The sequence below is a fragment of the Paraburkholderia sp. J76 genome, assembly GCF_905220295.1.
Classification (GTDB): domain Bacteria; phylum Pseudomonadota; class Gammaproteobacteria; order Burkholderiales; family Burkholderiaceae; genus Paraburkholderia.
In genome coordinates this window covers 113,848-171,518 of the sequence record NZ_CAJMZJ010000015.1, presented here as the reverse complement: position 1 = coordinate 171,518, position 57,671 = coordinate 113,848, and the positions used below count along the sequence as shown (strand labels likewise).

The window sequence follows — 57,671 nt, the reverse complement described above, 5'->3', positions numbered from 1 at the left end:
GACCCGCGCTCTGTTGCCCGAGAAATCCCTGGCATCTTTGATGAAGTGTTTCCTCAACTGACACCAGGCATCGTGGCGCACTTCAACTCTGGCGCTGACGGGTTCCAGATTCAAGAGCTACCTCTGGCGTTGCTTGCTTTGTCTAAGCTTCAGCGGGCGATGTTATTCGAACTCGGCTACTCCGTTGGTGAGCGTCTCGTCACTGGGGTTCCTGTGGACTGGACCGAATGCATTGAGGCGACGCTCCAACGGCAGCAGGCTTTCTTCGACGCGAAGCTCCCGGAAAGAATTGAGTTGTGCGACGAGACGCTTGCTACCATTGTCGGAGGGAATCTGGCAGCACGACTGAGGGCGATGAGCGAAGAGCGAGGGCTGCCTCTCATGCTGCGCCCGGCAATCCCCGGACTCGAATGGATAGCGAGCGGGCAGGGTGACTTCTCGGTTGGCCACACGTTGATTGAAGTCAAGTGCACCGCCAAGCGGTTTTCAGCCTCCGACTATCGCCAAGTCGCCATTTACTGGCTCCTTAGCTATGCAGCAGCTATCGAAGGCCGGGGCGATGAATGGCAGGACTTTGTTCTGCTCAATCCGCGCAACGGTGTTGAGGTGTCGATGCGCTTCGCCCCATTCCTGTCTGCCATTGGCAGTGGGAGAACGAAGGTAGAGATATTGCAGCTGTTTCAATCGCTCGTAGGCTCCCGCCTTACTCGGTAGACAGTCGACTTACCCAGCAGGGCGGGAACTAGCGTTGGGATGTCGCGGAGTTACGCCCAGTCGACGTCCTTCGGGTCAAACAAAGTCGTCGCACCAGGGTATGTGGAACAGTCGCACTCCGCGTTGCCCAACTTTCGTAGAGCGGCGTGATGGCGGTCGGTCATCCATCGCTCGAACCCCGCATCACGCAGCAATGCGCGGAAATCGCGCAGGTCGTCGGCGCTGGGGAACACCTGCGTGATATAGCGCTCGGCGTCGAGGCGACCGGCTTCGGCGGCGGCCGACAGGCTATCAAACACCCATCGAATCACGTCCGCACCTGGCATCCGGCTGAGCTCGGTCACTTGAATTGGTAACAGCACCTTGTCTACGTGGTTCCAGCCGCCGAACTCGATGAGGGCACTGGCAGCCCGCTCACCTTCTTCGGTTTCGAACATGAGGGAGGTGACTTGCGGGATGTACGCGTTGATTGTTGACATTCTCTAGTTCTCGCGAATCTTTTTGGTTGTTGGCCAGCGATGGGCTAGCTATTGAATGTCGGCAGATTTACCCGGACTCTTGAGACTGATTCGTCGTTATTGATTCGCGAACACGGGTTCCATCGCCGGCTGGTAACATCGTGCGCCGACGAGTTTGCGCCGCGCAGCGGCGTACCCATTTGTGACCTAGACCAACAAGAATTATGTCTGAGACCGCCGACGATTTGAATCCTCGCTCCGTGGCGTTGCAACTTACGAAGTACTTCACCTGCCCCATTGACTGGTCTCAGGACGTGGCAATGCAGCCAATTGAGCCTGTTCTGTATCGAAAGTGGTTCTATACAGTGGCAGCAGCGCTACCCGGCGGCATGGGCGACGCAGACTGTCTTCGTAGCAGCCTTGGGGAGTATTGTCGAGCTCCTGCGGAGGACTCGCACGAGATGCTAGCGTTGCTCTCGGATAGCAACGACATCACAGAGGCATTCCTGTCAGATACTAAGCGGATAGCCGACAACGCAAGGTACTACTACGAAGACTATGCGCAGGCTTACTCAAGCGCGTGTAGTCGACTACAGGGAATCCGAGCGCAGACATCGTCGCAAAGGGAAAAACACTACGCACTTGGCTGTAAGACGATTGAGGATGTCAGGCAGTATTCCGATGGGAAGCGTGACGTCGGCATCATGTTTCCGACCCTGACGCCACAACTACAGGAGTATGCGTTTTGGCTGAGTATGGCACATCTTTTCGACTCCACAGAGCGGGAGCATGAGCGAGACGCCGAAGACTACTCGCGCGAAGCCGAGCAAAGCCGGTTTGAGCTTGCTTGGAAGCAACTCTTAGGGGAGCCGCAAAGCTACAGAATCTGCTTGGATGCGTTGGGTCCAGTAGGCTTTTACAACGGGGCGCTAGCCAACTTCCTCATATTTGATGTCTCATTGCAATCGCAGATATTCCATTGCTATCCTGCTCTTGAGCCGATACCAGGGTTGTCCGTCGCCTGCGTGGACGACCTCCAAGGTCTAGATGATTGTCTTGTCGAAAAGAGGCCGTTTCCGTTTCCATAAGTGACGCGGTTGCCTGGCACCGGTAAGCGTCGTCGACCGAAGAGCGTTGCCAGAGACTTCCGCCGGGACCAGTGTGTGACATTTTCAGCGTGTATCTAACGAGTCCCGTCTAGTCCGTAGAAGCCTTCGGCGCAAGCGCTTACTGGCAGGTCATGGTCGAGGCAGGCATGGCCCCGTTGCTCAGTTCAACAGGTGGTACGTCAATTCGCGACGAGTGCTGACGGTGGTGAGAACGCGTAGTGGGACGTACTGGTCGAGAGTATTCGATATGCATGGGCCATGTCAGAACTTTCCCAATGTATCTCTTAATCGCAACATCGCGTCCACAATCACAATGCTAGCAATCGACGTAAGCGAAATTCGGAAGAACTTTCTGTATCTACCGCCTGCTCCTAGCGACAAGGTCCTCAAGCGGCTATACGGAGTGGATGAGAAGATGGTCTTCTACTACGACGAAACCAACAACATCCGTAAGCTTCATCTGAGAGATGACGGGCAGCCTAACGACCGAGAGCTGAAGAATTTCATTCTCGGCGGCATTGCGCGACGAGCGATGACACCTCTTCCCGACGCTGCTCCGCTGCGTGAGGCGATGCGAATTCAAAAAAGCGCGCCAGAGATTAAATTTGACCTCGTTGCGAAGGGCGATTATCTCGATGTTTTGCGCTCTCGTAAGTTGAATATTTTTCTTCAATTTCTTGTTAATAACAAGCTGTACATTCACTACTACAACTTAAATCTTGTGTACTGGTCGTTGGTGGATATTGTCGATTCGCTTTTCGCCGATTCGCGGTTCATTCAATTCATGGTTTTTCATCGTGAAATAAAAAATGAGCTTTACGCCATCGTCTCGCGAGACTTATTCGCGTTCATGGCTCTTCTTCGAGCGTACGACTATCCGAATGTGGGAAGGAAGGCGCCCGAATTTGCAGGGGCTGTTCTGGAGTTCTTGAACGTAACGGCGGAAATCCCGCGCACACCAGCAGATTCTATGTTGAAATCTATGGTAAAAGAGGCGTCGAAGCTCGATGAACTTGCGTTTCTTGTCGATAATGAGAATCATGTTCTCATAGACGGCTTGCACGACTTCTATATACGTCCGGTTTGTCTTTTCAGGAAGTCTCAGCACGTCTTTGATGAAGAGTTGACCATACAAGAGCAGCTTGGCGATGTCGTATTTTGGAACGGGACCAAGAAGGTCCAATTTTCATTTGTGGACTCGAAGAGTTCGTTCGGTGTACAGCTTTCGGATGTGGTATGTGGGCTGCTCGGCAAGCATTTCAATTTCATCGAGGATAGTTCCATGCCGGAGCTACGTGAGGCAAAGGCACAGTTGGACGAGATACAACGCAACAACTTGAGCCTTCTGCAGAAGTTGATTGACGTTTCCGATAGGTTCAGCAACGGGATGCTTTACAGGGTCGTCCCGGCCGACAGCGATTTTAAGCATCATGCGTTTACGTTCGGATTGCCGACACCACCGCATCTCGCTTGATTTAGCTTGGCGTGGTTGACACAGCATCTGAATCCAGTACTTTTTTGCGAAGATACATATGGCAGCAGCAACAAATGGTCGGGGTTCGGGCCGGGACTTCAAGACGTTTTTCGGATTGACTGAGCTCCCTCCCAGCCGGATGCGCCCGTACTCGGTACTCATCGTCCCCAGTTCCGAGAAGGTGAAGGGGGCACGTTTTCAGATTCAAGTAGACATTCACGTCAAGTTTGACGGTGATGTCGACTCGATGAGTATGGGCGGATTCTTCGGCTATGTGACGTCCACTCCTTCGGAGTCGGCGGATGTGCGCTGGTTACATGACACTGTGGGTGCTTCGACCAATGAATTTGTGCCGGCGGAAGAGTCGCAGCAGTTCTTTACGATGCTGCCGTCGATGGAGGACTATCGGCGTATCGTGAGTGTGTTGGGGGCGGACGTTGCATCGAATGTACTGCTTGCGTTGAACGACCTGGTTGCACTCACTGAACTTCTACCCCGCTCAGAACTTCCGAAATCTGCTTCCAAAACTGAGGTTTTCCAGAAGGCGTTCATTCGGACCGCAGAAGCATTCTTTGCATACAAGAATGCTGGACCTATCCTTAAGGGGCTTGATGCCGAGCAAATCGGCCGCATGTCCGGCGACATCGAAGTTGAGTTCCAGCTAGCTGGAAAGAAGAACGGTCATCAGCTCAAGTTCCGCTTTGACCACGGGGCGGAGTTGCCGAAGCGCATCTCTGTGGTTATCGGGAAGAACGGAGTCGGAAAGAGTCAGGCACTCGGCCGAATCGTGAATGCAGCCTTGGTGGGCGACGATAGCGCCTTACATGAGGGGGCCACTAACGGGCGGGTTCTTATCAATCGCATACTTGCATTTGCGCCGACGAACGAATCCGCATCCGTATTTCCGTCAGAACGCAGGAAGAGTCCAAAGGTATGGTACAAGCGCTTCGCACTGAACCGCGGAGGACGTGTCCGACGGGGCGGTGGAGTTGCTGACATGATGTTGCAGATAGCGCGCTCGGAAAGTCGGATTGGCAATCTACTTCGGTGGCAGCTATTCCTGACGGCGATTCAGTCAATTTCTGATTGGCACCAGATTGCGCTGTTGCGAACGAATAAAGGCGACGAACCTGTCGACATTCAATTTCTTCGGCCCGCCGAAGTCATGGACCGTGCCGGCGACCTCAGTGTTGAAGCCGAATCCGAGCAGTCTATCGCTGACGACAACCTGCTAGACCTGTTCGCAGCTATCGACTTGAACAAGGACCCCGTCCGCTACGTGGACGGGCAGGCATTCGCGTTGAGCAGTGGCGAAATCTCCTTCTTGCGGTTCGCGGCGCAAGCGAGTCTGTACATAGAGAACGGTTCACTGCTGTTATTGGACGAGCCGGAGACGCACTTACACCCGAACTTCATAAGTCAGTTCGTGGCGCTACTGAACACAATGCTGGCCCAGACTGGGTCTGCTGCAATCATCGCGACTCACTCCGTGTACTTCGTACGTGAGGTTTTTCGGGAGCAGGTGAGCGTGCTCCGCACGACTGACGATGGCTTTGTCTTTAGTGACCCGTTGCGGTTGCAGACGTTCGGCGCAGATGTGGGAGCAATTTCATGCTTTGTTTTTGGCGAAGACGAGCCAACGAAGCTCGCGGCCGACGTAGAGCAGCGTCTGCTTAGCCGCTATGAAACTTGGGATGAGTTATACGCCACCTATAAGGGGGAGCTTTCTCCTGAAATATTGAGTTCTTTGCGTCTGGCGCTCGAGAGGAGGCAGGCGAATGAATAAGCTTACTCCCCCGGACATTGACGACGCAGCGGCATTCACCGCCTTGGCAAACAATCGCCGTGTAGACAGCTTTCCTCGATTACAGGGTTCGGTGCCCGCAATCACGGAGGGCTATATTCAGTATCGAGCTGCCGGGGGAAACGGTTTCGCTGTGCAGGCGGTTCAGCTGGATGCGGAGGTCGGACCACTCCTGAGAGCGCACTATAGGAAACCGCCCGGAGTACTGAAATACATCACGGACATGCGCCGGGAGTCCGAGCACTGGGTCTGTCCTATGTGCGGCTCGTTGCACAGCGGACAGCTAGACCATCTGTTGCCAAAGGAGGACTACGCAGCCTTTGCAGTCTTCTCGCTGAATCTCGTCCCAGCATGCAAATGCAATACTCGGCGAGGTCGGGCCTTGCTCGGAAATGCGCCTGGCGAGCGCATATTGCATCCGTATTTTGACGAATGCTTGTCGGAACGGTTGATTGCGGCGCGATTTGACGACCTTGGGCTCGTTCCGAGGGTGAGTCTGCAGCTATGTGTTCCGCAGGAACACGTGCAGTACGAGGCCATCGCGTTTCATAAACGGCGCATTGTCGAGCGGACTGCGATTCTCCGGTATTTCGCTGATGGTTGGAGCAACCTATGCCGACGTCCGCGTCTGGCCATTAGGGCTTTGGCAGTTGTGCCTGCAAGCTCTGAGCAACTGCGAACCACGCTTCTGGAGGAGGTGGGATTGTTAGACGAGGAGCACGGAGGGAAAAACAATTGGAACTCAGCCTTCGTCACGGGTTTGCTTGACCCTCATGTCGTCGATTGGCTTTACGCGCGGTTAGCCGCGCCCGGTCGGGCTGCCGACGGGCCGCTGGTCGCCTAAGGCGGTCCACGAAGCGCAGAATGTGGGACGACTGTGCTGGCGCGGCGATGCCATCGCAGTGCCGTAGTCGAGGCTGTCACGTCCCACATCGCCTACGTTTGCCTATGGGATTTGGAAGGAGCGTCGTTGCTTACTTTGCGGGGGCAAGCGTTTCGAAGCGACGGTCAGAACTGCCGAACGATGACGAGAGGTGACGACGATTGGGGGTGCCTCTTGCGCCGAAAAGTCGCTATGCGGCCAGCGGCCGCTTTCGATAGCACAGTCGGCAGCCGTTGGTCACGGGGCATCCTTGGCTGTCAGCACCTTGTGGCCCTTTGGGCTGGGCAGCGGCTCGAGAAGTCAGCGACGGACTTGCATCTGTTTCGTCTCTGGGAGTCTGTAGAGGGTCATTTATTGCGAAAATGGGCGATTTGATTGTGAAAATATCCTTTTTATTCAGTGATTTAGCATGTTGCGCTTGAGCTTGTGCTAGACTTCGCCGACCTTAAAGCGGGCGCTCGGCAGTACCCACTGCGCTCCACGGCGCTCGACCAACGTCTCAGAAAAGCAACACAAATGGCGACTTCATCGTTCACCGGCCTCTATCTCAAACGTGAAAAAATTGCGGATTGTCTGGTCGCTTTTGGCGCGGAGAAGCTTGCAATCAAAGATGTCCGGGACCAGAAGCATTTTCACTACAGTGGCGAACTCGCAGGGACTCCGTTCCTGATTAACGTCTTCGCCAACAAGGACGGAAGCACGACACTCGGTTTCTCGAAGGGCGACCGTAACGTGTTTGACGTCTTGGCGACCGAGGTCCGCGACAAGTGCTCGTATTCGGACAAGAATCGATTTGACGTCTCCATCCCGAAGATGGACGCCTCGCGGCTGGCCAAGTTGAAGGATTTTTTGGCGGGTGGGGGAGTTGAGCTCTTCGTTACCGAAAAAGGGTCGAATTATGAACTGACCCGATATCGTGGTATCAATGGTGACGTAGTCACGGTTAAGCTGTACACGAACGGAACGCTGCAGTTCCAGGGCAAGTATGCTCAGGTCGCCGCGCTGGTCATGGACTTCCTGCAAGGCGAGCTGACCCTCACTACGTTCGTTGAGAAACAGATTGCCATTTGCCATGTTGATATAAAGGCAGAGGCTATTGTTGATGAGCTTAAGGCGCGCTATCCGTCCCTTTTCGACTACGCCGACGACAAGGTGAAAAAGCAGTTCTCGGCAGCGCTTACCCTGCAGAAGTTGGACATTGAGCTAGAGGACTTCTCTGCCGTAGCTTTCCCGGCACTCCGTGGTCTGGAGGGTATTATTAAGCAAATGCTTATTGACGCGGGTCTGAAACCTGCCGCTAAAGATGCGGTCGGGCAGTATTTCGAGCAGCCGCTTGTTGGGAAGTGGCAGCTTCTCCCGGTGAACGCGAGTCACGTAGGCGCTCACTGGGCAGACGTACTGGGCAATGCCTACACGGAATATTACAAACATCGGCACCCGTTGTTTCACATGGAGTCAATGGTCGAAACGACCAAAATCCTCGACTCCCTCAAGGACGCGTGCGACATTGCCGACAACGTGATGAAGTGTGCCGAAGTTTGGTGCCAGAAAGTAGCGAATCTATGAACTTACCGTTCCTCGTACGGACGGCGACCGTCCCAGGAATTTCCGCAGCTGTGTTTTCGTCGGGCGCACGTAGCCCGATGGATGAGCTCGACCTCTTAGAGAGCGAGCTTCGTGAGCGGAAAGTGCGTGGGGCGGTCTTGTTTGACCTTCTATTGGTCAATGGCAACAAGGACCGTTACTACTTGGCGACATTCAATGGCGAGCATTTCGCGTCGTATCGTATGCAGAACGTCAATGGCCGCAAGTCGGAGTTCTGCCGGATGTCAGCCGCTGTCTACAAAGAGACAGCGGAGCAAGTCGATACCACCATCCTTTCGCCTGCAATGCGCCTCGCTCTCGTGCGAGGGGTTCCCTTATAACCTCGCCTCAACCGCCAACGCTCGCCAAGCTCGGACTATCGATGTCCGCTGGCGCAGCAGATGGTTTGCATGGTTAGATATGCCGCGCCCACGCCGCAGTTCTTCGTTGTTCATACAGCGGACGGTGCGAGAGAAGGGGGCTTGCAAGCGTCTGGCACGCCAAACAGCAAAAACTCTTAGCGGTTCACGCAGGCCTCTGAGCGCGACCGCTGGCGCTCTGCAGTTGCACAACGGTGCATTCCGCAGGACGGTCGTACGTACCTGATAGACTCCTGTGTTTATGTGCACGACTCTTGTCGGTGGTGCGCCTTGGTCAAGTTATTACATTGCACTTAAACATGCCAATCACCAGAGATAGCGACTCTCCGAAGATAACCGGTGACGTTATTAACGCGGCACTCACCTGGTATAAGATGCCGAACGGCATCACTGAGCGGGCGCTGCGCGCTGCTGTCGAAGCATTGTTACGTGAGCGCAGCGGCGCGCCCCCGCTCGTGCCAAAGTCACAGGACCTGTTTGAGCCTACCGAGACCAAGATAACCGCTGAGGTCGAGTTTAGTCCGCCGACAGAAGCCGGTGACTTTGTGGTGTACTCGGACGGGTCGTCGCTCCGCAACCCAGGTCCCTCTGGTTGTGGTTGGGTCGTTCTCAGCAATGGGAAAGTCGTCTATGAAGGGTTTGAGGCGATTGGCCATGGTACGAACCAGATAGCCGAAATCAGGGCTGCGGCGCATGGGTTGAAGGACTTACCCCAAGGTTCGACCGTGGACCTTTATACGGACTCGCTCTATGTGGTCAAAACGATGCGAGGCGAGTTTCGGAAGAAGACAAACCATGACCACTGGGCTTTTCTTGACGAAGCTGTCCGCCGCCACAAGACCGTCAAGTTTCATCACGTCAAAGGTCATGCCGGCCATGACTTCAACGAGCGTGCGGACGTGCTCGCAAACAAGGGCGCGACGATTTCAAAGAAGCAGCTTGCTGGGAGCGGAAGCCTGAAGTAGTGCCGTCTCCGACGGGTACCGCAGTGTCGGTGAGCTAAATACTATCGTCGTCGGCGAGATTTGCTGTCAAAACTTCCTTCGCGCGTCCTCCCGGTTTTTTGCTATCAACCGTTTGGCGCGCGCAAGGTCAATGGGCTGAACCTTCTCGACGGGATTCAGTGCTGTCTTCAGCTTCTGCTCGAGTTGCCTGATGTAGAGCAACAGCTCGGCATTTTTGGTGCGGGACTGCTTCAGCTCCGACGTTAGTCGCGTAACTTCATCCCTCCATGGTTTTGTCGGGTCGACGGGGCGCGGCGCCTTCTCCGGAGGCGACTCATTCTCAAGCTTTCTACGTAGAGGGTGATTTTCAGGAAGCACATTTTTGAGTGCTTCGAGGATTTCGGGATGGTTGACGTAGTTTGTTCGGCTCCGGTCAGCTTCTCGCGCGATGGTCAGGAGATTCACACGGAGCTTCCCTGTCTTCAGCAGCCTGTGGTTCTCTTCCTGTTCCGGCGCATTGGCCAGCAGCCGGGCCAGTGCATCAGTGAATGGAAGCGCAATCTCGGGGATGTCTGCATCCTCGATGTCAGAAGTGGACGCAGGGTTGGTCATTCGAAGCGCTCCAGTATCTTGTCGCATTGAGCAATGTTTCGTTCAGTGACGGCCTCGACGTCGCTCAAGCCCGCCGCCCTGTTGCTATCCCGGACGGCAATCATCTTTATTTTGCGTGCCTGCCAGAACGGCTTGTGTTCCTTCAGTATCAAGAGATTTCGGCAGTACTGGCAAGACGAAGTAGGAGACAGGCCGTCGAATTTCGGCGAGGTGGCAAGAATTTTTGCGGTGCTATCACGGAGATTGCATTGAGCATGCTCAGGCCTGAAGACGCATGCTCCCCAATTCAGCCCCCAACCCCAGACGTTGTCCGCGCTCGTTATGCGACGGATGGCATCGAGCGCTTCATCCTGGTCTTCAGCCTCCAGATTGGTATCGAAGCTCCACGTCAAATCCTCTGCGTCGTTGCCCATCCCACCTGCAGACGACTCGCCGTGGGTTAAACGATACAGCAGTTCGGACGCGTACTCGATGGACTCGCTTCGAAGCAGCCATTCAAGTTCGGTGTCTGTGCCCAAGTAGTATTTTTCAGTCATCGCAACGCTGATGTGATGCAGTTGCCGCGATATTGCAGGCAGCAACGTCTCGTCCACCCGAAAGCAGAACCGAGCGAAGCTTTTGCGCCATTGATGACTCGTGATTTTCCATTTCTCGAATTCATCAGGGAAGTCGACGTAATGGTGGACCCACATGTTTTGCCCGTCAGCGATAACAACGCTGGCCACATCTCCGATATGCTCGGCGAGGTCCGGCAGCCTGCGATTATTGTTGAGCGAAAAAAGTAGGTCGTTGCGCCCCGTGAGTTTACGGTAGCGACTGTAGAGTTTGTCGAGCACCAGAGCAGCGCGGATGGGAAGCGGCAGATAGTCAGAGCCAACCGGTCGCATACCGGCTAGCCACCGGCCGGGCCGGTCTCTTTCTTCGCCCTTGTAGATGTAGCCTTTGATGAAGAACAGTTCTTCTTCGCCCGACGGTGACCGCTCGATTTCAAGGCACGCTGGCCAGCCGGTCTTTTTGTCGTACGGGAGAGCGGCGAGACCGCAAAGCTCCGAGATGCGCATACCTGTGCCGCCCTGGATTGCGATGGTGCAGCAATCGCGTACGTCGCTGAAAAGTGCGCGGGTGGCATACCACATATCTAGCCCTGTCTCCCGGTACTTTTCTTTGGTTCTGCGTCTCCGGGTCCTGACCCAAGGCTGAGCAAACCCGGGGCACCACGGCTCTGACATTGACGGGGGCGTGCTAAATGTCAGCTTGGCCATTTCCGCTTTCTGGCGGGCGGTGTCCTCCGGGAATTTCGCCTGAATGGCAAAATATTCCTCTAGGGCTGCGAGCGCCTCGGGAATCTGGATGTCCATCCATTCGGCGACTGCATTCATTGTGGGAATGTACAGCGCGTCCGGCACAGCCGGTATACGCTCGGGCAAGGGTGCGCTCGATGCCTTTGCAAGGGAGAAAGGGCTTACGCCGCCATAGGGGACCATAGGAATAATTGGAAGCCCAGCGTTCCTGATAGCATCCCGGACCGCATAGAGAAGAACCGGGAACGACAGATATTTCGATACCGTGTTCGCGGTGTACCCCTTGGTTCCACCAACTCCGGCCTTGAGCAGATAAACGTGCGCCTTGTACTCGTCGAGAGCTTCATTGGTCAGCTCGCCCATACTTGAATGTCCAGACAGGACCATCCATCTGACGAGAAATCGAACCCGTGCCGAGAGGTCATAGGCCGCACTATTTTTGAGCTTGCGCCTGTTGGGTCTGATGCTGAATAAGGCCTGCACGGCAATTTGCATCTCGACAGCTAGCTGCATCCATCGCGCGTCTGTGAATACGCTGCCGTCTGGCAGCGAGAATTCCCAACTGATTGCCATGTCTGGACGACCCGGGGTCGTAGACTGGTAGCGCCATTCCTCGTCGTCGACGCCCTCTGATTCTTGCTCTGTGATGAAGTCATTCAAGACTTCTTCAACCATCGCCTCCGCGGCCTGTTTTCTACGGGTCATGTCGTCAGTCCATTTCAGGGATAGGAGGGAGTTCCAGCTTCAACGCCTTCTCGATATCGGCTTTCGGAATCAGCGGCAACCACTGCTCCTCAATGGCGGCTAGCTGCGGTCGGTACACCTCGTTCCAGTGATTCCAGTCCAGCCTGCCTTTGGCCGAAACGTATGCATCGCGGACTTGCAGGATGCGCGCTATTGATTTGGGCCTGCCAGCATTCACCGAGGACAGGGGGCAGGCCGGGCACAAGCCATAACCAGAACAAGGGCGGCCGGATTGTTGTCCGGACAGCGGGGAGTCGTATATGTTGAAACAGTCGAACCCTGGAGTTGCGCCGGCATTCAGTTGGCTTACCGCTTCGGCGGTGGGGCTGCGCGGGTCGATTTTGCCTTTGCTGCGATGGAATCGTTCGCGATACGTCAGTACGCGGGCAAGCCTTGCCCGGTCCCGTGCTTTTGCCGCAGGCGAGGTGTAGGTCGAATCAATCAGGTCAACCGTCTCGCTGATTTGACCACTAGCTTCTTTCTGCGCAAATATGTCGCCATTTGAGATGATGTGGACCAACTCCAACCCCGTTGGTCTCAACATTTTTATCGAAAACCGCGGCAGCTTATATTGTGCTTGAAACTCCCTTAGATTCTTTTTGAAATCGGGGCTGAGTGCGCCATTCCGTATGTCGTAAATAGACCGGACTTTTCCGTCCGGCGATAACCGAAGGAAAACAAGCTTTGCAGCGTGAGCTGGTGCAAATAAACGCAGAAGAGCGAGTTTTTCTTCAAGTTTGGATAAAAGCTTTACAGGATTGGCCCAAGTATCAATTTCTGTTGAGTATGAACGAGGCTGTTCTACAGAGCCCGCGCGGCCCTTTTCCGGATTCAAGAACCATCGTTCATTGCCGTACAGGGGATGAGTTTTGGTCACCCGGTCCACGGTCCATTTTGCGAGGGTAGACGGGTCATATGCAGTGACAATCGCATTCAAGATGACGAATGGGACTAGGTCGCGGGACGTGATATAACGCGTGGACCATTGGCTATTGGCATGGAACTGAATGTCCGGAAATCGACAGTTCTTCAACTCTCCAGTTTCGCTGTAATTTTTTGCTTCAATCACAGTTGAGGATTTGTTCTTATCTATGTCATTTAAGTCAGCATAGCAGGCGCGAATCACCGCTATCGTTGTTATCTCATCTAAAGATTTTGTGTGATTGATACTATCCCGTCCTTCTTTGTCAAAACGCTTGGGAAAGTACAGACCTTTGGGAATCGATTGGCCCTCGTACCGGACCCCTTCTAGATACTTGAACAAGCTTCTTATCGTGCTGAGGTAAGCGAACTTCGTGAGGCCCGCATAAGGCGTCCCATCCTCTTTTCGGGCTGACTCAAGAAGCGACACATGGTCATCTACTACAGCTTGCGATATATCTCCGAGCGTGTTCAGAGAAAATCTCTGCTGGCTCGAAGCATACGTTAGGAAACGCTTAGCTGAGTCACATACGTGAGCACGGGTTGGAGCGGCTTTGTGCGCCCCACTTGCGAAGACCGCGTGCGCAAACGGCACGGCTAGCGTCCCGTGCCTCAGCCACTTGGATACGTCGATAGCGTGGATTGAATCCTCGAAACCAGAATCTCGCCAGCGGATGACCAGTCGGTCCGGCGTGGCCGTGACGCCGATAGCATCGCGCTTGTCGTTAAGTGCCCTGACGTTCGTTGGAGACAGCGCGGTGGTTGCCTCGTGAGCAACTCCGTCCCGTGGTATTTTAGGCCGAGCCATGCGCACTCCGGTCGGCATGGAATCGAGCGACGGCTACGACCGCGTCCGATATTTTCTTTTCGGCAGTTCCGACGCCACGCATGTAGTATTTCACGGTGGTTGATAAATGGGCGTGGCCGAGCAGGATTTGAATCGTCCGCCAGGGAAATTTGACCCCAACTCGCTGTAACGCGTAGTACATTGAGTACACGAAAGTGTGCCTGAGGAAGTGAAAGGTGTAGAGGGCTACAAGGCGTTTTCGACGGGAGTCGTTACGGGCGTTTGCGTGACCTTGCTCATAGACGACTGAGAAGAAGCCACATGCAATCACGCAGTCATGGAATATCACGCTCAAACGATGAGTGGTCAAAGGTTTTCCGATATCTTCCTGGCTAGCGTCTGCACCGTTGACGAACAAATTTGCCGGCTCCGTATAAATTTCGTTCGTGCCCTGAGATTTTGCGAGATTGACCACCTCAGCCCGTTCGCCGTCAATATAAGCTAATACCTCTCTAAGAAGACTTGATGGCAGAGCGACCTCTCGCGGCTCTCCGCCTTTCGTGTGTGTAAGGGGTAGGGCTACGGGCTTATGCGGATTCGGTCCACGATGAGGAATCAATTTGGTTATTTGCCTTACCGTGAGGTTGGTCACCTCGTCAATTCGTAATCCACATCGCAGAGCAAACTCCGCTGCGAGTCTGTCACGGCTTTTTTGCTTATGCTCTTGACCAACACATTCGCTGGGCAATGGGCCTAAACGCTTTAGGATTTCAACGAGTTGTTTTATCGGAATCGCTCTTGGAATGCGCGCACGAGGTTTTTTTGTCGAATTTTCATAAACCTCTTTTAAGTTCACAAAATCTGTGTAATAGCCCTTGAAGAAAGCCCACTGATAAAGTGCAATTATTGTCCTCATCCGGTCGTGTTTCGTCGCGGTGCTTAGTGCCGAAAAAGTAAGCGGACTTATTGCGCTCTCGAGAGCAACCGAGTAGGCCAAAAGGTGTTGGGCGGTGACCTGATTCCAAGTAGGTGGCGGAAGGGCAGATTTATCGCCCGCGGCTATTGCCAACTCGTAAGCATCTTCGAGCGCTTCAAGATGTGAGAACCATTCGTACAGCGCTTCGACATAGGTTTTGACAGTCTTTTCCCGTTTCAAAACGCCGGCCGGGGTGTACGTGTCGAAAATGAACAGGAGCGCCGGCTCAATGACGTCGCCGTCGCGGTCGACGAGAAAGCGGAACCCTACAGGCAGGCTACAGATGTGCCGAGGTACGGACCATCGGGTCTTGCGGATGAAAGGTGGGTGCTCGGTTACCCGGACGACTGTGACCATTCGCAGCGCTTAGCCCTTGAAAAAACGGCAATTGAGCCGGGGTGGGCAGCGCTGTCTCGAAAAATTGTTCAAATCCAAGCGCCAGCCGTCTTGTTCAAGAACAAGATAGGACATGCAGCACCGTGCTGCAAGGAAATGAACATTTTTTGTTCGGGTAGTCTAGTCTTGGATGTGGATTGGAAGGACGGCCCACAGGAGCCGAAATTCTCTACAGGAAAAACTGTTCACACCACGTCACATAATGCCCTTGCAGGCGCCGTCCGTGAAGATTTCGACGAAGTCGGGTGTGCTCATGTGTCCTTGTTGCGTGTTGGGGAAGGGGTGGTGGCCGCAGGCTTCAGGCTCGCGGCCAGCACCGGCTTCTTGACCTTCAGTGGCCCGACGAGGCGCATGCCGCGCACGCGCTTGATCGCCGTCACCATATAGATAGCGCCGAAAATCGGCCACCAGCGGTCGCCCGCGGCTTCCATGAAGCCGTAGCGGCCGAGCCACTGGTCCGTCGCGAGCGGCGGACGATAGCAGCCGAAGCGCCCGCGTTCAAGCTCGAAGCCGAGCAGCTTGATCCAGTCTTTCAGACGCGTGAAGGCGATCAGGTCCTGGCGCGCGGGCAGGAACGGATGGCCGGCCAGCTTGCCGACCGACTGTCGCGCGCCCCACAGCGAAAGCGAGTTGAACCCGACGATCACCAGTTGCCCTTCGGGCATCAGCACGCGTTCGGCTTCGCGCAGCAGGCGGTGCGGGTCGCTCGTGAATTCGAGCGTGTGCGGCATCACGATGAGGTCGACGCTCTGCGCCTCGAACGGCAGATCGAGATAGTCGCACCATACGGTGCTGCGGCCCGCGGGCGCGTGCAGCAGCGAGCCGCCGCCCGCGGCCGGGCTGCGGCCCTGGGGGGGGGCCGGGGTCAGGCCTGGGGGCAGGCCTTGCGTCAGACCCCGCGTCAGGCCCTGCGTTGCGCCGCCCGCGCCGGGCACGGAGTACGGGGCGCTGGCCGCACTGGCGGCGTCGAGCACGAGGCCGCGGCACGGCATGCGGTTCTCGCGCAGGGCGTCGAGCTGCGGCAGGCCGAGCTGCAGCGCGTGGTAGCCAAACACGTTCGAAACCACGCGGTCGAGTTGCTCCTGTTCCCAGCCGAGCACATACCTGCCAGCGGGCGAGGCGGTCCAGGCGGGCCAGTCTATAATCAATCGGTCAGACATGTCGAAGAATACGTCGCCCCATGAAGAGTCCGCTTGAGTACGCGCGTTCGAGCGATGCGTGCGCCTACGAGTACGTACCGGTTCCGGCTTTTGAAGACAATTACGTCTGGGTCGTTTCGGACGGCCGGAATGCCGTTGCCGTCGATCCGGGCGACGCCGCTCCGGTTCGTGCGTACCTCGCGAAGCGCGGCTGGCGGCTCGTCGCTATTTTACTCACCCATCACCACAACGACCATGTCGGCGGTGTGGCGGACCTGCTCGCCGACGGCCGCGTTCCCGTATACGGCCCGGCGGCCGAGGCGCTCGGTCCGCTCGATGCGTTCGTCACGCGCGTGAAGGGCGGCGACGCCGTCCATCTGGATGCCCCCGCGCTCGACTTCACCGTGATCGACGTGCCTGGCCACACGCGCGGCCACATCGCTTATTTTCAGGCCGCGGACGCCGGCGGTACGCCGCACGTGTTCTGCGGCGACACGCTGTTTGCCTGCGGCTGCGGCCGGCTGTTCGAAGGTACGCCCGCGCAGATGCTCGACTCGCTCGACGCGCTCGCGGCGCTGCCCGGCAATACCCACGTGCACTGCGCACACGAATACACGTTGTCGAACATTCGCTTCGCGCTCGCGTGCGATCCCGCGAACGCCGACCTGCGCGAGTGGAGCAGCGAAGCGGCGGCGCTGCGCGAGCGTGGCGTGCCGACCCTGCCCACGACGATCGCGCACGAGCGCGCCGTCAATCCGTTCTTGCGCGCGGGCGATGCGGCGGTGCAGGCCGCACTCGCCGAGGCGCTGCACGAATCGGTGCCGGACCGGCTCGCGGCTTTTGCGATGATGCGTGAATGGAAGAACCGGTTCCGCTGACCCGTCCAGGTCAGGGGGCATGCTCAACCCAATCGTATGAAATCTCGCCCAAGCTGCGGATTTCATGGCTTTTTTTTCAAATAATTCCGATTGACGGAAGGCGGCACGTTCCGTACTATCGGCTGCAAATTCCAGCCATGCGGATGTAGATTTTCATGCGATTCATAATCAGTGCGCTGCTGGTCCTCATGCTCGCCGCTTGTGCGAGCGGGGGGCCGTCTGCGAGTAATTCAGCCAGTTCTCTAGCACCAGCCAACGCCCAGGCCAACGCCGACCTCATTCGAAAGACCTCAGCAGCCAGAGAAACCATTAACGTCGATCAAGGCTCCGTCGATCAGCTCACGAGCCCCGACGCCGACCTCTGGGCGCGCATTCGCCGCGGCTTCCAGATGCCCGACCTGCAGAGCGACCTCGTCGACATGAACGCCAACTGGTACGCCCAGCGGCCCGACTACGTCGCACGCATGACCGAGCGTTCGCAGAAGTACCTCTATCACATCGTCGAAGAGCTGGAAGCGCGTCACATGCCCACCGAGCTTGCGCTGCTGCCATTCATCGAATCCGCGTACAACCCGCAGGCGCTGTCGGTTGCGAAGGCCGCCGGCATGTGGCAGTTCGTGCCGGGCACGGGCCGCACGTACAACCTCAAGCAGAACATGTGGCAGGACGAGCGCCGCGACGTGCTGGCTTCCACCAGCGCCGCGCTCGACTACCTTTCGCGCCTGCACGACATGTTCGGCGACTGGTACCTCGCGCTGGCCGCCTACAACTGGGGCGAGGGCAACGTGCAGCGCGCCATCGCGCGCAACGAGGCGGCGGGCTTGCCGACCGACTATCAGAGCCTGCGCATGCCCAACGAAACGCGTAACTACGTGCCGAAGCTGCAGGCGGTCAAAAACATCGTGATGAACCCGCAGCAGTACGGGCTCACGCTGCCGTCCATTCCGAACCACCCGTACTTCGTCACGGTCACGACCTCGCACGACATCGACGTGGATGTCGCCGCCAAGCTCGCGAACATGACGACGGACGAATTCCGCTCGCTGAACCCCTCGTTCAAGAAGCCCGTGATTCTCGGCGCGACCGATCCGCAGATCCTGCTGCCGTTCGACAACGCGAGCGCGTTCGAGCGCAACCTGAAGGCGTATTCCGGCCAGCTTTCGTCCTGGACCGTCTACACGACCGATTCGCGCGCCACGCCGGCCGCCATCGCGCAGAAGATCGGTGTCGACGCCGACACCTTGATGTCGGTGAACAAGATTCCGGCGGGCATGCGCCTGAAACCGGGCTCGACGCTCGTGGTGCCGCGCACCGACGACGGCGACGACGAGGACATCAGCGCAGACGTGGCCGAAAGCGCCGTGCTGGCCATGGAGCCGGACGTGCCCGACACGCGCAAGATGCTGATCCGCGTGCGCCGCAAGCAGTCGATGGAAGCGGTGGCAGGCCGTTATGGCGTGTCGCTCGGCCAGTTGAAGGCGTGGAACAAGACCCATCGCGACTACGTTGCGCCGGGCCAGGTGCTGGTGTTGCACGTGCCCGTGAACAAGGCGATGCCGAGCGAACCGGGGCCGGAGCGTCTTGCAGCGAACGTTTCTGGCGGTGGCGTACAGCGAATCGGCACCCGCGTTGCAGACACCGGGTCGAAGTCGCGATACGATAAGAAGCACGGTCGCGCGCGCACCGAGGTCGTCAAGGTTTCCGAACCGGTCAAGGCCAAAACGGTTAGCGCTGCGCCCAGCAAGGCGTCGAAGGGTGCGGCGAGCCGCCCGAAGGCCGAAACCCACGCGCAGAAGCATAAGACAAAATAGCGGCTAGCGAAGGGTGCTCAACATGCGTTGCGGGGGCAACGCGTGGTATTTCGCTCCGATCACTTTTCCATTTTGTTGTGTTTGACGCCGTCACCCCGCCAGGTGGCGGCGTTTTCATTGGCGGGCGCCAAAAGCGTGGTGTAATTTCGGGCGACGCGGATAAACGACGCTAGCCGCCGCGGCCCCGCCCGCTGTAGTGCGCTGTAGTGGATAGGGCCGTGCGCCGGGCTGCAAGCGCACTTCCTGCCGCCGACGTCATCCTGAAATTTGAAGGAAACGTGACTTTCGCGCTATAATTTCAAGGTTTGAGCTTATCAACCCGCACCCTAGCGCCTACCTCCTCCCATCCGTTCATCCGCCGCCCGCGCTTCATCGTCAACTGGCCGGCTGCCGCCCGATCCTGCGTCATAAACGCGCGCTCGTGGCACGGCGCCACAATTGCCAACCGCACGAAGGAGTCGCGCAGCGAGCGAGCCGCGCGCGCATCCTGATCCTCACGGAAAAGGGCGCCGACGCCGCAGCCGCTCTCAGGTCGCAAGATCGCAACGTCGGATAACAGGTCGGCACAGGGTGCTCCGCCAAGGAGTCTCCCGTGTTGCCGTCATTCTCTCCCGCTCTGCTCGCGCTCGCCGACGGCACGGTCTTTCGTGGTTACTCGATCGGCGCGCCGGGTCATACGATCGGTGAAGTCGTGTTCAACACGGCCATCACCGGTTATCAGGAAATCCTGACCGACCCGAGCTACGCTCGCCAGATCGTTACCCTCACGTATCCGCATATCGGCAACGTCGGCGTCAATGCCGAAGACGTCGAAGCCACGAAAGTCCATGCCGCCGGTCTGATCATCCGCGATCTTCCCGTCCTCGCCTCGAACTTCCGCATGGAGCGCACGCTCGGCCAGTATCTGAAGGACGAAGGCGTGGTCGCCATCGCCGGCATCGATACCCGCAAGCTCACGCGTATCCTGCGCGACAAGGGCGCGCAAAACGGCGCGATCCTCGCCGGTTCCGACGACGAAGCGAAGGCCATCGAACTCGCGCGCTCGTTCCCGGGCCTCGCGGGCATGGACCTCGCCAAGGTCGTGTCGACCGGCGAGCCGTATCAGTGGAACACCACGGAGTGGCGTCTGGGCGAAGGCTATCGCACGCAGTCGGCGCCGAAGTACAAGGTCGTCGCGTTCGACTACGGCGTAAAGCAGAACATCCTGCGCATGCTCGCCGAGCGCGGCTGCGACGTTACCGTGCTGCCCGCGCAGGCCACGGCGGAAGACGCCTTCGCCCTGAACCCGGACGGCGTGTTCCTCTCGAACGGCCCCGGCGACCCGGAACCCTGCGACTACGCGATCAAGGCGACGCAAGCCTTTATCGAACGCGGCATCCCGACGTTCGGCATCTGCCTCGGTCACCAGATCATGGGCCTCGCCGTCGGCGCGAAGACCATGAAGATGAAGACGGGCCACCACGGCGCGAACCATCCGGTGAAGGATCTCGGTGACGGCCGCGTGGTCATCACGTCGCAGAACCACGGCTTCGCGGTGGACGCCGCCACGCTGCCCGCGAACACGCGCGTCACGCACGTTTCGCTCTTCGACGGCACGCTGCAAGGGTTCGAGCTGACCGACAAGCCCGCGTTCTGCTTCCAGGGCCACCCGGAAGCGTCGCCCGGCCCGCAGGACATCGGCTACCTGTTCGATCGCTTCACCGCGCTGATGGACAAGGCGAAGGCGTAAGCCGGCAGGAACGAGCAGAGCAGGGGCGCAGCGAGCCGTTTGAAAAAACGGCCCACGCGCGTACCCGGGCGGCAAGCAACGCAGGACGCAAGCCGTCAGACGTAAAAGACACAGGAATATTTAGCGAGAGCGTTATGCCCAAGCGGACAGACATCAAGAGCATTCTCATCATCGGCGCGGGTCCGATCATCATCGGCCAGGCGTGCGAGTTCGACTACTCGGGCGCGCAGGCTTGCAAGGCGCTGCGTGAAGAAGGCTACAAGGTCATCCTCGTCAACAGCAATCCGGCGACGATCATGACCGACCCGAACACGGCCGACGTCACCTACATCGAGCCGATCACGTGGGAAGTGGTGGAGCGCATCATCGAGAAGGAGCGCCCCGACGCGATCCTGCCGACGATGGGCGGCCAGACCGCGCTGAACTGCGCGCTCGACCTGCACCACCACGGCGTGCTCACGAAGTACAACGTCGAGCTGATCGGCGCGTCGCCGGAAGCCATCGACAAGGCCGAGGACCGCCAGAAGTTCAAGGACGCGATGACCAAGATTGGTCTCGGTTCGGCGAAGTCGGGCGTCGCGCACTCGATGGAAGAAGCGCTCAAGGTGCAAGGCGAGATCGCGGAATTCACCGGCACGGGCGGCTATCCAGTCGTGATCCGTCCGTCGTTCACGCTCGGCGGTTCGGGCGGCGGCATTGCGTACAACCGCGAAGAATTCGAAGAGATCTGCAAGCGCGGTCTCGATCTCTCGCCCACGCGCGAACTGCTGATCGAAGAATCGCTGCTCGGCTGGAAGGAGTACGAGATGGAAGTGGTCCGCGACAAGGCGGACAACTGCATCATCGTGTGCTCCATCGAAAACCTCGACCCGATGGGCATCCACACCGGCGACTCGATCACCGTCGCGCCGGCGCAGACGCTCACGGACAAGGAATACCAGATCCTGCGCGACGCCTCGCTCGCCGTGCTGCGCGAGATCGGCGTGGACACGGGTGGCTCGAACGTCCAGTTCTCGATCGACCCGAAAACGGGCCGCATGATCGTGATCGAAATGAACCCGCGTGTGTCGCGCTCGTCGGCTCTGGCTTCGAAGGCCACGGGCTTCCCGATCGCCAAGGTCGCGGCGAAGCTGGCTGTGGGCTACACGCTCGACGAACTCAAGAACGAAATCACGGGCGGCCAGACGCCGGCTTCGTTCGAGCCGACCATCGACTACGTCGTCACGAAGATTCCGCGTTTCGCGTTCGAGAAGTTCCGCGAGGCCGACCCGCGCCTCACCACGCAGATGAAGTCGGTGGGCGAAGTGATGGCCATCGGCCGCACGTTCCAGGAATCGTTCCAGAAGGCGCTGCGCGGTCTCGAAGTGGGCGTGGACGGTCTGGACGAAAAGACCACGAGCCGCGACGAGATCATCCGCGAAATCGGCGAAGCCGGTCCGGACCGCATCTGGTACGTCGGCGATGCGTTCCGCGTGGGCATGACGCGCGAAGAGATCTTCGAAGAAACCGCGATCGACCCGTGGTTCCTCGCGCAGATCGAAGAAATCGTCAAGAAGGAAGAGGCGGTCAAGGGCCGCACGCTCGAAAGCCTTTCGAAGGACGAGCTGCGCTACCTCAAGCAGAGCGGCTTCTCGGATCGCCGTCTCGCGAAGCTGCTCGGCGCGAACGCCGCCGACGTGCGCAAGCGTCGTATCGAACTGAACGTGCGCCCCGTGTACAAACGCGTGGACACCTGCGCGGCCGAGTTCGCCACGAAAACCGCCTACATGTACTCGACCTATGAGGACGAGTGCGAGGCGAACCCGACGAACAACAAGAAGATCATGGTGCTGGGCGGCGGCCCGAACCGGATCGGCCAGGGTATCGAGTTCGACTATTGCTGCGTGCACGCCGCGCTCGCCATGCGCGAAGACGGCTACGAAACCATCATGGTCAACTGCAACCCGGAAACGGTTTCGACCGACTACGACACGTCCGACCGCCTGTACTTCGAGCCGCTCACGCTCGAAGACGTGCTCGAAGTCGTGGACCTCGAAAAGCCGGCCGGCGTGATCGTGCAGTACGGCGGCCAGACGCCGCTGAAGCTTGCGCTCGACCTCGAAGCGAACGGCGTGCCCATCGTCGGTACGTCGCCGGACATGATCGACGCGGCCGAAGACCGCGAGCGCTTCCAGAAGCTGCTGCAGGAACTGAACCTGCGCCAGCCGCCGAACCGCACCGCGCGCGCCGAAGACGAAGCGCTCAAGCTCGCCGACGAAATCGGCTACCCGCTCGTCGTGCGTCCGTCGTACGTGCTGGGCGGCCGCGCCATGGAAATCGTCCACGAGCCGCGCGACCTCGAGCGCTACATGCGCGAGGCCGTGAAGGTGTCGAACGATTCGCCGGTGCTGCTCGACCGCTTCCTGAACGACGCGATCGAATGCGACGTGGACTGCATCTCCGATGGCACGGACGTGTTCATCGGCGGCGTGATGGAGCACATCGAACAGGCGGGCGTGCACTCGGGCGACTCGGCGTGCTCGCTGCCGCCGTACTCGCTCTCGCAGGAAACGGTCGCCGAACTCAAGCGTCAAACGGCCGCGATGGCCAAGGCGCTGAACGTGGTCGGCCTGATGAACGTGCAGTTCGCGATCCAGCAAGTGCCGCAGGACGACGGCTCGAAGAAGGACGTCATCTACGTGCTCGAAGTGAACCCGCGCGCATCGCGCACGGTGCCGTACGTGTCGAAGGCGACCAGCCTGCCGCTCGCGAAGATCGCGGCGCGCGCCATGGTCGGCCAGAAGCTCGCGGAGCAGGGCGTGACGAGGGAAGTCGTGCCGCCGTACTTCAGCGTGAAGGAAGCGGTGTTCCCGTTCATCAAGTTCCCGACCGTCGACCCGGTGCTCGGACCGGAAATGCGTTCCACCGGCGAAGTGATGGGCGTGGGCAAGACCTTCGGCGAAGCGCTGTTCAAGTCGCAGCTCGCGGCGGGTTCGCGTCTGCCGGAGTCGGGCACGGTCTTCATCACGGTGATGGATTCGGACAAGCCGAAGGCCGTCGAAGTCGCGCGCATGCTGCACGAACTCGGTTACGCGATCGTCGCCACGCGCGGCACCGCGGCCGCGATCGAGGCGGCCGGCGTGCCCGTGAAGGTCGTGAACAAGGTGAAGGACGGCCGTCCGCACATCGTCGACATGATCAAGAACGGCGAAATTTCGCTCGTCTTCACGACCGTCGACGAAACCCGTTCGGCGATCGCCGATTCGCGTTCGATCCGCATGAGCGCGCAGGCCAACAAGGTCACGTACTACACGACGATGTCGGGCGCGCGCGCGGCCGTCGAGGGCCTGCGCTACCTGAAGAACCTGGAAGTCTATGATTTACAAGGCCTCCATGCTCGCCTAAACTAAGGCTTCCATTACCTGTCTAACGCAAGACGAGGCAGGCTAAAAAGCTGAATGTGCCGCGGTTAAGCGGCGTCCCAACAGGGTTTTCAGGCTGCGCCAGAGCGCGCAGCCGCCTTGGCGGGATGCACTTAACCGCGGAATTTTTTTTATGGCCGCAACGCGCGCGACAAGCGTGCGTGGCGCGGTCTTCTTTAGGCCCTCGTGGGCCGTACGAGTTGTTTATGAGCACGATTCCCTTGACCAGGCGCGGCGCCGACCAACTTCGCGCAGAACTGCAGCGGCTGAAATCCGTCGAGCGTCCGGCGGTCATCAATTCGATCGCGGAAGCGCGCGCGCAAGGCGATTTGTCGGAAAACGCGGAATACGACGCCGCGAAGGAAAAGCAGGGCTTCATCGAAGGCCGCATCGCCGAAATCGAGTCGAAGCTGGCTGCGGCGCAGGTCATCGACCCGGCCACGCTCGAAGCCGATGGCCGCGTGGTGTTCGGCTCGACCGTGGATCTCGAAGACCTCGATTCGGGCAAGACGGTGACCTACCAGATCGTCGGCGACGACGAGGCCGACCTCGAACACGGCCTGATCTCGGTCAGCTCGCCCATCGCGCGCGCGCTGATCGGCAAGTCCGAAGGCGATGTCGCCGAAGTGCAGGCCCCGAGCGGCGTGCGCGAGTACGAGGTCATCGAGGTTCGCTACGTCTGAGGGCGCGTCGCCGTGAGTACCGCAAGTCAGGCGGCTTACGCCGCTCCCGTTTCGCTCGTTCCGCACCGGATCTTCGGGCTGCTCGCCATGGTGTGGGTCGGCAGCCAGTTGACCATCGGGTATGCGGTCGCGCCCGTCCTGTTCGCATCGCTCGAAAGAGTGGTGGCGGGCGGGATCGCCGCGCAGCTCTTTCGTCTCGAAGGGATGATCGGCGTGGTGTGCGGCCTGCTGCTGCTCGGGCTTTCGAACGTGCTCGCGCGCCGCGGCGCGCTGGGCTACCGCCGCCTGCGGTGGATTCTGGCCGCCATGCTGCTGTGCGTGCTGATCGGCTATTTCGCGCTGCAGCCGTTCATGAATGCGTTGCGCGTTCAGGCCATGAGCGCGGGAATGGACGTGGCCAGTTCGCCGTATGCGAGCCGCTTCGGCTTGCTGCACGGCGTGTCGAGCCTGTTCTATCTCGTGCAGAGCCTGCTGGGCGCGTGGCTCGTCTGGCTGCTGCCCTCGGCGCGCGGCGCGGTGGTGCAGCACGTGGAAACCGCCCTGCGATGAAAGCGGCCTGAAGCCGGTTCGGGCGAAAAAAAGCGCGGCTCGAAGGCCGCGCTTTTTACTTCGAACCCTGGTGGGCTCGCTTGGAGCTGGTTTGGCGTTTCTTGGCGCGCTTGATGTTGCCGCCTTGCGTGACGCGCTCGTTGCCCTTGACCGTGACCTTTTGCGCCTTCGGCTTGCGCATGGGGTTGTCGCTGGCTTTGACGACCTTGACGGTGCGCGGCGCCGCGCCGCGCTTGCCTGCTTCGCGCGCGCTCGGTACGTCGGCCGACGGGCGCGACACGGTGCCGCGGGCGCCGGCGCGCGCGGTGGTGGTCTTTGCCCTGGCTTCCTCGGGCTTGTAGATGACGAGCAGCTTGCCGATGTGCTGGATCGGCGCGGCGTTCAGGCGCTCGCAGATCTCTTCGTAGATCGCGAGGCGCTCTTCGCGCTCGTCACCGAACACGCGCACCTTGATGAGCTGGTGCGCGGCAAGGTGAACCTTGATTTCCTTGATTACGGCGTCGGTCAGTCCCTCGGCCCCGATGAGCACGACCGGTTTGAGCGCGTGAGCCTGGGAGCGCAGCTCGGAGCGCTGTTCGGCGGAAAGAGTGAGGGCGGGCATGGGATGTGGCAGACTCGACTAAAATGACGGCGCCGCGCGTGTCGACAGGCATGAATGGACAACCTGGGCAAACGTAGATGCGGTCCGCGAATAGCGGGCCGCCAGCGGCAAAGCGCGTCGGAACAACGGAAAACCGTGGGAACGGCAGGGCGCGGGCAACAATGCCGGCGGAGAAACGAACATCCGGCCAGCGGGCCGCGACGGCCGCACGAATAAAACGCGTATTATCCGCTAAAAGCGCGGAATCACGCAGCAAGAGTTCATCTTTAATGGCAAAAAATCGCTTCAACCAGTCGTGGCTGCACGACCATATCAACGACCCGTACGTGAAAATGGCGCAGCGGGAAGGCTATCGCGCTCGCGCCGCCTACAAGCTCAAGGAAATCGACGAGCAGGACAAGCTGATTCGCCCCGGCATGGTGATCGTGGACCTGGGCGCCGCGCCCGGTAGCTGGAGCCAGTACGCGCGCAACAAGCTCGCGCAGAGCGCGAAGCGCGACGAAGAGCGGCAAGGCGGAATCGACGGCACGATCATCGCGCTCGATCTTCTGCCCATGGAGCCCATCTCCGACGTCCAGTTCCTGCAGGGCGACTTCCGCGAGGACGACGTGCTCGCGCAACTCGAAGAATTAGTGGGCGGCCGTCCGGTCGATCTTGTAATTTCGGACATGGCGCCCAATCTCTCGGGAGTCGCGTCCGCGGACGCGGCGCGCATCGAGCACGTGTGCGATCTCGCGCTCGAATTTTCGCAAAATCATCTGAAGCCGGATGGTGCCCTTTTAGTCAAATGTTTCCACGGCAGCGGCTACAGCCAGATCGTCGAGAAGTTCAAGCAGCAGTTCAAGGTCGTGGCGGCGCGCAAACCGAAGGCTTCGCGCGATAAATCGTCCGAAACGTTTATATTGGGTAAACATCTCAAACGTCCCGCTTAAACGGGGCATGATTGCCGTGCAAAAGGCGCGACCTGGACGCAAAATGGGTGCAAGAGGCGGACAGGACAAGGCGCTCGGGCTATTCCTGCGGTAGCGAAACGTTATGGCAGGGGTCGGTGTACTGGATTAGAATGCTTTGGTGGTGTCGCAAGGCAAATGTAGGCGCCCATCTATGAGTGAAGGAGTGGTGCTTTGAACAACAACATGTTTTCGAAGGCAGCAGTGTGGCTGGTTATCGCACTGGTGCTGTTTACGGTGTTCAAGCAGTTCGACAAGCCCCGTGTCCAGGAAGGCGTTTCGTACTCGCAGTTCATGGACGACGCGAAGGCCGGCAAGGTCAAGAGCGTCGTGGTGCAGGGGCGGAACCTCACGGTCACTCCGGCTGACGGCCAGAAATACCAGATCGTCTCTCCGGGCGATATCTGGATGGTCGGCGACCTGATGAAATACGGCGTGCAGGTGAGCGGCAAGGCCGACGAAGAGCCCAATGCGCTCGTGTCCGCGTTGTATTACCTCGGACCCACGATACTGATCATCGTGTTCTGGTTCTACATGATGAGGCAGATGCAGGGGGGCGGCAAAGGCGGGGCGTTCTCCTTCGGTAAATCGCGCGCCCGCCTGATCGACGAGAACAACAACGCGGTCAACTTCTCGGACGTCGCGGGTTGCGACGAAGCCAAGGAAGAAGTGTCCGAACTCGTCGACTTCCTGCGCGATCCGCAAAAATTCCAGAAGCTGGGCGGGCGTATTCCGCGCGGCGTATTGCTGGTCGGCCCTCCGGGTACCGGTAAGACGCTGCTTGCGCGCGCCATTGCCGGCGAAGCGAAAGTGCCGTTCTTCAGCATCTCGGGTTCGGACTTCGTCGAAATGTTCGTGGGCGTGGGCGCGGCCCGTGTGCGCGACATGTTCGAGCAGGCCAAGAAGCACGCTCCGTGTATCGTGTTCATCGACGAAATCGACGCGGTCGGCCGCCATCGCGGCGCCGGCATGGGCGGCGGCAACGACGAGCGCGAGCAGACGCTGAACCAGATGCTGGTGGAAATGGACGGCTTCGAGGCGAACTCGGGCGTCATCGTGATCGCGGCAACCAACCGTTCGGACGTGCTGGACAAGGCGCTGCTTCGTCCGGGCCGTTTCGACCGCCAGGTGTACGTCGGTCTTCCGGACATCCGTGGCCGCGAGCAGATCATGAAGGTGCACCTGCGCAAGGTGCCGATCGCCAACGACGTGGATGCGGCGGTCATCGCGCGCGGCACGCCGGGTTTCTCGGGCGCCGATCTCGCGAACCTCGTGAACGAAGCGGCGCTGTTCGCGGCGCGCCGCGGCAAGCGCATCGTCGAGATGCAGGACTTCGAAGACGCGAAGGACAAGATCTTCATGGGTCCGGAGCGCAAGTCGGCCGTGATCCGCGAGGAAGCGAAGCGCGCGACGGCGTACCACGAGTCGGGCCACGCGGTCATCGCGAAGCTGCTGCCGAAGGCGGACCCGGTGCACAAGGTCACGATCATTCCGCGCGGTCGTGCGCTGGGCGTGACGTGGCAGTTGCCCGAGCACGACAACGAAACGTATTCGAAGGACTATCTGCTGGATCGTCTGGCCATTCTGTTCGGCGGCCGCGTGGCGGAAGAGCTGTTCATGAACCTGATCAGCACGGGCGCCTCGGACGACTTCAACAAGGCGACGCAAACGGCTCGCGCCATGGTCACCCGCTTTGGCATGACCGACGCGCTGGGACCGATGGTCTACGCCGACGACGACAGCGACGGCGGCCCGTTCGGCAAGGGTTTCACGCGCGCCATCTCGGAAGCGACGCAGCAGAAGGTCGATGCGGAAATCCGCCGCGTGCTCGACGAGCAGTACAACCTCGCGAAGCGTCTGCTCGACGAGAACCGCGACAAGGTCGAAGCCATGACCGCGGCGCTCATGGAGTGGGAAACGATCGACGCCGACCAGATCAACGACATCATGGCCGGCCGTCCGCCGCGCTCGCCCAAGAGCACGCCGTCGCCGGGCGACGCTTCGTCGGGCGGCAGCGCGGGCACCGAGGTCAAACCCGGTAGCGCCACTGCACCGGCGTGATCCTGATCGAGTAAAGTTGCGGGCCGGTGTGATGTTCACATCGGCCCGTTTTGCATTTCTGGCGCGCCTGTGTGCCGCCGCATCTCGTTACACATCTGACGTTTCTTGACGTGTCTAATACCCCCTCGCAAGGTACTCTGCCACCTGAACCGCTCGCATGCGGGCGCTTCACGCTGACTTTCGAGCGTCCGCTCGTCATGGGCATCCTCAACGCCACGCCCGATTCGTTTTCCGATGGCGGCCGCTACATCGCTTTTGGCGACGCGTTGCGCCGCGCCGAGCAGATGATGCTCGACGGCGTCGACATCATCGACATTGGCGGCGAGTCGACGCGGCCGGGCGCGCCGCCTGTGCCGCTCGACGAGGAACTCGAGCGCGTGATTCCGCTGGTGGAAAAGCTCAAGGGCGCGAACGTGCCGCTCTCGATCGACACGTACAAGCCCGCAGTCATGCGCGCGGCGCTCGCGGCAGGCGCCGACCTCATCAACGACATCTGGGGTTTCCGGATGCCTGGCGCAATCGACGCCGTGCGCGAGAGCGACTGCGGGCTGTGCGTGATGCACATGCTCGGCGAGCCGCAGACGATGCAGGTGCGCGAGCCCGACTACGTGGACGTCGTGCGCGAGGTGCGCGAGTTTCTCGCCCAGCGTTGCGCCGAACTCGAAGCGGCTGGCGTGGCGAAGGCGCGCATCAGCGTGGACCCGGGTTTCGGCTTCGGCAAGACGGTGGTGGAGCACAATTACGCGCTGCTCGCGCATTTGTCCGGGACGGCGCCCGAGGTTGCGGCAGGCGTCGCGCCATATCCGGTTCTCGCGGGCATGTCGCGCAAGTCGATGCTCGGCGCGCTCGTGAACCGGCCCGCGCCCGAACGCGTGGCGGCGAGCGTGGCGGCGGCGGTATGCGCGGCAGAGCGCGGCGCGGCCATCATTCGCGTGCACGACGTCGCGCCCACCGTGGACGCGCTCAAGGTCTGGACGGCGATGCGCGACGCGATGACCGGCGGCGCGCGGGCCGAACGAGGCTGAGCCACTGCCGGCGCGAGCGCTCCGAGGCGAGCGGCGCAGACGCGCAGACGCATCCACGCGGCCACAATACAGGACAAGGCAGCACCAAACCGAGGGATAGAAAGATGGGACGTCGTTATTTCGGAACTGATGGGGTGCGTGGCAAGGTCGGCGAAGCGCCGATCACGCCCGATTTCGTGCTACGGCTAGGCTACGCGGCGGGCAAGGTGCTCGCGGGCTCGGCGGCGGCATCCGGGCCGCGCCCGTCCGTGCTGATCGGCAAGGACACGCGCATTTCGGGCTACATGCTCGAAGCTTCGCTGGAGGCGGGACTTTCGGCGGCGGGCATCGACGTGATGCTCGCCGGCCCCATGACGACGCCCGGCATTGCCTATCTCACGCGCGCGCTGCGGCTTGCCGCGGGCGTCGTGATCAGCGCGTCGCACAATCCCTACTACGACAACGGCATCAAGTTCTTCTCCGCCGACGGCAACAAGCTTCCCGACGACGTCGAAACGCAAATCGAGGAACAGCTGGAGCAGCCGCTCGCCTGCGCGCCTTCCGAGCAGCTTGGCCGCGCACGCCGTCTGGACGACGCGGGCGGCCGCTACATCGAGTTCTGCAAGAGCACGTTCCCGCAGGCGTTCAACCTGCGCGGGCTGAAGCTCGTGATCGATTGCGCCAACGGCGCGGGTTATGACATCGCGCCGCACGTGTTCCACGAGCTGGGCGCGGATGTGATTCCCATCGGCGTGTCGCCGAACGGCTTCAACATCAACGAAGGCGTGGGCGCGACCGCGCCCGACGCGCTCGTGCGCGCCGTGCGCGCGAATCACGCGGACCTCGGCATCGCGCTCGACGGCGACGCCGACCGTCTCCAGGTGGTGGACGCGCAAGGCCGCCTCTATAACGGCGACGAGCTGCTTTACGTGCTCGTGAAGGACCGCATCGCGACCGACGGCAAGGTGGAAGGCGCGGTGGGCACGCTCATGACCAATCTCGCGATCGAGCAGGCGCTCGACGGCCTCGGCGTGCAACTCGTGCGCGCGAACGTGGGCGACCGCTACGTGCTGGAGCAACTGCGCGAGCGCGGCTGGCAACTGGGCGCGGAAGGCTCGGGCCACATTCTTTCGCTCGACCGCCACACGACCGGCGACGGCATCGTCTCGGCGCTGCTCGTGCTCGCCGCAATGAAACGCAGCGGCAAGACGCTTTCGCAACTGCTCGACGGCGTGAAGCTGTTTCCGCAGAAGCTCGTCAACGTGCGCATCGCGCAGGGCGCCGACTGGAAGGGCAACGCCGAAATCCAGCAGTCGATTGCTTCTGCCGAGGCGGAGTTGAAGGGCAAGGGGCGCGTGCTGATCCGCGCTTCGGGCACGGAGCCGGTGCTGCGCGTGATGGTCGAGGCCCGCGAGGAACGCGACACGGTGCATTACGCCGAGGCGATCGCGGGCGTGGTCAAGCGTTCGATCGCGTGATCGGCGGGCACGGCGGCTTACCTCGCCGTCGTGCTCATCTTTCTTTGCGTTTTTCTCGACGCGAAAACGGAAGCGGGCAAAACGTTTAAAACCTCGGCTAACGGTTTGCAAACCGCTTTCGAGGGATTCCTCGAATTTTTCTCTTCCCCGGGGTGCACGCTGCGAACGCCCGTCTGGCGGGCTTCTCCGCGCCGCCGCCCGTGCCGGCCCTTGCCCAGCCGCGCTTCGTATATCGCCCAATACGCATATCCACGCGCCTTTCAGCCGGTAATCGTACTGTCACGCGCGCTTCATGAATCGTCACAGTACTGTCACAGAGACCCCCTAAGCTTCGCGGTGTCGTTCATCCGCTCACACACTGGAGGTCTCATGAAATTGATGCAAACCGCGCTCGCTGGCGTTGCTGGCGCGCTCTTCGCGATCGCAGCGCAGGCTGCTGATGTCACCGGCGCGGGTAGCACCTTCGCAGCACCGATCTACACGAAATGGGCGGATGCCTATCAGAAGTCGGGCGGCGGCAAGGTGAATTACCAGGGCATTGGCTCGTCGGGCGGCATCAAGCAGATTCAGGCAAAGACCGTGGACTTCGCGGGCTCGGACGCTCCGCTAAAGGACGACGATCTGGCCAAGGAAGGCCTGTTCCAGTTCCCCACGGTGGTCGGCGGCGTCGTGCCGGCGATCAACGTGCCGGGCGTGAAGGCCGGCGAACTCACGCTGTCGGGTCCGGTGCTCGGCGACATCTATCTCGGCAAGATCAGGAAGTGGAACGATCCGGCTATCGTCGCGCTGAACCCGAAGGTCAAGCTGCCTGATCTCGACATCGCCGTGGTTCGCCGCGCCGATGGTTCGGGCACGAGCTTCATCTGGACGAACTACCTCTCGAAGGTCAACCCCGAGTGGAAGAGCAAGGTCGGCGAAGGCACGACGGTGGCTTGGCCCACGGGTACGGGCGGCAAGGGCAACGACGGCGTCGCGGCCTTCGTGCAGCGTCTGCCGGGCGCGATCGGCTATGTCGAGTGGGCGTACGCCAAGCAAAATCACATGGTCTACACTGCCATGAAGAACGAGTCGGGCGCCGTTGTTCAGCCGGACACCGAAACGTTCAAGGCCGCGGCCGCCGGCGCGGACTGGAAGAAGTCGTTCTACCAGATCCTCACGAACGAGCCGGGCAAGGACGCATGGCCCGTTGTCGGCGCGACCTTCGTGCTGCTGCACACCGCGCAGGACAAGCCGGACCAGGGCAAGGAAACGCTCAAGTTCTTCGACTGGGCCTTCAAGAACGGCACCCCGGCTGCTGACAGCCTCGATTACATCTCGCTGCCGCAGTCGGTCGTGAGCGAAATCAAGTCGCAGTGGAAGGAGAAGGTCAAGGACGCGAGCGGCAAGCCGATCGCCGACTAAGGAACGCGCGCGAGGATTGCCCCGGCAAGCGTAAAAAAGGCCGCCGCGCGACGCGCGCGGCCTGTTCGCTTCTGGCTCGCCTGACTCCGCGCTTTCCATGATGTGCCGCCCGTCCTCCGGCGTCGTCGTCTGTTTTGACGGCCGCAAGCCGGGCGATCTGCAGTCCCAAGGCTGCATCAACGTCGCGAGCCTCGCGCTCGCGGCAACTGGAACCCAGGTCACCATGTCCGACGTCCCGCTCGTGTCGAACCCGCCCGGCAACGCCGCGCAGCAAAAAGCGCCCAGCCCGGCAGGGGACATCATTTTCGGCGGCCTCGCGCGCCTCGCCGCCATCGTCACGCTGTTGCTGCTCGGCGGCATCATCGTGTCGCTGATCGTCGCCTCGTTGCCGACGATCCAGAAGTTCGGTTTCGCATTCCTCTGGACTGCCGACTGGGATCCGCCTAGCGAGCAGTTCGGCGCGCTCGTGCCCATTTACGGCACGATCGCCACTTCGCTTATCGCGCTGATCATCGCCGTGCCCGTGAGCTTCGGCATCGCGCTTTTTCTCACCGAGCTTTCGCCCGCGTGGCTGCGCCGTCCGCTCGGCATCGCCATCGAGCTGCTCGCCGCGATCCCGTCGATCGTCTACGGTATGTGGGGTCTGCTCGTGTTCGCGCCGATCTTCGCGCAATGGTTCGAAAAGCCGCTCGGCTCGCTGCTGGGCGGCATGCCGATCGTCGGTGCGCTGTTCCAGGGCGCGCCCATCGGCATCGGCATTCTGTGCGCGGGCGTGATTCTCGCGATCATGATCATTCCGTACATCGCCTCGGTCATGCGCGACGTATTCGAAGTTACGCCCGTGCTGCTCAAGGAGTCGGCCTACGGCATCGGCTGCACGACCTGGGAAGTGATGTGGAGAATCGTGCTGCCGTTCACCAAAACCGGCGTGATCGGCGGCGTGATGCTCGGTCTTGGCCGCGCGCTCGGCGAGACGATGGCCGTGACGTTCGTGATCGGCAATACGAACCTGCTCGACAACGTGTCGCTCTTTTCGCCGGGCAACAGCATTACCTCGGCGCTCGCCAACGAGTTCGCGGAAGCGAGCCCGGGCCTGCACACGGCAGCGCTGATGGAACTCGGCCTGATCCTCTTCGTGATTACGTTCGTCGTGCTTTCGATCTCGAAGCTCATGTTGCTGCGCCTTGAAAAATCGGAGGGTGCGCGATGAGCGAACCGATGATGAAAATTCCGGGTGCGATTTACGGCCCCGAACTGGACCGCATGCGCGACAAGCTGCAGCGCCGCCGCCGCGCGACCAACGCGATCGCGCTCGCGCTTTCCCTCGCCGCGATGGCGTTCGGCATTCTCTGGCTCGTGTGGATTCTTTATACGACGATCTCGCTCGGCATTGGCGGCCTTTCGGTCGAACTGTTCACGCAGTCCACGCCGCCGCCGAACACCGATGGCGGCGGTCTTCTCAACGCCATCGTAGGCAGCTTGCTGCTCGTTGCGATCGCAACGTTCGTGGGCACGCCGATCGGCATTCTCGCGGGCATCTATCTCGCGGAATACGGCCAGAAGGGCTGGCTTGCGAGCGTCACGCGTTTCATCAACGACATTCTGCTGTCGGCGCCTTCGATCGTCGTGGGCCTGTTCGTCTACGCGCTCGTGGTCGCGAAGATGGGGCACTTCAGCGGCTGGGCCGGCGCGATCGCGCTCGCGCTGCTGCAGGTGCCGATCGTGATCCGCACGACCGAGAACATGCTCAAGCTCGTGCCGAACGCGCTGCGCGAAGCGGCTTTCGCGCTCGGCACGCCGAAGTGGAAGATGGTGCTCTCCATCACGCTCAAGGCGTCGATCGCGGGCATCGTGACGGGCGTGCTGCTCGCCATCGCCCGTATTGCCGGCGAAACCGCGCCGCTGCTTTTCACCGCGCTGTCGAACCAGTTCTTCAGCGCCGACATGAATCAACCGATCGCGAACCTGCCGGTCACGATCTTCAAGTTTGCGATGAGCCCGTTTTCGCAGTGGCAGTCGCTTGCGTGGGCCGGCGTTTTCCTGATCACGCTGGGCGTGCTGGGTCTGAATATCCTTGCGCGCACGGTCTTTTCGAAAAAGTAAGGGCGGAGTTTCCGATGAACATGGCTGAGAGTCACCTCAACACCGCTGCGCACGGCAATGCGCCCTCCGCTGGGTTTGAACCTGCGGATCCCGCCCACAACGCGCGCCTGCCGGCGATGGGCAAGCCGAAGATCGAAGTGAAGGACCTGAACTTCTTCTACGGCAAGTACCATGCGCTGAAGAACATTAACCTGCAGATTCCCGAAGGCAAGGTGACGGCGTTCATCGGCCCGTCGGGCTGCGGCAAGTCCACGCTCCTGCGCACCTTCAACAAGATGTTCGCGCTCTATCCGGAACAGCGCGCCGAAGGCGAGATCATGATGGACGGCGAGAACCTGCTCACCACCAGGCGCGACATTTCGCTGCTGCGCGCGCGCATCGGCATGGTGTTCCAGAAGCCGACTCCGTTCCCGATGTCGATTTACGACAACATCGCGTTCGGCGTGAAGATGTTCGAGAAACTTTCGCGCCCGGAAATGGACGACCGCGTGGAATGGGCGCTCACCAAGGCCGCGCTCTGGAACGAAGTGAAGGACAAGCTCGGCCAGAGCGGCTACGGCCTTTCGGGCGGGCAGCAGCAGCGCCTGTGTATCGCGCGCGGCATTGCGATCCGCCCCGAAGTGCTGCTGCTCGACGAGCCGTGCTCGGCGCTCGACCCGATTTCGACGGGCCGCATCGAGGAACTGATCGCGGAACTCAAGAGCGACTACACGGTGGTGATCGTCACGCATAACATGCAGCAGGCCGCGCGCTGCTCGGACTACACTGCGTACATGTACCTTGGCGAGCTGATCGAGTTCGGCGACACCGAAAAGATCTTCATCAAGCCGGTCCGCAAGGAAACGGAAGACTACATTACCGGCCGCTTCGGCTGATCGTTGCAGGGAGCCCATCATGTCCGACAAACACCTGTCCAGCCAGTTCGACGCCGACTTGAACCTCATTTCGTCGAAGGTGCTCGAAATGGGCGGCCTCGTCGAATCGCAGATCATCACGGCAATGCAGGCGCTCAACGACTTCGACGGCGAAGCCGCCGCGCGCGTGATCGCCGCTGAAGACCGCCTCAACACGATGGAAGTCGAGATCGACGAGGAATGCAGCAACATCATCGCGCGCCGTCAGCCGGCCGCGCGCGACCTGCGCCTCGTGCTCGCCATTTCGAAGACCATCACGAACCTTGAGCGCGCCGGCGACGAGGCCGAAAAGATCGCCAAGCGCACGAAGCGCCTGCTGGAAGACGGCGCCTCGCGCACCGTCAACATCGCCGAGATCAAGGTCTCGGGCGAGATGGCCGTGTCGATCCTGCGCCGCGCGCTCGACGCGTTCGCGCGCCTCGACACCGTGGCCGCCGCGCAGATCGTGCGCGACGACAAGGCGATCGACGAAGAATTCCGCGCGTTCGTGCGCAAGCTCGTGAGCTACATGATGGAAGATCCGCGCACGATCTCGGTGGGACTCGACTATCTGTTCATCGCCAAGGCGATCGAGCGGATCGGCGACCACGCGAAGAACATCGCGGAATTCATCATCTACATCGTGAAGGGCACCGACGTGCGGCACAAGTCGCGCGACGCGCTCGAACGCGAAGCACTCAGCTAATCCAACACGTCATAAGGTCAAGAGGTGCCGATGCCTAGCAGCATTCTCGTCATCGAAGACGAGCCCGCCATTTCCGAACTGATTTCGGTGAACCTGCAGCACGCGGGTCATTGCCCGATCCGCGCCTACAACGCGGAGCAGGCGCAGAACCTGATCAGCGACGTGCTGCCCGATCTCGTCCTGCTCGACTGGATGTTGCCGGGCAAGTCGGGCGTGAATTTCGCGCGCGATCTGCGCAACAACGAGCGCACGAAGCATATTCCGATCATCATGCTGACCGCGCGCGGCGACGAGCAGGACAAGGTGCTCGGCCTCGAAATCGGCGCCGACGACTACGTGACGAAGCCGTTCTCGCCCAAGGAGCTGATGGCGCGCATCAAGGCGGTGCTGCGCCGGCGCGCGCCGCAGCTCACGGAAGACGTGGTGGCGATTAACGGTCTGAAGCTCGATCCGGCCACGCACCGCGTGGCGGCCGCCGCCGAAGGCTCGGAAATCAAGCTCGATCTCGGCCCGACCGAGTTCCGTCTGCTGCACTTCTTCATGACGCATCCCGAGCGCGTGCACAGCCGCACGCAACTGCTCGACCAGGTGTGGGGCGATCACGTGTTCGTCGAGGAACGCACGGTGGACGTGCATATCAAGCGTCTTCGCGCCGCGCTCAAGCCGGCAGGGTGCGATGCTATGATCGAAACGGTGCGCGGCAGCGGCTACCGTCTCGCGAGGAGCGCCTGAGCCAACACGATGTCGCGTGCCCGCATCCGGCAGCATTTATCTTCGATCGCAGGAACATGAACATCATCTGGGCGCGCTCCCTCGTATCGATCGTGTTGCTCGCGCTCATTTGCGCGGGCATTGGCGCGATCTTCGGCGTCAAGGTCGCGTTGGGCGTGGCCGTGCTGGCGCTGCTCGCGCAAATGCTCTTCAGCACGTTCCACAAGCAGCGTCTGTGGCGCCTGCTCGACGCGCCGGTTTACGGCGAAGTGCCGAGCGCCCCTGGCATCTGGGGCGAAATCTACTATCGTCTGCACAAGCTCGCGAAGCGCTGGCACGCTCAGGTGCGCCAGGTGGAGCAGCAGCACTCGCGCTTCATCCAGGCGATCCAGGCGTCGCCCAACGGCGTCGCCATGCTCGACGACCACGATCAGATCGAGTGGTGCAACGCGATCTCCGAAGTTCACTTCGGCCTCGACGCGAGGCGCGATTTGCGCCAGCACATCACGCATCTCGTGCGTCAGCCCGACTTCGTGCGCTACCTCAATTCGCACGACTACCGGGACATGCTGATCATGCGCGGCATGGGCGCGAAGCGTCAGAACGTGATCTCGGTGCAGGTGTTTCCGTACGGCGAGAACCGCAAGCTCGTGCTTTCGCAGGACATCACCGAACTCGAGCGTACGGATGCCATGCGGCGCGACTTCGTGGCCAATGTCTCGCACGAGCTGAAAACGCCTATCACGGTGCTCTCGGGCTTTCTCGAGACGATGCGCGAGCTGCCGCTTGGCGAAGCCGAGCGCAATCGCTACCTGGAGCTGATGGAGCAGCAGGCCTCGCGCATGCGCCACATCGTGAGCGACCTGCTCGTGCTCGCCAAACTCGAAGGCGAGGGGCGCCAGCCAGGCGACCAGATGGTCGACATGCGCGCGGTGCTCGGGCACGTGCGCGAGGACGCCGAAAGCCTGTCCGGCGGACATCACCGCATCACGGCCGATTTCGACGATGGCCTGAGCGTCACAGGCTCCGAAACCGAGATCATGAGCGCGCTCGGCAATCTGGCCACCAATGCGGTGCGCTACACGCCGGACGGCGGCACGGTGCATCTGTCCTGGCGCGCCGAACAAGGCGGCGCGGTGTTTTCCGTCACCGACAGCGGCCTTGGCATTCCGGCCGCCGATATTCCGCGCCTGACCGAGCGCTTCTACCGCGTGGATCGCAGCCGCTCGCGCGATACGGGCGGCACCGGGCTGGGCCTTGCGATCGTCAAGCACGTGCTGCAGCGCCACGATGCGGCACTCGAAGTGAAGAGCGAGGAAGGGCGGGGCAGCACGTTCACGGTGCGCTTCCCGGGCGCGCGCACGACGAGAAGGCAGCCCGCGCCCGTTTAAGACCCGCCGCTGCAGGTGAAAAAGCCGCTTCGATTCGAAGCGGCTTTTTTGCGTGCAGCGTTATCGGCATCTCAATCCATCACGGACAGAATTTCGCCAGCAAACTCAACTGCGCATTGCGCACGGCCTTGCCCGCGCGGCGGCGGCGATAGTGGCCATCGCTTTGCATGAGCCACGCCGACTGATTGTCGCCGAGGAAAGTGGAAAGCCCTTCGGCGATCACGCGGCGCTTGAGCCTGCGGTCGTGAATCGGGAATGCCACTTCGACGCGGCGGAACAGGTTGCGATCCATCCAGTCCGCGCTGGAGAGATACACGTCTTCCTTGCCGCCCGCATAAAAGTAGTAGATGCGATGATGCTCGAGAAACCGCCCCACGATCGAGCGCACCGTGATGTTCTCGGAGAGCCCAGGCACGCCCGGCTGCAGCGAGCACACGCCGCGAATGATGAGGTCGATTTTCACACCCGCCTGCGACGCTTCGTACAACTCATCGATGACGGTCGGTTCGAGCAGCGCGTTCATCTTCGCGACGATGCGCGCCTTCTTGCCCGCGCGCGCGGCGTCGGCTTCGTTGCGGATCGCCTCGATCATCTTCGGGTGCAGCGTGAACGGCGACTGCCACAGATCGTGCAGTTGCAACTCCCCGCCGATGCCCGTGAGCTGCTGGAAGACGTGGTGCACGTCCTGGCACATCTTCGGCTCGGAGGTCATGAGGCCGAAGTCGCTGTAAAGGCGCGCCGTGCGCGGATGGTAGTTGCCGGTGCCGAGGTGCACATAGCGGCGCAGCGCCATGCGGCCGTTGACAGGCACGCGGCGCACGATCAGCATCATCTTGGCGTGGCACTTGTGGCCCACTACGCCGTACACCACGTGCGCGCCCACGGCTTCGAGCTGGGCGGCCCAGTTGATGTTGGTCTCTTCGTCGAAGCGCGCGAGCAGTTCCACCACCACCGTCACTTCCTTGCCGTTGCGCGCGGCCTGCATGAGCGCGTCCATGAGCGGCGAGTCGGTGCCGGTGCGGTAGATCGTCTGCTTGATCGCGACCACGTTCGGATCGTTCGCGGCCTGCAGCAGCAGTTCGAGCACGGGCTGGAAGCTCTCGTACGGATGATGCAGGAGCACGTCGCCCTGATCGATCACGTCGAACATGTTGCTGTTCGCGGCGATGCGCCGCGGAATGGCGGGCACGTGCGGCACGAACTTGAGGTCGGGGCGATCGACCATCTCGGGCAACTGCATGAGGCGCACGAGATTCACGGGACCATCGACGAAATAGCAGTCCTTTTCGTTGAGGCCGCTTTCGTCGAGCAGGCGCTTCACGAGATGCGCAGGCGTTTCCGCCGACACTTCGAGCCGCACCGCATTGCCGAGGTGGCGCGCCGGCAGTTCGCCCTGCAGCGCCACGCGCAGGTTGGTGATTTCGTCTTCGTCGACGAAGAGTTCGCTGTTGCGTGTGATGCGGAACTGATTGCAACTGCGCACGACGAGGCTCGGGAACAGTTCGCCCACGAAGCGCTGCAAGAGCGAGCCGAGCAGCACGAAGCCGTGCTGGAAGCCCGAAAGCTCCTGCGGCATGCGCACGAGGCGCGGCAGCGCGCGCGGCGCCTGTACGATGCCCATGACGGCCTGGCGCCCGAACGCGTCCTTGCCTTCGAGTTCGACCACGAAGTTCAGGCTCTTGTTGAGCACGCGCGGGAACGGATGCGCGGGGTCGAGGCCGATGGGCGTGAGAACGGGCAGCAGTTCGTCGAAGAAGTATTTGCGCGCCCATGCGGTTTGCGCCTCGTTCCAGGCGTCGGTGCCGTGGAAGTAGATGCCTTCCTGTTCGAGCGCGGGCAGCACGGTATCGTGCAGCATGCGGTACTGGCGATGCACGAGACGCTGCGCGCGTTCGACCACGAGGTCGTACACGTGCTGCAGCGACATGCCGTCGGGCGAGAGCACGCCGGGGTTGTCGCGCATCTGTTCCTGAAGCCCGGCCATGCGGACTTCGAAGAATTCGTCGAGGTTGCTGCTGGTGATACAGATGAAGCGCAAGCGCTCCAGCAAAGGAACAGCGGGATCGGACGCCTGTGCTAGCACGCGCTCATTGAATCCCAGAATGCCCAGTTCGCGATTGAGTAGGGGATAGCGGATGGACATCGGCAATGAAAACGGAATGTCAGGGAGTGATTCGAACGGACGCTCGGAAATTCTCACAGTAATATGACTTTATTGTGACATTCGATGTGTCATAAATTTTACGCCGCATTTTCATCAAATCGACAATTCGCGTTGCGAACATGCATGGTGGGTAGAAGTGCCCATGGTCATGATCGATGCGAGGAGCGACATGGTGAAGTCGGCTACGCTTAAAATGACGCATTTGGACAGTGCGGCGGCGGCGCAGCAAGCCCGCATGGCCGCGCGGTCGTCTACGTATGCACGCATGGAGCCCGCCCCCTCGATGGTCACCAATCCCCAACTGCTTGCCGCCGTCGATCTCGGTTCGAACAGCTTTCGTCTGATCGTAGGCCGCGTCGAGGAAACCGACGCCGGCAGCCAGATCTACCCGGTGGATGCGCTGCGCGAACCGGTGCGGCTCGCGGCCGGCCTCTCTAAGGACAAACTGCTCGACCGCGCCTCGCAGTTGCGCGGGTGGGACGCGCTCAAGCGCTTCGGCGAGCGTTTGCGCGACTTCCATCCGGACCAGGTGCGGGCGGTTGCGACCAATACGCTGCGCGTCGCCAAGAACTCGCGCGAGTTTCTCAGCGAAGCGGAAGCCGCGCTCGGCTTCCCGATAGAAGTGATCGCGGGCCGCGAAGAGGCGCGCCTCATCTATGCGGGCGCTGCGCACTCGGTGCCGGCGAGCGCGGGCAAGCGTTTCGTCGTGGACATCGGCGGCGGCTCGACCGAGTTCATCATCGGCGCGCACTACACGCCGATCCGCATGGAAAGCCTCTATATCGGCTGCGTGAGCCATAGCCGCCAGTTCTTCCCCTCCGGCAACGTCGACGAATACACCATGCGCCAGGCCGAACTCGCGGCCACGCGCGAAATCCAGATCATTTCCTCCGACTACCGCAAGACCGGCTGGGATCAGGCGATCGGCTCGTCGGGCACGGCGCGCGCGCTTGCGGAACTCGTCGAGGCGAACGGCTTCAACGATCCCGGCATCACGCACGGTATTTCGCGCGGCGGCCTCGAGCGCCTGAAGCGCGCGCTCATCAAGGCCGAGAACGTGAACCGGCTCAAGCTCGTCGCGCTCAAGCCCGACCGTATCCCCGTGCTCGCGGGCGGCCTCTCGATCATGATCGCGGTGTTCGAGGAACTCGGCATCGACTATGTCGACACCACGGACGGCGCGCTGCGCCTGGGCGTGCTCTACGACCTGCTGGGCCGTTCGCAGCACGAGGACATGCGCACGGTCACGGTGGAGGGTTTCATGCGCCGCTACGGTGTGGATCGCGCGCAGGCGGGGCGCATCGGCGAGCTGGCCGTGAAGTTCTACGACCAGTTCGAGGAGCCGGACGAGGAGCGCCGCGAAGAAAACCGCATGTTTCTCACGTGGGCGGCGTCGCTGCACGAGATCGGGCTTTCGATCTCGCACAGCGCGTATCACAAGCATTCGGCCTATATCGCCAGCAACGCGGACATGCCCGGCTTCTCGCGCACCGACCAGGCGCGCCTCGCCGCGCTCGTGCTCGGCCACGTGGGCAAGCTCGGCAAGCTCTCGCAAACGCGCGACGTGGAGTGGCCGCTGCTGTTCTGTCTGCGGCTCGCCGCGCTGCTCACGCGCCGCCGCGCGGACGTCGGGCTGCCGCACATCACGGTCGTGGAGGAGGGCAACGGCTACGAAGTGCTGCTGCCCAATGCGTGGGTCCAGAACAATCCGCTCACCGATTACAACCTCGTTCAGGAAGCGGCGGAATGGGGCAAGATCGGCATTCCGTATCGCGTGGTTTATACCGAGGAGTAAGCGCGGCGCGTTGCGCTTTGCCAATCGCCAACGAAACAGCCCGGCTCGTGATTGAGGCGGGCTTTTTTTCGTCCTGGCGTTAGCGCCGGATGGCTTCGCCGAGGAAGTGGCGCGCGTAACGTTCGTTGATTTCCGAGAGGCGCAAGAGCGTGAGGAAGTCGGCGGTGTTGAAGTCGGGGTCCCAGGCGGGCGCGCCGCAGATCTTCGCGCCGAGGCGCAGGTAGCCTTTGACGAGCGGCGGCGGCGCGGCGCTCGCGCCGGTGCGCAACTCCTCGACGGGCAGCGGCGTGTGGGGAAACGCGCGATATTCGGGCGCGGTCAGCGCGCCTGCGCCGAGCGCGCAGTACAGATTCGCCGCATAGTGGCCGCCATCGGCCATCGCGACGCTCGCGCAGCCGAGCATCGTCTCGTAGCCGTTGTGCTGCATATAGCCGCCGAGACCGCCCCACAGCGACATGATGACGGAGCCGCTGCGGTAGTCGGGATGCACGCACGAGCGGCCCACTTCGACCATTTTCGGGCGCAGATGCGCGAGGCGCGAGACGTCGAATTCGCTTTCGGCGTACAGGCGCCCGAGGCGCGCCGCCTGGTGCGGCGGCAGCACGCGATAGGTGCCGACGACCTTGAGCGTGTCGAGGTCGCGCACGAGCAGGTGGTCGCACCAGGCGTCGAAGGCGTCGACGTCGAGGCCGGCGGGGCCGGTGAGGCGCGCGCCCATTTCCTCGGCGAACACGCGGTAACGCAGGCGCTGGGCCTCGCGCAGTTCCTCGTCGGTGCGCGCCCAGGCCACCTGCAGCCGATGCTGCGCGGTGACCGTTTCTTCGGCGCGCGGCAAGCGTCGGTTCGACTCGAACAGTGTCGAGGCGAACGGCAGGGAGGGCGTCGGCAGATTTCGCATGGGGCGTCCTGGTCGGAAGTAAGAGAACTTTTCCGGCAATTTAGTAATACGCGGTTACGTTTCCATGAAAACGCAATGACGATTCGATGACGGGGTGTAAGGCAGAGGGGCGCGAGACGGCCGAAAGGCCGGGCGTGGGAACCGCTGCCGGGGCCGCGTGGAGGCGCCCCGGCGGGGGAAGGCAGAGAGGGGTTGGAGGACTAGACGAGATCGGGCGTGACGGCCGCGTGCAGGACGGCCTGCTCGCCGCCGTCGCGCTCGCGGCTCGCGAGCCAGAGCACGCCGGCCTTCTTCACGGCCCAACTGCGCGAGTCGGCGCCGCTCGACACCAGCCGCGCCGCGACTTCGCCGAGCGTGGGCTGATGGCCTACCACGACGACCGCGGACGCGAGTCCCTTGGGCCAGCCGACGGCGCTGAGCACCTGCTCGACGCTCGCGTCCGGCGCGAGTTCGCGCACGACGCGATACTGGTCGGTGAGCGCCTCCGCGGTCTGGATGGTGCGGGTGGCGGGACTCGCGAGGATCACGGCGTCGTCGGGCAGGCGTGCGCGCAGCCAGCGCGCGACGTTCTGCGCCTGCTTGCGCCCGCGCGTGGTGAGCTGGCGGGCGAGGTCGCTGGCGGCGATGTCTTCGGCTTCGGCGTGGCGCCAGAGGATGAGGTGCATGGCGTCTCCTTGTTGGCGATATGAGGGGTACATACGACTTGATGCTGTCATGGTGCGCGCGTGACCCGTGCGCGGCAAGCGCGCGATGCCGATCCCTTCCGGTCGCTTCTGTTTGCCGGCATTTGACGGCGCACCCACAGTACCGATACAATCACTGATTTGTCGGAGCGTAGCGCAGCCTGGTAGCGCATCTGATTTGGGATCAGAGGGTCGTAGGTTCGAATCCTATCGCTCCGACCACCGGATTAAGGCCCGGAAGGCCCGCCAGTAAAGGAGTTTCCTTATCTGGTAAGGCTTTCCGGGCTTTGCCTTTTCCGGGTGTGGCAGTTAGGTGTGTCAATTCGCTGTGTAAAATGCGGAGATGACCGACGTGCCAACACCCCTCCCTCCTGGCGTACACCTTCGCCCGGGTTCCACGGTTTTCCAGATTCGCATCGGTGTCCCCAATGGGCTGGAGAACTTCTACCGCGACCCGAAGACCGGCAAGCAGAAGGAGAACGCCTACCGGGCGAGCCTGCGCACTTCGAACCGCGACGAAGCCATTACGCGCGCATTGAAGCTGATAGCCGAATACCGAGAGCGGCATGACGCCATGCGTGCCAAGTCCGCCCCTCCGCCGTTCGTGCCTCTTACGCCAGCGTTGGCCCAGCAGTTCGTGGTCGCACTGCGCCATAAGATTCTGCAAGCTGACGACAATGTGACCTATCTGACTCCCGAGCGCGATTTGAGAGCCATGGGGATGAAGGGCCTCAAACGGGCGCACACGGCAGACTTGGAGGCGCTAAAGCGCGGAGACCTACAGGCAGCGCAGGCACATGCGGAGACCACCGCAGAAGCTTGGGGGTTTCGCGTCGACTGGTCGTCCCCCACGGGGAAACAATGCCTGCTCCAGATCGCGCGGGCGTCCGTGACCGCTTGGCGGGACGTGAGTAGACGCCGCCAGGGTGAGCCCATTGATACGCCGGTAGCGCCGGAGCCGCCCGTGGTTTACGCGGAGCCCGTAGCGCCCGCCGAGTCGCCCAAGACGCTTCGGGACGTCGTGCCGAACTGGGTACGCCATCGTGCGCCGGCCAAGGCCGCGTTGGACCAGACCGAGCGGTCGTTGCGACGCTTCGAGGAGGCCGTTGGCGTCATCCCGCTTGAGCAGATCACCAAGGCCACTGGGGCCAAGTTTGTGGCGTACCTCTTAGATGAGGAGCGAGGGTTCGGCTATAAAACCGCAGCGGATGTCGCCGCTTCCATCTCGTCTTTGGTGAAGATCGCAGTGCGGGACGACTTGATGGAACGGAACCCGATGGACCTCACGATTGATAAGACCATCGGGGCCGGCGACAGAATCCCTTGGAGCGACGAGGAGCTAACGAGGCTCTTCTCTCACCCGCTCTTTACCGTGCGAATGGGCGAGACGCCCCAATGGAACAACGTGACTCCCGAGGACGGCAGGGCGGCGCTATTACTGCTCATGCATACGGGGGCGCGTCTCGGAGAGATCGCGCAGCTACGCCGCCAGGACTTCCAGACGCATAGCGGCTTCCGGACGATCCGTATCACGGAGGATGCCGGGACTGTAAAGACTCGGGAATCTAACCGAACGATTCCGCTTCCCGGGCATCTGTTGGCCGATCCTTGGTTTGCCGCTTGGCTAGGAAAACAGACAGGTGGCGATGGGCCCGCATTCCCCTCGCTGGTGCGTCCGAAGGCCCGCGCGACTGACGTGCTAAACAAGTGGTTCCTGGAGATGCGGAAAGCCTGCAAGTTGCCTATGGGCCGCAATAACGGCTCTCACCGCTTCCGCCACTGGCTGCGCTCGGCGCTCGCGTCCAAGGACGTCGGCGATGCAACGGCGGACTCCATTACCGGCCATGCTGCCCAAGGCTCCAGTGGGCGCAAGGTCTACACCGTGACCTCGCTCGCGGCAATGAGGGAAGCGCTAGACCGTCTGGACTGGCCGAAGGTCGCCGGGGAATGACTGACACGGATTAACCCGACACATGGTAGGTCCCTGAGCCCTCTCTATATCTATAAGATGTCTATGTGATACATGGGATAGCATAGGACGCACGGGACGTCTCTGATGCCGCTACACTGAATCCATTCAATGATTCTCCAGTAGCGGTAGCTATAGCCTTCATGGCGGCTTGGAGCATGTAAATGGATTACCGTCTGGTCGCGGAATTGAACGCCCGAACGCAAGCGAACGCCATGAAGCTTCTGGACGACGCCGAAGCGATACGCGCTCAGGCGGAAGCGCTACGCGCCGACTCGGCGAGGATCGCCCGCCAATGGTGGCTCCCCTATGTGTATCTCGTCGGGGTGTCGGGCGGTCTCGCCGTTGTACTTGTCGCGGCGGTAGTGTTAGCGCGAGCGGTGACCGCGTAGCCGTCGCGCGTGCACTGCGGCATTCGAATTGACCACCCACGCGGAACCCTTGGGGGAGCGCATGGATCAGCGCCAGCTTGACGAGTTCACTGAGAGGGCGGACGCCCTTACCATGAAGATGTTGGGCCAGATCGAACGACAGTTCGAGGAGACACGACAGATAGCGAACAGGCCGTGGTGGGTACCTGTCGCGGTTGCGGTTCCTGTCACGATTGCACTCATGGGCTTTGGTGCGGCGCTTGCGCTCCTGTTCAGGTAATAGTCCGCGCCCCCACGTCCGACCACTCAAGTTCACGATGCACAAGCCAGCGAAACCGGAGAGCCCCCTCGTGACGCGCGGGCGGGACGCGTGGTCGACCATCAAGGCCGAGCGCCGCGTGAGTCGTGCACTATGGCGCGACGTAGGTTCAGCCTTGAGAGAGGCCCGCGAGAATTCTCCAGACGATGGGGAATTTGCCAGTTGGTGCTACCGCAACGGGTTTCGCGATATGCGCCCTGCGATGCGCGAAGACGCTATGCGGTTCTCCGCAGCGTGGGGCAGCAAAAGCTCACAATCAGCCACCATACCCCCGGCCATACGGGAGTGGTACAGAGACCGACTGAGGGGTTCGAGGCGGCGCAAGGTAACCCATGCGGAAGTCGGGGAGGCTCCCGCGCAGTCCTTCGAACTTGAGGAGGTTCCCGTGGAGCCCACTGGGGCCCCTTTGGAGCCTCCGCGTCGTGGGCCCACCGTGGACAATCACCAGATAGCAGCGATGCTGCTTGAGGCGGTCGTGGGTTTGCAGCGTAGTGCCGCCTTGATGATCCAAGCGGCCCAGGCGCTTCAGAAGTTGGAGTAAGTAGCCTAGAAGCCCGGGTAGTCGTCGCGCTCGCCGCGCTCCCATTCCCGCCTCTTGCGGTCGTGCTCTTTCCTGTCGTTGTAGTAGGCCATAGCCGCTGCGCCCACAACGAATGCCACGACTACCGCTGTAAACGTGCTCACGCCCATGATGGTCTCCAGAGTGGTTTGTAGCGTCTCCCGCATCTAACCAGGTAGGGTGGCCTAGGTCAAGTGGTACCGACCGCTCCTGGGGCTTCTCAACGGGTCCTGGACTGTCTCAGGATTGCCTGGGAGTCCAAAGGAAGGTGGGGTTCATTTTTCTCCCGAAAATGCGTGAGAAGGTGTGCCGGGCCGCGCGAGCCAATTTCCCCCATGCGGGGCCGGCAGTGGTCCTTGGCGGGATGAAGCAATCCTGCCGTGGAAGAACACCGCTTGGTTCACGCTGTTCCGTTTGGGTATGCCTGTAGCGAACGCGCAACGAGTATAAATTTTCGTTCCGTTAGAGTTGACAGAGTTTCGGAACGGTGGATAATTCGAAACACCACATCAACGGAACGAGGTGATGCAACGCATGAGACGCATCTATTACGGGCGCGTATCGACCCTCGACGGTCAGACCGCCGCGAGCCAGTACGCCGACGCAGCCGCCCAGGGCATAGCCCAGGACGATGTATTCATAGACGAGGGTGTGAGCGGGTTTCACGTACCGCCATCCGAGCGGGAGCAGTGGCAACACGTAGAGCGCGACCTCCGCAAAGGCGGGGTCCTGGTGGTTCGCTGGCTCGACCGCATCTCACGGCGCTACGACGAACTCCACGAGACCATGCAACGCCTCATGAAGAAGGGCGTACGTGTTGAATGCACGCTCAACGGCATGGCCTTCGACGGGCAGGAGACCGACGCGACACGCAAGGCAATCCGGGACGCCATCTTGGCATTCATGGCGGCGCAGGGTGAGGCGGACTATCGGAACCGCCGCGAGATGCAGGCGCGGGGTATAGCGCTCGCGAAGGAGGCCGGGAAGTACAAGGGTCGCAAGCATGCCGTGGATTACGCCGAGGTGCGGGCGTACCAGGCGGAGCATGGGGGCTCTGTGCGAGCCCTGGCGGAACACTTTGGCGTCGGGATTGCCACGATATCCCGCGCCCTCAAAACAACCAATGAAGTTAACCAGTAATCAAGCCGAGGCACACATGAACGCAAACCAAACCACCGCCAATCTGTTCGCTGCGCTCCACCAACACGCCCGAGTGACTTTCGGGGCGGACCATGTAGGCGAGTACGTCACCGAGGTTCCGGGGTTCCCCTGGTTCGCAGTCGCGCTCGGGGATGAAGAGATGGTCGCGGAGTATCACGAGGGTGCAGACCGGTACGTGCTCAAAACGTTCGAGCACGATGGCCTTGTCTCCCGGAAAGGGAACGCCGGGGCGCTTACGGTCTGGGACGCCATGCGCAGCAAAGCCGGGGCAAATGCGAAGGTTCGCCGCCTGACTCTGGACGAGGAGCGCCGCCTCCTGGATCGGCTTGCGTACCGCCCTGCCTAAGCATCTAGCAGGTTCGAAGTGACCCCAAGGGCTCGCCGTGAGGCGGGCTCTTTTTGTTTGTGGGATGGGGAGGACCGATTAATCCGACATAGGGTAGAGGACCCTAGTGAGGACGGGTGAGCGCACACGCCGGCCTATTTCACCTTTCCTTTTTGCTCAACTCAGCGCGGAGAGGTCGCCCACGTTTCCCTGCGACTCCCGAGCTATCCCTGGACCTCCCATGACCACCCGTATCTCCTATAGCTGGACGCCGCCGAAAGAGAAGTCGTGCAAGTGGTGCGGGCGGCTCCTCCCCATTGCGTGTTTCTATGAGAACACCTCGCGGCCCCCGTGGACCAAGGGCCGCTTTAGCACCCAGTGCAAGGCATGCGCCACTGCTGAGAAGCGTGAGCGCTATCACGCCCGTCTCAGTGTCTCCCGTGCTGCTTCGCGTCGTCACCAGGCCGCATACGCCGCTCGGGTGCGCGAAGAGCACCGAGTCCGCCTCGCAATGTCTGAAGCCGCCTGGCGGGCTCTCAAGGACTCCCAGGCAGTACAGGAACGCATGCAATACCTGCGCCGTGAGTCTGTGCAGCAGCAAAAGGCATTGCAGCCGTATCGCGGGCCGCACCCGGTCTCCGTAAAGATCAAGTCCTGGCTCGCCCGTAAGCAGATCGAGGAGCAGACGGCGTATCGGGATTGCCTGAGGGCCGCTGCGCGGCGCGTGCTCGACCAGATGGAACCGGACTCTCAGAGCCAGAGCGTACTGGCGGGACAGCCTGATTCAACTTAACCTTATGTAGGAGCAATCTATGGCAGGCCAACAAGCACAGACGTACCGGCGTACTCAACTCCCTGACCCGAACGACTCGGCGGCTCCCAGTGTCTCGACGACTCCCGAACAGGAGACGGCGGGGCGCGTGGATGCCACGGCGCAAGCCTCGGCGATGCAGTCGCTCTCGAACGCCTTCGGAGGGTTCTTCCAGAACCTCCAGGGCGACCTCCAGCGCGTCAATTCCGCAACTGAGCAGGCGCGTGTCGTCGGTATCCACCAGGAGAACGAGGCCCTGGCAAAGCAGGGGACAGCGGACCAGGCCGCAGGCCGCACCCCTGACGCGGCGGTTTCCAATCGCGAGTCCTACTGGAACGCGTACCAGCAGTCGTTCGCCCAGAATCAGGCGTTCGAGATGCAGCAGGAACTGGCGCAGCGTCTCCGTGACATGCCGCAGGACGGCTCGGTCTCGGCGGCAGATGTCGCGCACGGAGTCTGGAAGGACTTCTACGGTACCGGCACGGGCGACCGTGACTTCGATTCGGCGCTCGTGGGGCGCTTCACGCCCGCTGCGCAGACGATGGTGGCTCAGGCCAACGAACAGGTCGCGCAGACGCAGGAGCGTAACCAGGCGCTGGAGATTCAGAACAGTGCCGACGCCCAGATCAACTCGCCGCAAGGTATCTCCGAGGCCGGCTTCGCGGCGCTTACGCAGCGCGTAGACGCTCTCACGCGCGGCGACCAGGCGCTGTCCGACAAGATGATCGGCAACTTCATGGGCAGCGTACGCAACAAGTCGCAGGCCCTGGGTCTTCTGAACATCCTGGACAAGTCCGGGTGGGCAGACCGGAACCCCACCGCCTACGACAAGATGTCCCAGGAAGCCGTGCGCCAGATTCAGACCGTGAAGTCGGTCGAGGCGGCGCAAGCGGTCGATGGGATTCGCCTCGCGGCGGTGGCGCTCCACATGAATCCCCGCGCTACTCCTGAAGACTGGGCGGAACTGTTGTATCAGGCCCACCGGGTCGATTCGAATCATGGCGTGGGCATGGACAAGTTTGGGGCCGTAATCGCCGGCTTGGAAGCCTCCGCGAAGCAGAAGGCCGTATATAACGCTTTCGACTTGGCCGAGCGTGGAATGGGCGGCTCGCATGATATGCCAACTGTCATGACGCTCACCGGGAAATCGCCGGAGGACCTTCGGAAAGACTATGAAGGCTGGTTTGACCGCAAAATTCTCGTGGGAGCAAAGCAGTTTCCTCACCTCGCGGCCACAGCGCAAGGCAACGCCGGCCTCCCGGACCCCCTGGCGTCAGACCAGGCCGGCGCGGAGTTCGTGGGGTGGGTGACTGCTCCGGGTGTCCGCGACCTCTCGGGCGGCACCATGCCTCCCCGCGTTGAGCAAAGTGTTCAGCAAGCGATCAAGTCGGGCGACCCCGACCGCGCGACGCGGGCGTGGCGAATCATGGATCGCATCCATGACCTCGTGGGCGATCACGCGTTCGGCCAGTACCTCGGCAAGGACGACGAAGCCTCCGCGATGTACTGGGGCGTCAAGGCGGTCGCGCCGACCAACGGCGACGTCTCCCAGGTCTACAAGTCAATCCGCGATGGCGGCATGGACTCGAAGCTCCTGGAGAAGATCGGGGCGGGCGGGTCGATCAACTGGGAACCTCTGCTGCCTGGTAAGAAGCAGGCGGATGTGGACCAGTCGGTCGACAAGGCGATGGACAAGGCCATGCTCAAGGACGTGGGACGCGACGGTTTCATCTGGAACCCGAACACCTCCATGAGTTCCGACCTCCGTCACCAGTTCCAAGGGATCGTGATTCAGCAACTGATGGCCCAACGGGCTAACGGTCAGGTGAACCTCGACTCTGCGGTGCAGAACGCAGCGACCGTGTTCAAGGGTACGCGCATGGCAACGGTCGGTATGAACGGCACGGTCAAGATCATCGAAGACCCGTTCAACGGCAAGGGCCGCGCAGTGGGCTCCCCGCTCAACGCGGACCCCGATCACCCGTATTCGATCACCAAGGGCTACGCGCCGATCTACTCCTCGTTCCCGATGGCGAACGCCGCCAACGAGCAGGAGGACCCGTTCAAGACCGCGCAGGGCGACCTGAAGGGTCTGGGCAAGGCGCTCCCTGGGATCGTCCCAGACGCCTCGGGGCTCTCCCTGAAGCGTCCGGACCGCACGGGCCTCTCGGAGATTCACGACTCGCTCGACAACCCGATCATCCTCCACGCCGGCCAGAAGCTCGCCATCCGCAACCAGACCGCCCCGGAGAACACCTGGGACGATTCGGTCCCGGACTTCGCGGGCGTCGCTCACCCGAGCAAGGGGCCGAGCGTCGGCGACCTGGTGCAGAGCGAAGTGCCCAGGGACACGGCAGCGGCGGCGAAGTTCTTCAAGGACAACCTGCCGCCTGGTGTGTTCGCGGTCTACGACCAGCAGCACAACCAGTACACGCTCAACTACGGCTATCGCCTCGCAGTCGATGAGGTCAAGGCAACGGCGATGCGTGCGGATCGCGCGAAGGATCAACCGGCTCGCGCAGCAGCGCGGCGCTCTCTCCTGGAGGGCGTGGCGAACGCGCAAGCCTCGGCCAACTTCTGATGCAGACAACCGACAACCCCTCCCGCTTCGGCGGGGCTCTCATTCCTATGGCAGACACGAACGACACACCCAACGTGGTCAATGCGGTTCCCGCTGACTCAGGCGTCCCCCTGCAACCGATGCAGACGGGCTACGTGCCCGAGGACGTCGAGTACGCACACCTGAACCAACCTGACACGCTCGACGTGGCTGCTGCAACCTGGCGGTCGAGTACGCTCGTCGGTCAGATCATCAACAACTTCCAGGACGTCGACGCAGGCGCACACGCCGACCCGACGTTCAACGCTTACGGTTACATCGACGCGAACAAGGACAAGTACCAGGACCTCCTGCCGCTTGTCTCGCAAGGCTCGCTGACGTTCGACGGTATCGACTCGCAGGCCGGGTTCGACGCCTGGGTCGCGGCGCAACGCCGGAACCTCAAGGACCGGCAGACGCTCGCCTCGGCGGACACCTGGAAGTCCCTGGTCACAATGCCCATCGCAATGCTCGACGCGACGCTGCTGCTCGGCCCGGTTGCAGGCGGCGTCTCGGGCGTCACTTTGGCGCGTCTGGGCAGCGGTCTCGCGGGTCGTGCGGCGGCGGGGGCTCTCGCCGGGGGCCTGGATATCGCTGCACAGCAAGCGGGCGTGTCGATGCTCAATGACGCCCAGACCGCCGAAGAGGCGTTCATGAACATCGGGGTCGGGATGACGCTCGGCGCGGGCATGGGGGCAGTGTTTCGCCATGCAAAGCCCGATAACGTCCTGCTTGCCGGCAACCCGGGTAATCCGATGCATACGGAAAACCTCGAAGCCGTCCACGCGGTCAATGAGCACCATATTGGGCAGACCCCCGATGAGGGTACTGTGTTCGGCCTGGACTCCATCGGCGCGGCCCGCGCGACCGTTGACGATGACTCGCTGATCGCCACGTCCCCGAGTCCCATTGCCCGCGCGGTGGAGTGGGCCACGACATTCGGACATTACACGCCGCTCCAGCGTCTGGGTGAATATTCTGTCCCGCTCGTGCGCGAGACCATGCTTGGCCTAATGGATACGGGCGGGCTGTTGACCCGTGCAATGGCGCGAGGTGAAGCGCGACCCGTCGAGGCCGAGACGCTCAAGACGATCTACGAGCAGCGTATGCAGAATGCCCGCGAGCGTGTCGCGTCGATCTACCGCGCGGCGAATGCCGACCTGGGGCAGTCGGGCGCACGGACGTCGGCGGGCGAGGTGTTCAATACGCTCACTCAAGGTGCGCGGGACGTCAACATGATTCCGCAGGAGGCATTCAATGAGGCGGTGTCGCTGATCCAGCGCGGCTCGAATGCGCAAGCGTCCAACGAGCAAATCTCGCAGGCCGTCATGGATCGCATGACACAGGCGGGCCTTTCGCTCGACCAGGCCAAGGCGGTCCACGCTCGCGTCTACGAGGCCGAGAAGGCGTACCACGAAGCCTATGATGCGCTTAAGGATGAGGCCGTACAGCAAGGACTGATGGACCCCGAGAAGCTGGTGGAGGGCCGTTACGGCATGCCGCAGATATGGGACCGCAATGGAGTCGATGCGAATCCCGAGGGCCTCAAGGCGTTCCTTCAAGAACACCTGGGCGGCAAGCCGACCGACGATTGGCTCCGTGAGAATCGCTTCATTGCGGACGCAACTGAGGCGACATCCACTGGCGAACAAACGCCCCCGGCCTCGTGGGACGAACTCAAGCGCACGACCGACGCCACGGCACTCAATTCCATTCTGCGGCAGTGGCGCGGAGAGGAGAACGAGTTTAGCAATCAGTACCTCTTGTCGAAGTTAGCCGACTATCAGCAGAGACAATTGAAGGCGCAGGACCACGCCGCGACCGTCCTGGGGACGCTCAAGGGTTCGGAGCGTGACTGGCACGACGCCAAGCTATCCGAGATGCGCACGGCAGCGCGAGCGGTCGAGCGGAACGCCATATTGCGTAAGGTCGCGTCGGCGCAGTTGAAGGCGTCACGTGCGGCGGAATCGGTCCAGGGTGCACTGCGTCGTCTCGGTGGCGACGAGGGGCTCGTATTGGACCTCTCGCGCCAACTTGAGCGGGGCGGGATGTCGCTGGACCAGGCGGCGGGGCGTGTCGAAGCGGCGCGTAGTCGTGCGGTTGCTGCCGCCCAAAATGAGGCGCTGCAACTTCAGGACGCATTGCGCGGCAAAGTCCAAGGCTTGAAAGAGCAGAATGGGACGCTCCTGACAGAGAAGCGCGGAGTGCTTGGAGACCTCAAGGATATCGAGGAGAACCTGGGGGGCACCGAGCTTGCCCGCGCTCAAAATCCGTTGCGGCAGCAACGGGACGTGCTCAATATGCAGAGCCGCGCGAACCGAGCCGAGATACTCAAGATTCGCGAGCAACTCCGGGACGCGCTGGCCGAGCAACGAGCGGCCCAGGCCGAACTCCGCACCGCCAATGCTGATTTCGACACGCTGGCCCGCACGCAGCGCGATGTCCGAGCGTGGCACGATGCAGCCGCCAAAGAGGTGAGCACCATTGTTCAGCACGAAGGCGAAGCCCTGCTAGAGCCTAGCTTGCGGCTGGAGATGGACAATCATCTTGCTGCCGCTTCGGAGTTGCGAGACGTCTTGGACCGGGCGCGGGAGAGCCGCCGGTCCGCATTTGATGTCATGCGGCAAGCCGGGCAGGAGGCGAGGGCAGCAGTCAAAGCGTCGGATCGCTCCGCTTCGCAATTGCGTAAAGTGGCGTTCCAGGCCCGCAAGGGGATGTCCGACACCTCGCCGCTCACGAAGTACGTGGACGGCCTGGTGAATGACCTCCGGGGTACTGAGCGTGCGCCGCGCGGTCTGCTGCTCGACAAGAGCCCGACCTCGGGTCGCCTGAAGGAGCGGCAGTTCCAGTTCGACTTCGGGGAATACAACCGGCTAGTCGAAAGTGGCTTCTTGCGCGGTAACGCAGACGATGCGTTCCAAGGCTATTTCAGGGACCTGGGCGGGCAGTTGGCCGCGCATCGTGGTCTTGGGGGCCGGCCAATCGATGACATCCTCCGGGAGGTCCAAGACAGCTACGATGCCGCTATTGGGTCGGAGCTTGACCCGAAGAGGGCCGACGCCCTCCGCGCCGAGGCTAGCGCCGCAAAGGCCGATCTGACTCACGCGCACGACCGCATTATTGGGCGCTATGACGTCAAGGACCATAACGGGATCACCTGGACCGCTGACCGCATCCGGCAATTGGGCGTCATTCGCTACATCGGAGGGTTCGTCTTCTCCGCTATTGGCGACATCGCCACGAGTGCCTTCGCGGCTCCGGGGTCGGTGCTTCGGGCTGTGGCACTGAAAGGGGCGCGGGACTATCAATACATCCTGCGGCAGGCGGCGGTGGGCGACAAGGACGCCGAGGAACTCAAGATGATCCTTGGTTCCTTGGAAACCGGTATTCACCTTAACCAATCGGACCGGGCTCTCGGGCGTGGTGAGTCTGCCGATTTGCTCGGGTTTGGGTCGGGGACGGCGCGGAAAGCATCTCGCGCCATCGAGCAGGCGATGAACACCACAGCGGACTACGCCAATAAGCTGTCCGGCCTCAAGGCGTTCTCCGACAACATGCGCCGCACGGCGGGTCTCGTGCAACTCGCCAACATCCGAAAATGGGTCGCCGACTATGACCTCATCGGCAAAGGGAAGCAGGTTCAACTTGCCGCACTCGGGATCGGAGAGCCCGAGGCTCGCCGCCTCAATGCGCTGTTCCAGCAGTATGGGACTGAGCAGAGGCAGGGCCTGTTCTCCCCTGGGGTGTCGAAGTGGCTGTCCGAGCCCGACGGCGAGGAGATGAAGTACGTGCTGGAGTCCGCGCTGGTAAAGACGCAAAAGAGGGCGTCCTACACGTCAGGGTTCGGCAACCAGCCTCTCGTGTTGGATAAGTGGTACGGCAAGTTGTTCCTGCAATTCCAGACGATGGCGTTGCAGTTCTCCAATAACTTCATCCGCGCGGGCATGCAATATGGCTTTGCCACTGGTGACCATATCCGCTTCGCGCATTCGCTCGGGACGGCGTTGGCCGCTGGCGTCCTGATGAATGCTATTGCCACTTTCCGCAAGGGTGAGGATATCCAGGACCAAGCCCCGCAGCAGTTTGCATACAACGTTGTGCAACGCTCGGGCCTCCTCGGGATCGCGGGTGCATACGCGGACTCTGCCGTGAAGCTGATGGACCCCGTGCTGAATCAGCATCTCGGCTGGACCCTCGGCGGCGGTGCCTCGAAGTTCTCCCAGAACTCGTGGCTCGCGAACCTCATGGGTCCGTGGGGCGGCAATATCGAGACGCTCCAGCAACTCGGGGCGAATGCAGTCAACGGCGATCTCGACAAGGCAGGGCGCAAAGCGCTGCTCCTCGCGCCGCTCAATCAGCAAGCCCAGATCATCGCCCGGATGCTTTCCGTAAATCCCTAAGTAGTTCCTAGACCAACCGCCGACCCTATACGAGCCCGCTGCGTGCGGGCCGTTGGTCGTTTACTCACCATGCCTCCCATGCACTTCAAACCTGAAGCACCAACCGCGCAATTCTGCTCGCCTCCGATCCACCCTTTGTTTCTTGCAGATATCCCGCGCTTCTGTACGACGTGCGGCGTCCCGCTGTATCCCGAACAACTGACAGACGACAAGGGCCGATGCGAACACTGCGCCGCCTTGTCGAATGCCCATCACCAACCCCACCCAATCAAGGAAACACCATGAGCTATACCAGCACCGAAAACCGCCGCAATCTCGAACGCCTCTATGAACAAGCCAAGGAGGTCGCAGCAGGCGCACCCGCAGCCCGAGCGCGAGCCGATGCCCTACACGCAATCATGAAGCTGTCGCCCGCAGAGGTAGCCACAGCGCTCCCCGCGTTCGCTGAACGCCTGCGCTCCGAGTCGCCCGCATCGAAGGGTCGGGCCCAATGGCTGGACGAAGCCGCCGCGAAGCTGAAGGCGAACCACTTGGACCACACGGCGTTCCAGACGATCCAGACCCTGCATGAAATCCTGGACAAGTCCGCGCGGGACGCTGAGAACACCGACCCCGAGCACCTCCGGCCGCGACCCGCGCCGACTCGCGCCGCCGTGCAATTCGGCTCCCCGGATACCTATCAGGCGCAGATGCTCCACGCCTCTCACATGAACGCCCAGGCCCGCGAATGGGAAGCCGAGCAGAAGGCAGCAGCCGAGGCCGCAGAAGCCGCCAGCACCGGCGAGTAATTCCACTCACCACAGTCAACACGAGGAACCAACACCATGAGCGTAATTCGACGCATGAACATCAACACGGGCCAGGTCGCAACCGAGGCCGACGAGGCCGCAGGGCTTGCCCATTACGTCCAATGCGATCACCTGGGCAACGTCATCCGCGATGAAAATCGCCAGGTCACTTCCTACGGCGGCCCCGAGGTGCGCGGGGCGGGCCTGAATCCCCAGGCCGTCGCGCTGCTGCGCTACGCCCCGAACGACTCCA

Annotated in this window: 48 protein-coding genes and 1 tRNA gene (3 of these 49 cut by a window edge); 38 read left to right on the top strand and 11 right to left on the bottom strand. The window is 61.4% G+C overall.

Annotated features, from left to right (window positions below; genetic code table 11):
* Positions 1-2, top strand: a 2-nt sliver of a protein-coding gene (locus U5768_RS25935) for an RNA-directed DNA polymerase (protein ID WP_322033232.1). Its footprint begins 1,690 nt before the window's first position; only 2 of the gene's 1,692 nt are visible here; its start codon lies off the left edge, out of view; the stop codon is cut by the window's left edge — 2 of its three bases fall inside, at positions 1-2.
* Positions 1-714, top strand: the 3' portion of a protein-coding gene (locus U5768_RS25930; protein WP_322033231.1) for a hypothetical protein. Its footprint begins 9 nt before the window's first position; 714 of the gene's 723 nt are visible here — the last part of the coding sequence; the start codon falls outside the window, past its left edge; the stop codon is at positions 712-714. Before U5768_RS25935 ends, U5768_RS25930 begins: the two co-directional genes overlap by 11 nt.
* A gap of 50 nt (positions 715-764) precedes the next feature.
* On the opposite strand, the gene U5768_RS25925 is transcribed toward U5768_RS25930, so the two are convergent.
* On the bottom strand, positions 765-1,193 hold the full coding sequence (locus U5768_RS25925; RefSeq protein WP_322033230.1) for a hypothetical protein: 429 nt from the start codon (positions 1,191-1,193) through the stop codon (positions 765-767).
* 440 nt (positions 1,194-1,633) lie between these two features.
* Here U5768_RS25925 and U5768_RS25920 point away from each other — a divergent pair, with 440 nt between their 5' ends.
* The 7 genes from U5768_RS25920 to U5768_RS25890 all read left to right on the top strand — a co-directional run bounded on the left by U5768_RS25920 (position 1,634) and on the right by U5768_RS25890 (position 9,371).
* Positions 1,634-2,260 (top strand): hypothetical protein, encoded by a 627-nt coding sequence (locus tag U5768_RS25920; RefSeq protein WP_322033229.1) that lies wholly within the window; start codon positions 1,634-1,636, stop codon positions 2,258-2,260.
* Positions 2,261-2,696: 436 nt separating this feature from the next.
* The gene (locus U5768_RS25915) at positions 2,697-3,755 is read left to right on the top strand and encodes a DUF3800 domain-containing protein (RefSeq protein WP_322033228.1); all 1,059 of its coding nucleotides are present in this window, start codon (positions 2,697-2,699) and stop codon (positions 3,753-3,755) included.
* Between the two features lie 58 nt (positions 3,756-3,813).
* Complete coding sequence (locus U5768_RS25910) at positions 3,814-5,541, top strand: AAA family ATPase (protein ID WP_322033227.1); 1,728 nt, start codon at positions 3,814-3,816, stop codon at positions 5,539-5,541.
* Positions 5,534-6,403 (top strand): hypothetical protein, encoded by an 870-nt coding sequence (locus tag U5768_RS25905; protein ID WP_322033226.1) that lies wholly within the window; start codon positions 5,534-5,536, stop codon positions 6,401-6,403. The genes U5768_RS25910 and U5768_RS25905 overlap by 8 nt, the downstream gene beginning before the upstream one ends.
* Before the next feature lie 555 nt (positions 6,404-6,958).
* Positions 6,959-8,008, top strand: coding sequence for a type II toxin-antitoxin system RnlA family toxin (locus tag U5768_RS25900; RefSeq protein WP_322033225.1), 1,050 nt, complete (start codon positions 6,959-6,961; stop codon positions 8,006-8,008).
* Positions 8,005-8,367 (top strand): type II toxin-antitoxin system RnlB family antitoxin, encoded by a 363-nt coding sequence (locus U5768_RS25895; protein WP_322033224.1) that lies wholly within the window; start codon positions 8,005-8,007, stop codon positions 8,365-8,367. Before U5768_RS25900 ends, U5768_RS25895 begins: the two co-directional genes overlap by 4 nt.
* A 338-nt stretch (positions 8,368-8,705) precedes the next feature.
* Positions 8,706-9,371, top strand: a complete 666-nt coding sequence (locus U5768_RS25890) for a ribonuclease H (protein ID WP_322033223.1) — start codon at positions 8,706-8,708, stop codon at positions 9,369-9,371.
* 66 nt (positions 9,372-9,437) lie between these two features.
* Here U5768_RS25890 and U5768_RS25885 read toward each other — a convergent pair whose 3' ends face one another.
* The 5 genes from U5768_RS25885 to U5768_RS25865 form a co-directional block, all read right to left on the bottom strand.
* Positions 9,438-9,962: a hypothetical protein gene (locus tag U5768_RS25885; protein ID WP_322033222.1), complete on the bottom strand. Its 525-nt coding sequence runs from the start codon at positions 9,960-9,962 to the stop codon at positions 9,438-9,440.
* On the bottom strand, positions 9,959-11,968 hold the full coding sequence (locus U5768_RS25880) for a hypothetical protein (RefSeq protein ID WP_322033221.1): 2,010 nt from the start codon (positions 11,966-11,968) through the stop codon (positions 9,959-9,961). Before U5768_RS25880 ends, U5768_RS25885 begins: the two co-directional genes overlap by 4 nt.
* 4 nt (positions 11,969-11,972) lie before the next feature.
* Complete coding sequence (locus U5768_RS25875; protein WP_322033220.1) at positions 11,973-13,271, bottom strand: hypothetical protein; 1,299 nt, start codon at positions 13,269-13,271, stop codon at positions 11,973-11,975.
* A gap of 451 nt (positions 13,272-13,722) precedes the next feature.
* Positions 13,723-15,048, bottom strand: a complete 1,326-nt coding sequence (locus tag U5768_RS25870) for a site-specific integrase (protein ID WP_322033219.1) — start codon at positions 15,046-15,048, stop codon at positions 13,723-13,725.
* A 290-nt stretch (positions 15,049-15,338) separates the two neighbouring features.
* Positions 15,339-16,247, bottom strand: a complete 909-nt coding sequence (locus U5768_RS25865) for a class I SAM-dependent methyltransferase (RefSeq protein WP_322033218.1) — start codon at positions 16,245-16,247, stop codon at positions 15,339-15,341.
* A 20-nt stretch (positions 16,248-16,267) separates the two neighbouring features.
* Between U5768_RS25865 and gloB the strand changes: the two genes are divergently transcribed.
* From gloB to U5768_RS25835, 6 genes are all read left to right on the top strand, one after another.
* Positions 16,268-17,104, top strand: a complete 837-nt coding sequence (gene gloB, locus U5768_RS25860) for a hydroxyacylglutathione hydrolase (RefSeq protein WP_322033217.1) — start codon at positions 16,268-16,270, stop codon at positions 17,102-17,104.
* Positions 17,105-17,259: 155 nt separating this feature from the next.
* Positions 17,260-18,915, top strand: a complete 1,656-nt coding sequence (locus U5768_RS25855; protein ID WP_322033216.1) for a transglycosylase SLT domain-containing protein — start codon at positions 17,260-17,262, stop codon at positions 18,913-18,915.
* Positions 18,916-19,507: 592 nt separating this feature from the next.
* Positions 19,508-20,644: a glutamine-hydrolyzing carbamoyl-phosphate synthase small subunit gene (gene carA / locus U5768_RS25850; RefSeq protein ID WP_322033215.1), complete on the top strand. Its 1,137-nt coding sequence runs from the start codon at positions 19,508-19,510 to the stop codon at positions 20,642-20,644.
* A gap of 134 nt (positions 20,645-20,778) precedes the next feature.
* Positions 20,779-24,033 (top strand): carbamoyl-phosphate synthase large subunit, encoded by a 3,255-nt coding sequence (carB, locus tag U5768_RS25845; RefSeq protein WP_322033214.1) that lies wholly within the window; start codon positions 20,779-20,781, stop codon positions 24,031-24,033.
* 218 nt (positions 24,034-24,251) lie between these two features.
* Positions 24,252-24,728: a transcription elongation factor GreA gene (greA, locus tag U5768_RS25840; protein ID WP_322033213.1), complete on the top strand. Its 477-nt coding sequence runs from the start codon at positions 24,252-24,254 to the stop codon at positions 24,726-24,728.
* Positions 24,729-24,815: 87 nt separating this feature from the next.
* Positions 24,816-25,277 (top strand): DUF4149 domain-containing protein, encoded by a 462-nt coding sequence (locus U5768_RS25835; RefSeq protein ID WP_322033248.1) that lies wholly within the window; start codon positions 24,816-24,818, stop codon positions 25,275-25,277.
* A gap of 55 nt (positions 25,278-25,332) precedes the next feature.
* On the opposite strand, the gene U5768_RS25830 is transcribed toward U5768_RS25835, so the two are convergent.
* A complete protein-coding gene (locus tag U5768_RS25830) occupies positions 25,333-25,878 on the bottom strand; it encodes a YhbY family RNA-binding protein (RefSeq protein WP_322033212.1) in 546 nt (181 codons plus the stop codon).
* Between the two features lie 269 nt (positions 25,879-26,147).
* Here U5768_RS25830 and U5768_RS25825 point away from each other — a divergent pair, with 269 nt between their 5' ends.
* The 11 genes from U5768_RS25825 to phoR all read left to right on the top strand — a co-directional run bounded on the left by U5768_RS25825 (position 26,148) and on the right by phoR (position 38,576).
* Complete coding sequence (locus tag U5768_RS25825; protein WP_322033211.1) at positions 26,148-26,810, top strand: RlmE family RNA methyltransferase; 663 nt, start codon at positions 26,148-26,150, stop codon at positions 26,808-26,810.
* 192 nt (positions 26,811-27,002) lie between these two features.
* Positions 27,003-28,889: an ATP-dependent zinc metalloprotease FtsH gene (gene ftsH, locus U5768_RS25820; protein ID WP_322033210.1), complete on the top strand. Its 1,887-nt coding sequence runs from the start codon at positions 27,003-27,005 to the stop codon at positions 28,887-28,889.
* 197 nt (positions 28,890-29,086) lie between these two features.
* Entirely contained in the window at positions 29,087-29,914 is an 828-nt protein-coding gene (gene folP, locus U5768_RS25815) for a dihydropteroate synthase (RefSeq protein WP_322033247.1), read from the top strand.
* 104 nt (positions 29,915-30,018) lie between these two features.
* Positions 30,019-31,371, top strand: coding sequence for a phosphoglucosamine mutase (gene glmM / locus U5768_RS25810; protein ID WP_322033209.1), 1,353 nt, complete (start codon positions 30,019-30,021; stop codon positions 31,369-31,371).
* 369 nt (positions 31,372-31,740) lie between these two features.
* Entirely contained in the window at positions 31,741-32,772 is a 1,032-nt protein-coding gene (pstS, locus tag U5768_RS25805) for a phosphate ABC transporter substrate-binding protein PstS (RefSeq protein ID WP_322033208.1), read from the top strand.
* Positions 32,773-32,995: 223 nt separating this feature from the next.
* A complete protein-coding gene (gene pstC / locus U5768_RS25800; RefSeq protein ID WP_322033246.1) occupies positions 32,996-33,982 on the top strand; it encodes a phosphate ABC transporter permease PstC in 987 nt (328 codons plus the stop codon).
* Positions 33,979-34,875, top strand: coding sequence for a phosphate ABC transporter permease PstA (pstA, locus tag U5768_RS25795; RefSeq protein ID WP_322033207.1), 897 nt, complete (start codon positions 33,979-33,981; stop codon positions 34,873-34,875). The genes pstC and pstA overlap by 4 nt, the downstream gene beginning before the upstream one ends.
* Positions 34,876-34,991: 116 nt before the next feature.
* Complete coding sequence (gene pstB / locus U5768_RS25790) at positions 34,992-35,750, top strand: phosphate ABC transporter ATP-binding protein PstB (protein ID WP_322033245.1); 759 nt, start codon at positions 34,992-34,994, stop codon at positions 35,748-35,750.
* Positions 35,751-35,769: 19 nt separating this feature from the next.
* Positions 35,770-36,474 (top strand): phosphate signaling complex protein PhoU, encoded by a 705-nt coding sequence (gene phoU / locus U5768_RS25785; protein WP_322033206.1) that lies wholly within the window; start codon positions 35,770-35,772, stop codon positions 36,472-36,474.
* 30 nt (positions 36,475-36,504) lie between these two features.
* On the top strand, positions 36,505-37,206 hold the full coding sequence (gene phoB / locus U5768_RS25780) for a phosphate regulon transcriptional regulator PhoB (RefSeq protein ID WP_322033205.1): 702 nt from the start codon (positions 36,505-36,507) through the stop codon (positions 37,204-37,206).
* Between the two features lie 56 nt (positions 37,207-37,262).
* Positions 37,263-38,576, top strand: a complete 1,314-nt coding sequence (phoR, locus tag U5768_RS25775) for a phosphate regulon sensor histidine kinase PhoR (RefSeq protein ID WP_322033204.1) — start codon at positions 37,263-37,265, stop codon at positions 38,574-38,576.
* 79 nt (positions 38,577-38,655) lie between these two features.
* On the opposite strand, the gene ppk1 is transcribed toward phoR, so the two are convergent.
* Entirely contained in the window at positions 38,656-40,719 is a 2,064-nt protein-coding gene (ppk1, locus tag U5768_RS25770; protein ID WP_322033203.1) for a polyphosphate kinase 1, read from the bottom strand.
* A gap of 214 nt (positions 40,720-40,933) precedes the next feature.
* Here ppk1 and ppx point away from each other — a divergent pair, with 214 nt between their 5' ends.
* On the top strand, positions 40,934-42,535 hold the full coding sequence (gene ppx, locus U5768_RS25765) for an exopolyphosphatase (protein ID WP_415913972.1): 1,602 nt from the start codon (positions 40,934-40,936) through the stop codon (positions 42,533-42,535).
* Positions 42,536-42,614: 79 nt separating this feature from the next.
* Here ppx and U5768_RS25760 read toward each other — a convergent pair whose 3' ends face one another.
* Together U5768_RS25760 and sixA are read right to left on the bottom strand one after the other, a co-directional pair.
* A complete protein-coding gene (locus U5768_RS25760) occupies positions 42,615-43,433 on the bottom strand; it encodes a GNAT family N-acetyltransferase (protein ID WP_322033202.1) in 819 nt (272 codons plus the stop codon).
* Between the two features lie 200 nt (positions 43,434-43,633).
* Positions 43,634-44,098 carry a phosphohistidine phosphatase SixA gene (gene sixA, locus U5768_RS25755; protein WP_322033201.1) on the bottom strand — a complete coding sequence of 155 codons (465 nt, stop codon included), beginning with the start codon at positions 44,096-44,098 and terminating at the stop codon, positions 43,634-43,636.
* Positions 44,099-44,261: 163 nt separating this feature from the next.
* Here sixA and U5768_RS25750 point away from each other — a divergent pair.
* From U5768_RS25750 to U5768_RS25735, 4 genes are all read left to right on the top strand, one after another.
* A tRNA-Pro gene (locus U5768_RS25750) sits at positions 44,262-44,338 on the top strand.
* 130 nt (positions 44,339-44,468) lie between these two features.
* Positions 44,469-46,067, top strand: coding sequence for a tyrosine-type recombinase/integrase (locus U5768_RS25745; protein ID WP_322033200.1), 1,599 nt, complete (start codon positions 44,469-44,471; stop codon positions 46,065-46,067).
* A 182-nt stretch (positions 46,068-46,249) separates the two neighbouring features.
* Positions 46,250-46,477 (top strand): hypothetical protein, encoded by a 228-nt coding sequence (locus U5768_RS25740; RefSeq protein ID WP_322033199.1) that lies wholly within the window; start codon positions 46,250-46,252, stop codon positions 46,475-46,477.
* 61 nt (positions 46,478-46,538) lie between these two features.
* Positions 46,539-46,736: a hypothetical protein gene (locus U5768_RS25735; protein ID WP_322033198.1), complete on the top strand. Its 198-nt coding sequence runs from the start codon at positions 46,539-46,541 to the stop codon at positions 46,734-46,736.
* Positions 46,737-47,321: 585 nt separating this feature from the next.
* On the opposite strand, the gene U5768_RS25730 is transcribed toward U5768_RS25735, so the two are convergent.
* The gene (locus U5768_RS25730; protein ID WP_322033197.1) at positions 47,322-47,465 is read right to left on the bottom strand and encodes a hypothetical protein; all 144 of its coding nucleotides are present in this window, start codon (positions 47,463-47,465) and stop codon (positions 47,322-47,324) included.
* A gap of 403 nt (positions 47,466-47,868) precedes the next feature.
* On the opposite strand from U5768_RS25730, the gene U5768_RS25725 reads away from it, so the two are divergent.
* The 7 genes from U5768_RS25725 to U5768_RS25695 all read left to right on the top strand — a co-directional run.
* Complete coding sequence (locus U5768_RS25725; protein ID WP_322033196.1) at positions 47,869-48,474, top strand: recombinase family protein; 606 nt, start codon at positions 47,869-47,871, stop codon at positions 48,472-48,474.
* Positions 48,475-48,490: 16 nt separating this feature from the next.
* On the top strand, positions 48,491-48,841 hold the full coding sequence (locus tag U5768_RS25720) for a hypothetical protein (RefSeq protein ID WP_322033195.1): 351 nt from the start codon (positions 48,491-48,493) through the stop codon (positions 48,839-48,841).
* Between the two features lie 220 nt (positions 48,842-49,061).
* Positions 49,062-49,613 carry a hypothetical protein gene (locus U5768_RS25715; protein ID WP_322033194.1) on the top strand — a complete coding sequence of 184 codons (552 nt, stop codon included), beginning with the start codon at positions 49,062-49,064 and terminating at the stop codon, positions 49,611-49,613.
* Positions 49,614-49,632: 19 nt separating this feature from the next.
* A complete protein-coding gene (locus U5768_RS25710; RefSeq protein ID WP_322033193.1) occupies positions 49,633-52,212 on the top strand; it encodes a hypothetical protein in 2,580 nt (859 codons plus the stop codon).
* A complete protein-coding gene (locus U5768_RS25705; RefSeq protein WP_322033192.1) occupies positions 52,212-56,630 on the top strand; it encodes a hypothetical protein in 4,419 nt (1,472 codons plus the stop codon). Before U5768_RS25710 ends, U5768_RS25705 begins: the two co-directional genes overlap by 1 nt.
* Positions 56,631-56,911: 281 nt before the next feature.
* On the top strand, positions 56,912-57,418 hold the full coding sequence (locus U5768_RS25700; RefSeq protein WP_322033191.1) for a hypothetical protein: 507 nt from the start codon (positions 56,912-56,914) through the stop codon (positions 57,416-57,418).
* Positions 57,419-57,454: 36 nt separating this feature from the next.
* On the top strand, positions 57,455-57,671 hold the 5' portion of the coding sequence (locus U5768_RS25695) for a hypothetical protein (RefSeq protein ID WP_322033190.1). 134 nt of this gene lie beyond the right edge of the window; only the first 217 of its 351 coding nucleotides appear in the window; it begins with the start codon at positions 57,455-57,457; its stop codon lies beyond the right edge, outside the window.

What these genes read in the sequence shown, in the direction of transcription:
- U5768_RS25900 (WP_322033225.1), top strand. Translation starts at nt 6,959, where the DNA reads ATGGCGACTTCATCGTTCACCGGCCTCTATCTCAAACGTGAAAAAATT.
- carB (WP_322033214.1), top strand. Translation starts at nt 20,779, where the DNA reads ATGCCCAAGCGGACAGACATCAAGAGCATTCTCATCATCGGCGCGGGT.
- U5768_RS25915 (WP_322033228.1), top strand. Translation starts at nt 2,697, where the DNA reads ATGGTCTTCTACTACGACGAAACCAACAACATCCGTAAGCTTCATCTG.
- U5768_RS25740 (WP_322033199.1), top strand. Translation starts at nt 46,250, where the DNA reads ATGGATTACCGTCTGGTCGCGGAATTGAACGCCCGAACGCAAGCGAAC.
- U5768_RS25730 (WP_322033197.1), bottom strand. Translation starts at nt 47,465, where the DNA reads ATGGGCGTGAGCACGTTTACAGCGGTAGTCGTGGCATTCGTTGTGGGC.
- U5768_RS25895 (WP_322033224.1), top strand. Translation starts at nt 8,005, where the DNA reads ATGAACTTACCGTTCCTCGTACGGACGGCGACCGTCCCAGGAATTTCC.
- sixA (WP_322033201.1), bottom strand. Translation starts at nt 44,098, where the DNA reads ATGCACCTCATCCTCTGGCGCCACGCCGAAGCCGAAGACATCGCCGCC.
- U5768_RS25890 (WP_322033223.1), top strand. Translation starts at nt 8,706, where the DNA reads ATGCCAATCACCAGAGATAGCGACTCTCCGAAGATAACCGGTGACGTT.
- phoR (WP_322033204.1), top strand. Translation starts at nt 37,263, where the DNA reads ATGAACATCATCTGGGCGCGCTCCCTCGTATCGATCGTGTTGCTCGCG.
- ppx (WP_415913972.1), top strand. Translation starts at nt 40,934, where the DNA reads ATGACGCATTTGGACAGTGCGGCGGCGGCGCAGCAAGCCCGCATGGCC.
- pstC (WP_322033246.1), top strand. Translation starts at nt 32,996, where the DNA reads ATGTCCGACGTCCCGCTCGTGTCGAACCCGCCCGGCAACGCCGCGCAG.
- greA (WP_322033213.1), top strand. Translation starts at nt 24,252, where the DNA reads ATGAGCACGATTCCCTTGACCAGGCGCGGCGCCGACCAACTTCGCGCA.
- glmM (WP_322033209.1), top strand. Translation starts at nt 30,019, where the DNA reads ATGGGACGTCGTTATTTCGGAACTGATGGGGTGCGTGGCAAGGTCGGC.
- U5768_RS25830 (WP_322033212.1), bottom strand. Translation starts at nt 25,878, where the DNA reads ATGCCCGCCCTCACTCTTTCCGCCGAACAGCGCTCCGAGCTGCGCTCC.
- gloB (WP_322033217.1), top strand. Translation starts at nt 16,268, where the DNA reads ATGAAGAGTCCGCTTGAGTACGCGCGTTCGAGCGATGCGTGCGCCTAC.
- U5768_RS25760 (WP_322033202.1), bottom strand. Translation starts at nt 43,433, where the DNA reads ATGCGAAATCTGCCGACGCCCTCCCTGCCGTTCGCCTCGACACTGTTC.
- U5768_RS25885 (WP_322033222.1), bottom strand. Translation starts at nt 9,962, where the DNA reads ATGACCAACCCTGCGTCCACTTCTGACATCGAGGATGCAGACATCCCC.
- U5768_RS25710 (WP_322033193.1), top strand. Translation starts at nt 49,633, where the DNA reads ATGGCAGGCCAACAAGCACAGACGTACCGGCGTACTCAACTCCCTGAC.
- phoU (WP_322033206.1), top strand. Translation starts at nt 35,770, where the DNA reads ATGTCCGACAAACACCTGTCCAGCCAGTTCGACGCCGACTTGAACCTC.
- U5768_RS25855 (WP_322033216.1), top strand. Translation starts at nt 17,260, where the DNA reads ATGCGATTCATAATCAGTGCGCTGCTGGTCCTCATGCTCGCCGCTTGT.
- pstA (WP_322033207.1), top strand. Translation starts at nt 33,979, where the DNA reads ATGAGCGAACCGATGATGAAAATTCCGGGTGCGATTTACGGCCCCGAA.
- U5768_RS25835 (WP_322033248.1), top strand. Translation starts at nt 24,816, where the DNA reads ATGGTGTGGGTCGGCAGCCAGTTGACCATCGGGTATGCGGTCGCGCCC.
- U5768_RS25870 (WP_322033219.1), bottom strand. Translation starts at nt 15,048, where the DNA reads ATGGTCACAGTCGTCCGGGTAACCGAGCACCCACCTTTCATCCGCAAG.
- U5768_RS25825 (WP_322033211.1), top strand. Translation starts at nt 26,148, where the DNA reads ATGGCAAAAAATCGCTTCAACCAGTCGTGGCTGCACGACCATATCAAC.
- U5768_RS25720 (WP_322033195.1), top strand. Translation starts at nt 48,491, where the DNA reads ATGAACGCAAACCAAACCACCGCCAATCTGTTCGCTGCGCTCCACCAA.
- U5768_RS25920 (WP_322033229.1), top strand. Translation starts at nt 1,634, where the DNA reads ATGCTAGCGTTGCTCTCGGATAGCAACGACATCACAGAGGCATTCCTG.
- U5768_RS25700 (WP_322033191.1), top strand. Translation starts at nt 56,912, where the DNA reads ATGAGCTATACCAGCACCGAAAACCGCCGCAATCTCGAACGCCTCTAT.
- ppk1 (WP_322033203.1), bottom strand. Translation starts at nt 40,719, where the DNA reads ATGTCCATCCGCTATCCCCTACTCAATCGCGAACTGGGCATTCTGGGA.
- U5768_RS25880 (WP_322033221.1), bottom strand. Translation starts at nt 11,968, where the DNA reads ATGACCCGTAGAAAACAGGCCGCGGAGGCGATGGTTGAAGAAGTCTTG.
- pstS (WP_322033208.1), top strand. Translation starts at nt 31,741, where the DNA reads ATGAAATTGATGCAAACCGCGCTCGCTGGCGTTGCTGGCGCGCTCTTC.
- U5768_RS25865 (WP_322033218.1), bottom strand. Translation starts at nt 16,247, where the DNA reads ATGTCTGACCGATTGATTATAGACTGGCCCGCCTGGACCGCCTCGCCC.
- U5768_RS25735 (WP_322033198.1), top strand. Translation starts at nt 46,539, where the DNA reads ATGGATCAGCGCCAGCTTGACGAGTTCACTGAGAGGGCGGACGCCCTT.
- pstB (WP_322033245.1), top strand. Translation starts at nt 34,992, where the DNA reads ATGGGCAAGCCGAAGATCGAAGTGAAGGACCTGAACTTCTTCTACGGC.
- U5768_RS25705 (WP_322033192.1), top strand. Translation starts at nt 52,212, where the DNA reads ATGCAGACAACCGACAACCCCTCCCGCTTCGGCGGGGCTCTCATTCCT.
- phoB (WP_322033205.1), top strand. Translation starts at nt 36,505, where the DNA reads ATGCCTAGCAGCATTCTCGTCATCGAAGACGAGCCCGCCATTTCCGAA.
- U5768_RS25725 (WP_322033196.1), top strand. Translation starts at nt 47,869, where the DNA reads ATGAGACGCATCTATTACGGGCGCGTATCGACCCTCGACGGTCAGACC.
- U5768_RS25715 (WP_322033194.1), top strand. Translation starts at nt 49,062, where the DNA reads ATGACCACCCGTATCTCCTATAGCTGGACGCCGCCGAAAGAGAAGTCG.
- U5768_RS25905 (WP_322033226.1), top strand. Translation starts at nt 5,534, where the DNA reads ATGAATAAGCTTACTCCCCCGGACATTGACGACGCAGCGGCATTCACC.
- U5768_RS25910 (WP_322033227.1), top strand. Translation starts at nt 3,814, where the DNA reads ATGGCAGCAGCAACAAATGGTCGGGGTTCGGGCCGGGACTTCAAGACG.
- folP (WP_322033247.1), top strand. Translation starts at nt 29,087, where the DNA reads ATGGGCATCCTCAACGCCACGCCCGATTCGTTTTCCGATGGCGGCCGC.
- U5768_RS25925 (WP_322033230.1), bottom strand. Translation starts at nt 1,193, where the DNA reads ATGTCAACAATCAACGCGTACATCCCGCAAGTCACCTCCCTCATGTTC.